47 protein-coding genes (1 of these 47 only partly in view) are annotated in these 57,384 nt (G+C 61.0%); 15 read left to right on the top strand and 32 right to left on the bottom strand.

Annotation, left to right across the window (positions count from 1 at the left end):
- Positions 1–44, top strand: the 3' portion of a protein-coding gene (gene nagA / locus JIN81_RS17795) for an N-acetylglucosamine-6-phosphate deacetylase (RefSeq protein ID WP_200283148.1). 1,093 nt of this gene lie to the left of the window's left edge; the window shows 44 of its 1,137 coding nt (coding positions 1,094–1,137); its start codon lies beyond the left edge, outside the window; it ends in the stop codon at positions 42–44.
- 8 nt (positions 45–52) lie between these two features.
- Here nagA and JIN81_RS17790 read toward each other — a convergent pair whose 3' ends face one another.
- The gene (locus JIN81_RS17790; protein ID WP_200283146.1) at positions 53–1,909 is read right to left on the bottom strand and encodes a hypothetical protein; all 1,857 of its coding nucleotides are present in this window, start codon (positions 1,907–1,909) and stop codon (positions 53–55) included.
- A gap of 35 nt (positions 1,910–1,944) precedes the next feature.
- Between JIN81_RS17790 and trpE the strand changes: the two genes are divergently transcribed.
- Positions 1,945–3,507, top strand: coding sequence for an anthranilate synthase component I (trpE, locus tag JIN81_RS17785; RefSeq protein ID WP_200283144.1), 1,563 nt, complete (start codon positions 1,945–1,947; stop codon positions 3,505–3,507).
- A gap of 3 nt (positions 3,508–3,510) precedes the next feature.
- A complete protein-coding gene (locus JIN81_RS17780; RefSeq protein WP_200283142.1) occupies positions 3,511–4,074 on the top strand; it encodes an anthranilate synthase component II in 564 nt (187 codons plus the stop codon).
- Between the two features lie 33 nt (positions 4,075–4,107).
- Here the strand turns inward: JIN81_RS17780 and JIN81_RS17775 are convergent, their stop codons facing one another.
- Positions 4,108–4,611, bottom strand: a complete 504-nt coding sequence (locus JIN81_RS17775) for a glycine cleavage system transcriptional repressor (RefSeq protein ID WP_234045348.1) — start codon at positions 4,609–4,611, stop codon at positions 4,108–4,110.
- A 127-nt stretch (positions 4,612–4,738) separates the two neighbouring features.
- Here JIN81_RS17775 and rlmN point away from each other — a divergent pair, with 127 nt between their 5' ends.
- A complete protein-coding gene (rlmN, locus tag JIN81_RS17770) occupies positions 4,739–5,788 on the top strand; it encodes a dual-specificity RNA methyltransferase RlmN (RefSeq protein ID WP_200283138.1) in 1,050 nt (349 codons plus the stop codon).
- A gap of 61 nt (positions 5,789–5,849) precedes the next feature.
- On the opposite strand, the gene JIN81_RS17765 is transcribed toward rlmN, so the two are convergent.
- The 4 genes from JIN81_RS17765 to JIN81_RS17750 form a co-directional block, all read right to left on the bottom strand.
- The gene (locus JIN81_RS17765) at positions 5,850–7,301 is read right to left on the bottom strand and encodes a Gfo/Idh/MocA family protein (protein WP_200283136.1); all 1,452 of its coding nucleotides are present in this window, start codon (positions 7,299–7,301) and stop codon (positions 5,850–5,852) included.
- Positions 7,302–7,393: 92 nt separating this feature from the next.
- Entirely contained in the window at positions 7,394–7,660 is a 267-nt protein-coding gene (locus tag JIN81_RS17760; RefSeq protein ID WP_200283134.1) for an HPr family phosphocarrier protein, read from the bottom strand.
- Positions 7,661–7,804: 144 nt separating this feature from the next.
- Entirely contained in the window at positions 7,805–8,794 is a 990-nt protein-coding gene (gene hprK / locus JIN81_RS17755) for an HPr(Ser) kinase/phosphatase (RefSeq protein ID WP_200283132.1), read from the bottom strand.
- Between the two features lie 88 nt (positions 8,795–8,882).
- Positions 8,883–10,103 carry an OmpP1/FadL family transporter gene (locus JIN81_RS17750; protein ID WP_200283129.1) on the bottom strand — a complete coding sequence of 407 codons (1,221 nt, stop codon included), beginning with the start codon at positions 10,101–10,103 and terminating at the stop codon, positions 8,883–8,885.
- A 157-nt stretch (positions 10,104–10,260) separates the two neighbouring features.
- On the opposite strand from JIN81_RS17750, the gene JIN81_RS17745 reads away from it, so the two are divergent.
- The 4 genes from JIN81_RS17745 (at position 10,261) to JIN81_RS17730 (ending at position 12,967) form a co-directional block, all read left to right on the top strand.
- On the top strand, positions 10,261–10,584 hold the full coding sequence (locus tag JIN81_RS17745) for a DUF3817 domain-containing protein (RefSeq protein WP_200283127.1): 324 nt from the start codon (positions 10,261–10,263) through the stop codon (positions 10,582–10,584).
- A gap of 175 nt (positions 10,585–10,759) precedes the next feature.
- On the top strand, positions 10,760–11,839 hold the full coding sequence (locus JIN81_RS17740) for an FKBP-type peptidyl-prolyl cis-trans isomerase (protein WP_200283125.1): 1,080 nt from the start codon (positions 10,760–10,762) through the stop codon (positions 11,837–11,839).
- A gap of 26 nt (positions 11,840–11,865) precedes the next feature.
- The gene (locus tag JIN81_RS17735; protein ID WP_200283123.1) at positions 11,866–12,636 is read left to right on the top strand and encodes a DUF2459 domain-containing protein; all 771 of its coding nucleotides are present in this window, start codon (positions 11,866–11,868) and stop codon (positions 12,634–12,636) included.
- A complete protein-coding gene (locus JIN81_RS17730; protein ID WP_200283120.1) occupies positions 12,629–12,967 on the top strand; it encodes a DUF4190 domain-containing protein in 339 nt (112 codons plus the stop codon). Before JIN81_RS17735 ends, JIN81_RS17730 begins: the two co-directional genes overlap by 8 nt.
- Here the strand turns inward: JIN81_RS17730 and JIN81_RS17725 are convergent.
- From JIN81_RS17725 to JIN81_RS17700, 6 genes are all read right to left on the bottom strand, one after another.
- Positions 12,946–13,557, bottom strand: coding sequence for a pyroglutamyl-peptidase I (locus JIN81_RS17725; RefSeq protein ID WP_200283118.1), 612 nt, complete (start codon positions 13,555–13,557; stop codon positions 12,946–12,948). The two genes, JIN81_RS17730 and JIN81_RS17725, sit on opposite strands and share 22 nt — an antisense overlap.
- A 32-nt stretch (positions 13,558–13,589) precedes the next feature.
- Positions 13,590–14,504 carry a hypothetical protein gene (locus JIN81_RS17720; RefSeq protein ID WP_200283116.1) on the bottom strand — a complete coding sequence of 305 codons (915 nt, stop codon included), beginning with the start codon at positions 14,502–14,504 and terminating at the stop codon, positions 13,590–13,592.
- A gap of 10 nt (positions 14,505–14,514) precedes the next feature.
- Positions 14,515–17,646 (bottom strand): PVC-type heme-binding CxxCH protein, encoded by a 3,132-nt coding sequence (locus JIN81_RS17715; RefSeq protein WP_200283114.1) that lies wholly within the window; start codon positions 17,644–17,646, stop codon positions 14,515–14,517.
- A 232-nt stretch (positions 17,647–17,878) separates the two neighbouring features.
- Complete coding sequence (locus JIN81_RS17710; RefSeq protein WP_200283112.1) at positions 17,879–18,421, bottom strand: hypothetical protein; 543 nt, start codon at positions 18,419–18,421, stop codon at positions 17,879–17,881.
- A gap of 57 nt (positions 18,422–18,478) precedes the next feature.
- Entirely contained in the window at positions 18,479–19,681 is a 1,203-nt protein-coding gene (gene fabV / locus JIN81_RS17705) for an enoyl-ACP reductase FabV (RefSeq protein WP_200283109.1), read from the bottom strand.
- 94 nt (positions 19,682–19,775) lie between these two features.
- A complete protein-coding gene (locus JIN81_RS17700) occupies positions 19,776–20,681 on the bottom strand; it encodes a transporter (protein ID WP_200283105.1) in 906 nt (301 codons plus the stop codon).
- Between the two features lie 149 nt (positions 20,682–20,830).
- Here JIN81_RS17700 and JIN81_RS17695 point away from each other — a divergent pair, with 149 nt between their 5' ends.
- Entirely contained in the window at positions 20,831–22,366 is a 1,536-nt protein-coding gene (locus JIN81_RS17695; RefSeq protein ID WP_200283102.1) for an arylsulfatase, read from the top strand.
- 5 nt (positions 22,367–22,371) lie between these two features.
- Here JIN81_RS17695 and JIN81_RS17690 read toward each other — a convergent pair whose 3' ends face one another.
- A complete protein-coding gene (locus tag JIN81_RS17690) occupies positions 22,372–23,550 on the bottom strand; it encodes a metallophosphoesterase (protein ID WP_200283100.1) in 1,179 nt (392 codons plus the stop codon).
- Between the two features lie 75 nt (positions 23,551–23,625).
- Positions 23,626–24,240 carry a hypothetical protein gene (locus JIN81_RS17685; protein WP_200283098.1) on the bottom strand — a complete coding sequence of 205 codons (615 nt, stop codon included), beginning with the start codon at positions 24,238–24,240 and terminating at the stop codon, positions 23,626–23,628.
- A gap of 146 nt (positions 24,241–24,386) precedes the next feature.
- On the opposite strand from JIN81_RS17685, the gene JIN81_RS17680 reads away from it, so the two are divergent.
- Both JIN81_RS17680 and JIN81_RS17675 read left to right on the top strand, forming a co-directional pair.
- Complete coding sequence (locus JIN81_RS17680) at positions 24,387–24,581, top strand: hypothetical protein (protein ID WP_200283096.1); 195 nt, start codon at positions 24,387–24,389, stop codon at positions 24,579–24,581.
- Between the two features lie 30 nt (positions 24,582–24,611).
- On the top strand, positions 24,612–24,956 hold the full coding sequence (locus JIN81_RS17675) for a hypothetical protein (RefSeq protein WP_200283094.1): 345 nt from the start codon (positions 24,612–24,614) through the stop codon (positions 24,954–24,956).
- Between the two features lie 82 nt (positions 24,957–25,038).
- On the opposite strand, the gene JIN81_RS17670 is transcribed toward JIN81_RS17675, so the two are convergent.
- A complete protein-coding gene (locus tag JIN81_RS17670) occupies positions 25,039–26,106 on the bottom strand; it encodes a 3-deoxy-7-phosphoheptulonate synthase (protein ID WP_200283093.1) in 1,068 nt (355 codons plus the stop codon).
- Positions 26,107–26,213: 107 nt separating this feature from the next.
- On the opposite strand from JIN81_RS17670, the gene JIN81_RS17665 reads away from it, so the two are divergent.
- The 4 genes from JIN81_RS17665 to JIN81_RS17650 all read left to right on the top strand — a co-directional run bounded on the left by JIN81_RS17665 (position 26,214) and on the right by JIN81_RS17650 (position 30,387).
- Positions 26,214–27,326, top strand: coding sequence for an LOG family protein (locus JIN81_RS17665; RefSeq protein WP_200283092.1), 1,113 nt, complete (start codon positions 26,214–26,216; stop codon positions 27,324–27,326).
- A 48-nt stretch (positions 27,327–27,374) separates the two neighbouring features.
- Positions 27,375–28,109, top strand: coding sequence for a TlyA family RNA methyltransferase (locus tag JIN81_RS17660; protein WP_200283091.1), 735 nt, complete (start codon positions 27,375–27,377; stop codon positions 28,107–28,109).
- Positions 28,110–28,164: 55 nt separating this feature from the next.
- Positions 28,165–29,019 (top strand): NAD(+)/NADH kinase, encoded by an 855-nt coding sequence (locus tag JIN81_RS17655; RefSeq protein WP_200283090.1) that lies wholly within the window; start codon positions 28,165–28,167, stop codon positions 29,017–29,019.
- Positions 29,020–29,097: 78 nt separating this feature from the next.
- On the top strand, positions 29,098–30,387 hold the full coding sequence (locus JIN81_RS17650; RefSeq protein WP_200283089.1) for an aminopeptidase P N-terminal domain-containing protein: 1,290 nt from the start codon (positions 29,098–29,100) through the stop codon (positions 30,385–30,387).
- A gap of 147 nt (positions 30,388–30,534) precedes the next feature.
- On the opposite strand, the gene JIN81_RS17645 is transcribed toward JIN81_RS17650, so the two are convergent.
- From JIN81_RS17645 to JIN81_RS17565, 17 genes are all read right to left on the bottom strand, one after another.
- Positions 30,535–31,275, bottom strand: a complete 741-nt coding sequence (locus JIN81_RS17645) for a DUF1559 family PulG-like putative transporter (protein ID WP_200283088.1) — start codon at positions 31,273–31,275, stop codon at positions 30,535–30,537.
- Positions 31,276–31,362: 87 nt separating this feature from the next.
- Positions 31,363–34,164 carry a sulfatase-like hydrolase/transferase gene (locus JIN81_RS17640; RefSeq protein ID WP_234045346.1) on the bottom strand — a complete coding sequence of 934 codons (2,802 nt, stop codon included), beginning with the start codon at positions 34,162–34,164 and terminating at the stop codon, positions 31,363–31,365.
- 126 nt (positions 34,165–34,290) lie between these two features.
- Positions 34,291–34,989 carry a PEP-CTERM sorting domain-containing protein gene (locus tag JIN81_RS17635; protein ID WP_325100907.1) on the bottom strand — a complete coding sequence of 233 codons (699 nt, stop codon included), beginning with the start codon at positions 34,987–34,989 and terminating at the stop codon, positions 34,291–34,293.
- A gap of 321 nt (positions 34,990–35,310) precedes the next feature.
- On the bottom strand, positions 35,311–38,001 hold the full coding sequence (locus JIN81_RS17630) for an alpha-L-rhamnosidase (protein ID WP_200283081.1): 2,691 nt from the start codon (positions 37,999–38,001) through the stop codon (positions 35,311–35,313).
- 52 nt (positions 38,002–38,053) lie between these two features.
- A complete protein-coding gene (locus JIN81_RS17625; RefSeq protein WP_234045344.1) occupies positions 38,054–39,616 on the bottom strand; it encodes a sulfatase in 1,563 nt (520 codons plus the stop codon).
- Positions 39,617–39,733: 117 nt separating this feature from the next.
- Positions 39,734–41,344, bottom strand: coding sequence for a sulfatase-like hydrolase/transferase (locus JIN81_RS17620; protein WP_200283074.1), 1,611 nt, complete (start codon positions 41,342–41,344; stop codon positions 39,734–39,736).
- A 13-nt stretch (positions 41,345–41,357) separates the two neighbouring features.
- Positions 41,358–44,612, bottom strand: coding sequence for a glycoside hydrolase family 9 protein (locus tag JIN81_RS17615; RefSeq protein ID WP_200283071.1), 3,255 nt, complete (start codon positions 44,610–44,612; stop codon positions 41,358–41,360).
- Between the two features lie 106 nt (positions 44,613–44,718).
- Positions 44,719–46,647, bottom strand: a complete 1,929-nt coding sequence (locus JIN81_RS17610) for a hypothetical protein (RefSeq protein WP_200283068.1) — start codon at positions 46,645–46,647, stop codon at positions 44,719–44,721.
- 226 nt (positions 46,648–46,873) lie between these two features.
- On the bottom strand, positions 46,874–47,521 hold the full coding sequence (locus JIN81_RS17605; protein WP_200283065.1) for a response regulator: 648 nt from the start codon (positions 47,519–47,521) through the stop codon (positions 46,874–46,876).
- A complete protein-coding gene (locus JIN81_RS17600) occupies positions 47,518–49,602 on the bottom strand; it encodes a histidine kinase (protein WP_200283062.1) in 2,085 nt (694 codons plus the stop codon). Before JIN81_RS17600 ends, JIN81_RS17605 begins: the two co-directional genes overlap by 4 nt.
- A 131-nt stretch (positions 49,603–49,733) precedes the next feature.
- The gene (locus tag JIN81_RS17595; RefSeq protein ID WP_234045336.1) at positions 49,734–49,955 is read right to left on the bottom strand and encodes a response regulator transcription factor; all 222 of its coding nucleotides are present in this window, start codon (positions 49,953–49,955) and stop codon (positions 49,734–49,736) included.
- Positions 49,956–50,054: 99 nt separating this feature from the next.
- Positions 50,055–52,673 carry an alpha-L-rhamnosidase gene (locus JIN81_RS17590; protein WP_200283056.1) on the bottom strand — a complete coding sequence of 873 codons (2,619 nt, stop codon included), beginning with the start codon at positions 52,671–52,673 and terminating at the stop codon, positions 50,055–50,057.
- A 252-nt stretch (positions 52,674–52,925) separates the two neighbouring features.
- On the bottom strand, positions 52,926–54,116 hold the full coding sequence (locus JIN81_RS17585; RefSeq protein ID WP_234045334.1) for an alginate lyase family protein: 1,191 nt from the start codon (positions 54,114–54,116) through the stop codon (positions 52,926–52,928).
- Between the two features lie 61 nt (positions 54,117–54,177).
- Complete coding sequence (locus JIN81_RS17580) at positions 54,178–54,921, bottom strand: type II secretion system protein (RefSeq protein WP_200283052.1); 744 nt, start codon at positions 54,919–54,921, stop codon at positions 54,178–54,180.
- 298 nt (positions 54,922–55,219) lie between these two features.
- Positions 55,220–55,552, bottom strand: a complete 333-nt coding sequence (locus JIN81_RS17575) for an alpha-L-rhamnosidase C-terminal domain-containing protein (protein WP_200283050.1) — start codon at positions 55,550–55,552, stop codon at positions 55,220–55,222.
- A 154-nt stretch (positions 55,553–55,706) separates the two neighbouring features.
- The gene (locus JIN81_RS17570; RefSeq protein ID WP_234045325.1) at positions 55,707–56,984 is read right to left on the bottom strand and encodes a sulfatase family protein; all 1,278 of its coding nucleotides are present in this window, start codon (positions 56,982–56,984) and stop codon (positions 55,707–55,709) included.
- 61 nt (positions 56,985–57,045) lie between these two features.
- Positions 57,046–57,384: discoidin domain-containing protein (locus JIN81_RS17565; protein WP_200283046.1), on the bottom strand; the 339-nt coding region annotated here is incomplete at its 5' end.

Genomic DNA, 57,384 nt, shown 5'->3' with positions numbered 1-57,384 from the left:
ACTTCTCCGTCCATCAGACCTTGGTGGCTGGCGAGGTGAAATAGGGCTGGATTCAGGGTGCGGCGACGACCGTCGGGAGAGCTTCCAGCTTCTCAGTGAAGAGGTGGGACTCGATGTCGAGGGCTTCGCCTTCCATGAGCATCGAATAGGCTTCGTGCTTCTTGGTCTGTGGGTGGTGGAGCCATTCGAGGCGCTGAAGCAGGGCGGCAGTGAGGCGCTTGTCGTCGATGGCCATGGCGTATGACTGGATTTCCGAAGCCAGCCAGTCCTTGGTTTCGAGTTCCTTGATGCAGTCCGGCACGAGGGCGGGGTCTCCAGCTGCCTCGAGCATCTGATAGAGGAGGTGATCGAACACCATGCCGTCCTCCCTGCTGTGCTGTTTCCGCAAGGGGCTGCTGAGGAGTTCCTGGCTGACCTTTTCATTTCCCGACGCGTAGGTGACGCAAGCCTTCCAGAACGGGGTCTTCCACGTTCCGGACAGGTGGGGTTGGACGGCCTTTGAGAACTTTTTGCGGTCTTCGCACAGGTCGGCGAGCAGGTAGGACACCGGGTAGTTGGCGAGCTTTGGGTCTGCGTCGAGTTCCTTGAGCATGTGGACGGCGAGTCGGGCGGCGTTCCGCGCCATGTTGAGGTCGTCGTTTTCCATCGCATCCATCACTTCGCCGAGCACGTCCCGTTTCTCGAAGGCGGACAGCTTCTCGAGCCACTGGGTCGGGTCATTGCTTTGGCAGGCGTCGCGGAGCATCGATTTCACCTTCGGGTCGTCCTGCCATGGGGCCCGTTGGAAGCCGACGACCCGCCCGAGGATGTTCCGATTTCGCTCGTTCGCGAGCAGTGCCTTGAGCGCGGCATCTTTGTCGACGGTCTCTGCGATGCGCTGGAACCACTCCGCCCAATGGGGGTAGCCCTTCGGTAGCATCTCGATGGCGTCTTCGGGCGAGGTTTCGGCGAGAGCGAGGAGGGCGGCCGGGTCCTGTCCGATGCTTTTCCACAGGATGGCCTCGGCCTTGGTGTCGTTCCGGGTGGTGGCGCGCTCCAGCAAGGTGTCGAGCGCCTGCTTGTGCTTGGTCCACGCCATCTCTGCGAGGGCTTCGACCTTCTCGGATTCCCCCCACGGGTTCGGCAGTGGGCGGATGAGCCAGCTATCGAGTTCGCCGGAGTCGACCCCTTCCACGTCGATGAGGAGGGTTTGCTCCTGCGCCCATCGTTCGATCCATGCGTCGTCTTTCGACTTGCTCTTGTTGGCGAGTTCTCGTGCTTCTGCGAAGTTCGTCTTGGCGCCTTGAGGGTCGTCGGCCTGTCGCCGGAGTTCACCGGCGAGGTAGGTGAAGATGCTGCGCTCGACCGCCGTGATTCCGGGATCCTTGGCGTGGGCATCGAGGGTCTTGATCGCCTCGGATCGGAAGTGGTGGTTCCACCGGCGGGTCGAGGCATCGGCCGGGTGGCGGGTGTTGTAAAAGAGGAGGAGGGCCGTGTCGCGGTCACGGGCAGGGTTGGGCTTGCGCTGGAGGTTGCAGGTTCGTGCCCAGAGGAGTGATCGAATGGATGAGGGCAGGGGAGCATCGCCCAGAAGCTCAGCCTCGGCGGGAGTAAGCTGGATGGCGAGGGGCCGGGTGGTGAGGAATCTCTTCATCGACGCCAGTTCGTCGGGGTCCTCGATTTCCCAACCGTCGGAGAAGGCGGTGTAGAGGTCCCAAGGGCAGGATTCCGGGCTGCCGAAAAGGGTGTATCGCGGAAGGTCGGAGAGGTCCCGGGCGGGCTCACCGAACTGCGAATAGCTCATTACCCGGGTGGTCTTCAACTCGCGCTCGCAGATCGGGCACTCGTGCTCACCGACTCCGACCGAAGTGGCTTGCGCAAGAGCGGCGAGCAGGAGGCTGGCTGCAAGGGCGGGGGAGGAAGGGCTCATCCCAGGGGTAACGCCGCCTCGGCGGGCATTTGTTCATGCTCGATGAGCTGGCACTTCACACTTGGCACTCCGCGGATGGCGGGCAAACTCCCGCCCACGTGAATCCGATCCCGATCGAACCCTCGTTTGAGGAATTCGCCCAGCTGACGGATCAGGGCAACATTGTCCCGGTCTACACCCAGCTTGCGGCGGATTTCGAAACGCCTCTGTCCGCCTACCTGAAGGTGCGCGACGGGCATCATTCGTTTCTTCTCGAAAGTGCCGAGAGCACCGACAAGAGCGGACGATGGTCGATTCTGGGAAGCGGCCCCAGACGGGTGATCGAGGCTCGTGGCAAGGAGATCACCATTCGGGAAGGCAGCAAGGTGACCACCGAGACGGCGGAAGACGACGTGCTTGCGGCTCTGGAGCGGCACATGGCTCCCTACCGCCCGGTGTTGCACGGAAACCTGCCTCCGTTCTGCGGCGGCCTGGTCGGCTACATGGCATACGATGCGGTGCGCCAGTTCGAACCGAGTGTGGCGGAGCCACCGAAGGATGAGCTGGGTGTGCCGGATGCGGTCTTCGTCCTCGCGGATACGCTTGTGGTCTTCGACCAACGGTTGCGCCGGGTGCTGGTCATCGCGAATGCCTTTCTCGAGGAGCACGCGACGCCGGACGAAGCCTACGCTGCTGCCCAAGGCAGAATCGCGGCGACGGTGGAAATGCTCAACCGGCCCCTGCACGTGCCGGCCTTGAATGGTCTCGCCGAGGTGGATGCCTGCGAAGCGAAGAGCAACACGACGCAGGAGGAATATGAGAACATGGTGCGGCAGGGGAAGGAATACATCGCTGCCGGCGATGTGTTCCAGTTCGTCCCGAGCCAGCGCTTCGAGACACCATTCGGGCGCTCGCCGGTCGACCTTTATCGGGCGCTGCGCCATGTGAATCCCTCACCCTACATGTTTGTCCTCGAACTCGAGGGCTTTTCCTTGGTCGGCAGTTCGCCGGAGGTGCATGTGCGCTCCGTCGAGGGACGGATCGACATCCGCCCGATCGCGGGCACCCGATGGAGGGGGAAGACGACCGCCGAAGATGATGCTCTGGCGGCCGAACTGCTCGCCGACCCCAAGGAGCGAGCCGAGCACCTGATGTTGGTCGATCTGGCGCGGAATGACGTCGGGCGCATCGCCAAGCACGGCAGCGTGAAGGTCGATGACTTCATGATCGTCGAGCGCTACAGCCACGTGATGCACATCGTGTCGAATGTGACCGGCACGCTGGATGACGAGCACAGCGCCTACGATGTGCTGCGTGCGACCTTCCCCGCCGGGACGGTCTCCGGAGCGCCGAAGATCCGTGCCATGCAGATCATCAACGAACTCGAGAAGAGCAAGCGGTGTGCGTACGCCGGCGCCGTCGGTTACTTCGGGTTCGATGGGTCGCACGATTCGTGCATCACCCTGCGGACCTGCCTTCTGAAGGATGGAATGGCCTACGTGCAGGCGGGTGCCGGCGTGGTCGCCGACTCGCAGCCGACCTACGAGTACAACGAAACCGTCAACAAGGCGAAGGGAATGCTGCGTGCGATCGCCCTCGCCAAAACCCTGGAGGATTGAGCCATGCTACTGATCATCGATAACTACGATTCCTTCACCTACAACCTGGTTCAGTACTTCGGAGAGCTGGGTGCGGAGATGAAGGTGATCCGCAATGATGCGCTCACCGTGGATGAAGTGAAGGCCCTCAAGCCATCGCGCATCTGTGTGTCTCCCGGTCCCTGCACGCCGAACGAAGCGGGCATCTCGTGCGATGTCATCCGTGAACTCGGCTCAACGACGCCCATTCTAGGAGTATGTCTCGGCCACCAGTCGATCGGGCAGGTTTACGGGGGCGACGTGGTCCGCGCCGACCGCCTGATGCACGGCAAGACCTCGCCCATTCTGCATGAGGGCGCGAGTGTGTTCAAGGGACTGCCGAATCCCTTGGAGGCGACCCGTTACCACTCCCTGATCGTGAAGCGGGAGACGCTCCCTGATTGTCTGGAGATCACCTCATGGACGGAGGAAGGCGAGATCATGGGGCTGTGTCACAAGGAGCACCCAGTCCACGGGGTGCAGTTCCACCCCGAGTCCATCCTCACGGAGAAGGGGAAGATGCTGCTGGAGAACTTTCTGCAGTTCTGATCGGAGTCGGTTGGCTAGCCGTTACTCCTCAGCTCACTCTTCCACGGTTACGTTGAGGTCCTCGCCGACGGTTTCGATGGCTTCGATGAGTGCGCCGGGGGCGAGGTCATCGGGGAGTGAGACGATGCCTTTGGCGTGGAAGATGGGGTGACCGGCCATGGGCGCGCTTTCGAGAGCCGTTTGAAGGTCTTCGAGGTTCGCTCCGGCGCCTGCGATGGCTGCGGAGAGGGCCTTGACGATGCCGGGGCGGTCGTTGCCGACCACGTCGAGGTTCAGATGTTCCCGTGAGGTGTCGCCATCAGGACCTTCGATGGTGGCGTGAATGGACATCCCCTCAAGTCCTTCGAGGGCGGCGATCAGCGCGGCGGCCTTTTCTTCAACGATCTCGACCTTGAGGATGCCGGCGAACTGGCCGGCCAATCGGGCCATGCGGCTCTCCAGCCAGTTTCCACCGCAGTCGGCGACAGTTTGGGAAAGGGTCTGGACGATCCCCGTGCGATCCGGGGCGAGGACGGTCATGACAACGCAGGCATTCATCCGCCCCATGAAGCACGTTCGTGAGGCCGAGGTCATGTCTTTTCTGGCAGGATGGACGGGATTGGTGGGGATCGGTGGGAATCCTGCAGGGTGGGGGATGTGATTCCGTACTTGATCCGTGATTCGGATGGAGGACGCTTCGGGCGTGGGGCCGAAGCTTGAATCGCTGACCTTCGATGAACTCGCCGAGCGTTTGCAGGCGGACGGTGTGAGCCGTGCGCACACGCAGCCGCTGTATCGCTGGTTGCAAACCGGCGAGCGCGGGAAATTCGAACCCCCACTGGAGCGCTGGATCGACGCCCGTGCGGGAGATGAATTCACCCAAGCCGAGCAGGTGGCCGAGACGCCCAGTGGAGACGGTTGGACGCGCAAGTTCCTGCTTCGTCTTGGCGACGGGGCGGAGGTGGAATCGGTGCTGATGGGATATCCGGGCCGTTTCACCGCCTGCCTCAGCACCCAGGTCGGCTGTGCCATGGGCTGCGTGTTCTGTGCGACGGGTCAGATGGGTTTCCGTCGCCACCTGAAGGCCGCGGAGATCATTGCGCAGGCTCGCCACGTGGCGGCCGAGCTGCAGAAGCACCACGGCGAAAAACTCCGCAATCTGGTGATGATGGGCATGGGTGAGCCGCTGCACAATTTCGATGAGACGATGCTCGCGCTCGAGCACCTGACGGAAACCCGTGGCATGGGAATCGGGGCATCGAGGGTGAGTATCAGTACGGTAGGTCACGTAGATGGCATCCGCCGACTCGCCGGGCATCCGAAACGTTACACGCTGGCGGTGAGCCTGCATGGTGCGACGGACGAGGAGCGTAGCAAGTTGATCCCGATCAATCGCCGCTGGCCACTGGCCGAACTGATGAAGGCGTGCCGGGATTACAGCGAGATCAAGGGGCAGCGCGTGCTGGTGGCATGGACCCTGATCGGTGGGGTCAATGACAGTGACGCGCACGCCAAGCGCTTGGCTGCCTTGTTAGAAGGCATGCATGTGCAGGTGAACCTGATCCCGCTGAACGCGACTGAAGGTTTCGACGGCCAGGCGCCGGAGGATGATCGGGTGGATGCTTTCCAGCGGATCCTGCAGGACAGCGGGCTGCCGGTGACGGTCAGGCAGAAGCGTGGGCTCGACGTGGCCGCCGGGTGCGGTCAGTTGAGCACCGAGCGCTTCTCGGCATGAACATCCGTCCGGACTCTTGGGTGGGGCGCTGCTGCCCCCCGTGGATCCTCGTGGCGGGCGATCAGACTTTCTCAGGGAGGGTGTAGCCCTTCCGGTGCGCGGGAACGGCGAACTCGGAGTTGGCCAGATCACCGATGACCTTGCGGGTGGCGGGGTCGACTGAGACTTCTGTGCCCGCCATGTAGGGGACCTTGTTGGTGTCGATGCCCCAGGCCTTGAGCTGGGATTCCTGGCGGTCGAGCACTTCGAGGAGTGCCGGAGAGTCCGCCAGCATGCCGTTGCGCAACTCGGTGGAGGTGGCGGGCTTGCCGGAGCGGTAGGAGATGTTCGACAGGTGGGAAAGGGCGGCAGTGTCCGTCGAGCGGCTCAGCTTGCCGCGAAGGGTGTCTGCCTTCCGCGAGCGGATGGCGTCGACGAAGTTCTGCGCGTGGCCGCCGCCTGCATCACCGGGGAATTTGTGCAGGCGTTCCTTTCCATCGGGACCGACGATGTAGCCGCCTCCCCGGCCGCCGCGGAACTCGCCACCTTCGCAGGTGACGATGATGCCGACGCGGGTGCCCTTGAAGGCGGGGGATGCGTTGGTGCCGGGTTTGATCTTCATGTCATTGACCTCGAAGATGGCCGGGACCCCGCCGAGTTCGAACCAGGATACCTGCATGTTCGGGGTCTGGCCGCCGTCGTCCCAACCGAAGCGCTGGCCGAAGCTCTGGACCTTGCTTGGCATGGCGGGATCGCCGAGGGCCCAGGCCATGATGTCGAATTCGTGGGGGGCCTGATTGCCGACGTCGCCATTGCCGGTATTCCAGATCCAGTGCCAGTCGTAGTGGAATTGCTTGCGCAGGATGGGCAGGTCCTGGGCGGGGCCGAGCCAGAGGTCGTAGTCGCAGGTGGTCGGCGGTTTGAGCGGTGGGTTCTTGGCCCGTCCGATGGAGTCGCGGTTGCGGTAGCAGAGTCCACGAATCGCCGTGATCTTGCCAATCTCGCCGCTCTGGATGAAATCGAAGGCCTTGATCAGCCCGGTGTCCGAGCGGTTCTGGGTCCCGGCCTGAACGATGCGGTCGTATTTTTCCGCGGCCTCCACCATCTTGGAGGCTTCGTTCATCTTGTGGGTGACGGGTTTCTCAACGTAGACGTCTTTCCCGGCCTGGCAGGCGTGGATGGTGTGAAGGGCGTGCCAGTGGTTCGGGCTGGCGACGATGACGGCATCGATGTCCTTGCTCTCGAGCAGCTTGCGGTAGTCTTGGAATTGTTCCGGGACGGAGCCACCCTTGAGAACCTTGGCCGCCTTGCCCATCTGGGCGGTGTCGGGGTCGGAAAGGGCCACGACCCGGACATTCTTGAGTCCGTGGAACTGCTTCATCAGGGAGGTGCCGCGACCTCCGCAACCGATGACTCCGAGTCGGACCTGCTCGTTTGCGCCGACGGCGCCGAGGGATGGGAAGGTGCTGAGGGCGGTGGCACCGAGGGTCTGGATGAAACGGCGACGTCCAAACGGAGAAATCAATTCCTTCATAGAACGATTCTTACGCCGGAGTGCTTCCGAGTGTTTCAGTCGGATTGCGGAATGCCCGTGGTGCTCTTCCCGGCCGTGAAAGCCGCGGGGGTTTACTCCTCCTCGAACTTGCGCTCGATGAGGTCGGCAAGCGCCGCCATCGCGTTGTCGGCATCGTCTCCCTCGGTGATCACGGTGATCGAGGAGCCATGGCCTGCGGCGAGCATCATCAGTCCCATGATGCTTTTGCCATCAACCTCTTCGCCATCCTTCTCCACCCGGATTTCGGAGGTGAACTTACTCGCCGTTTTGACGAACTGAGCGGCGGGCCGGGCGTGAATGCCAAGCTTGTTCTGGATCTGAAATTCGCGTTGAGCCATCTCGATGAATCGGCCTGAAGCCGGGCGGAGTCTAGGGAGCCTTCGGGCGACGTCCAAGGGATTTTTCGAGGTCGGTTTGGAGCGCGAAATCGGCCGGGTCGGGAAGCCCTGAAAGTCGCGTATCTGCCGGGAATTCGAGGGTTCTCAGAGCCCTTTGGGATTGATCGGGGTGCCGCGGTCACGGCTGTTTTCGGCCATGTGCTGGAGCAAACGGTCGTTGAATTCGTCGGCCATGTTGTAGCCGAGGCGCCGGAGTTGCTGGTCGAGAGCGGCGATGGTGACCATGCGTGCGGTGTCACGACCGGCGGCCACGGGGATTTCGACCATGGGGACCTTCTGGCCGAGGACTTGGTGGGTCTTGGGTTTGATTCCAACCCGGTCGACGTCATTGAGATTGGCGTGGGGGGTGAGGGTCACGACGAGGTCGAGTCGCTTTTCGGGGCGGATGGAAGTCAGACCGTAGAGGTTGGCGACGTTGACGATGCCGATGCCGCGGATCTCGATGTAGCCACGGGAGAGTTCCGGGGCGCTGGCACGGAGTTCGTCGCCGACCCAGGTGATGCGGACCATGTCATCGGCGACGAGGGCGCTGCCGCGTTCCAGCAGGCCGATGGCGGTTTCACTTTTTCCGCTTCCGCTCTTTCCCATGATGAGGACACCGATGCCGCGGACGTCGAGCATGCAGCCATGGAGCGTGGTCGTCGGTGCGAATTCCTGCTCGAGCTTGAGCGTGGCGGCGTTGAGGAACTTCATCGTCACCAGCTTGGTATTGAAGACGGGAATCCGGTGGTTGGCGGCGATGGAGAGCAGGTCGTCGCTCAGGGTGGCGCCTCGCGAGACGACGATGGCGGGAATATCCCGCTCGCACATGCGGCCGAAGCGTTCGCCGCGCATCTCGGGATTGAGTTTCTTCAGGTAAGACATCTCGGAGTTGCCGAGGACTTGGATGCGCTTCTTGGCGAAGTAGGAAAAGAATCCGGACAGGGCGAGTCCGGGGCGGTTGGGGGCGGGCTCGTTGATGGTGCGGTCGAATCCATGCGCGTCGCTCAACAGGGACATGGACAGCGCTTTGGCGTGCCGTTCGAAGAATTCGCCAATCGGCAAGGATGCCAGCTGTTTCACTCTGGGTGCCATGAAGGGGAGTGTAAAAGCGGGTGGGCCGGTGGCGATGGAAAACCGCCCCGGCCCGCAGGTTTGGGTTCCTCAGGGAAACCGGAAGTCTTCAGAAGTGGCCCGACAAGCCGAGGGCAACCAGATGGGTGCTTCCTTCGGCGGTGCCGGTGAAGTTTCCTGCAGCGGTGGTTTCGTTGATCCGCACCGAGTCGGTGAACAAGTGGGTGTAGGCAAGGTCGATGGCCCAGCATGCATTGAACTGGTAGCTCATGCCGACACTCACCCACAGGCGGTCGGAGTCGGGAATCCGCAGAGTGAGGAACTGGGGTTCGACGGGTGATTGGTCGTAGGCCACACCGGCTCTCAGGGTGACGCGGTCGGTGGCTTGCCAGGTGGTGCCGAGGGCGAACCGGTAGACATCCTTCCAGTTCTCGATGGTGGCGGGTGGCTGCACGGGTGCGCCGAAGACGATGGGTTGGAGTTGCTGGAAATCGCTCCAGCCGGTCCACACCACGTCGCCATGGATCGCCCAACGGTCGTTGATTTCGTGGTAGGCGCTGAACTCGAGGGAATCGGGAAGGGTGACATCAACGATCCCGGGGCCATTCCAGATTGCGGCAGCGCCTGAGACGACTCGTCCTTCCAGGGTGAGATCGACTTCGGAGCGGTAGTGTAGCCCGAACCGGGTGGAGTCGCTCCATTCAAACATCAGGCCGAGGTTGTAACCGAAGCCCCAGTCATCGCCGGCGAGGTCGAGGATCGGGATGGAGTTGGGGAAGGTCGAGTTGAGTTTCCCTTCGCCGTAGAGTGCGTTGAATCCCACGCCGATCGACCATTGCGAGTTGAAGCGGTAGGCGATGGACGGATTGAAATTGACGGTCTTGAGCTCGCTCTTGTCGGCGAGCGACCGCGCCGCGAAATTCAGCGGGTAATTCGTCGCGAGACCGAAGGTGGTGTAGGAGCCGAAGCCGACGCTGACCTTGTCGTTGAGCTTCTGGGTGAGATACAGGTAGGGCACGACGGCGTCGTCAGCCACGCCCCGGGCCGAGGTCGGGATGCCGCCTGGAGCTCCGGTTGGTGTGAAGACGCCGTCCACATCGACATCGGGGAAGATCCCGCTCAAACCGACGGAGATGGCCGTATCTCCGGGGACCAGCAGCATGCCTGCCGGATTGGAGGCGAGGACGGAGGCGTCGTCGGCGATAGCGGCTTCACCGGAGAAGGCGCGCCCGAGGCCGCGGGTGGAACGTTCCTGGAGCTGGAAGCCGGCTCCTTGGGCGAGGGATGACAGGGCGAGGGCGGTGAAAACCGCGGTCGTGGTGGGTTTCATGCGGGAGAGATGCGGACGCGAGGGGTCGGGTGAATCTGGGGTTTGTCGATAAGAACCTTTTTTTCCCGATGCGCAAGGAAGAAGCAGGTCGGGCTGGGGCTCTTGGAAGGGCGGCGAAGGGTTGACAGCCCGGTGTTCCCGACCGAAACAGCGCGGCATGACGAAGGCATCTTGGAGCGATCCGGTGGGTCGAGTGAGGATTGTGGGCAAGATCGAAGGGATCTCCTTCCTGCTGCTGCTCGGCATCGCGATGCCCCTGAAGTATGGGATGGGCATTGATATGGCGGTGAAGATCGTGGGTTGGGCGCACGGTGCCCTCTTCATTTTGCTGGGTCTTCTGGTGCTTCTCGCGCTGCTCGAAAAGGTCCTGCCCTTCAAGCATGCGGTCCTGATGATGGTGGCCTCTCTGCTGCCATTCGGGCCTTTTGTGATCGATCGCCGGCTGGCGGAGGATGAGGCGAAGGATGGGGCGGGCGGTTGACACAAGCCCTTGGGCGTGGATGCTCCCTCGTTCCATGAAAGTCCGGACCCTGACACCCCTGATGACTGCTGCGGCGATTGTTGCAGTACCCGCCCTAGTGCGTTCCGAGGAGACTCCGGACGCCCCAGCTCCCGCCGCGGCAGAAAATGCGGCCGCCGAAGAACCAGAAAAGATCATGCCTGAAGTACCAGCCGACGTAGCCGCCGCTCCCGCCGATGCAGAAAAGACCGAAAGTGGTCTCGCCTCGAAAGTCCTCCAAGCCGGAACCGGCAAAACCAAGCCGACGGCCTCCGACACGGTGACCGTCCACTACTCGGGTTGGACGACCGATGGAAAGATGTTCGACAGCTCGGTGGAGCGTGGCGAGCCGACCAGCTTCCCGCTGGGGCAGGTGATCGCAGGCTGGACTGAAGGTCTCCAGCTCATGGTCGAAGGCGAGAAGCGCCGCTTCTGGATTCCTGAAGACCTCGCCTACGGCCCAGTCGTTCCCGGCAGTGGTCGTCCGGGTGGCATGCTGGTCTTCGACGTCGAACTGATCGGCATCAAGGCAGCTCCCAAGCCACCCGAGGACACCGAGAAAACCGAAGGCGGCATAGCTTACAAGATCCTCAAGGAAGGCGAAGGGGAGTCTCCCGGCGACAAACAGGTCGTCACCTTCCACTTCACCGGCAAGACCATGGAAGGTCAGACGGTGCAGGACAGCCGCGCGCAGGGCGATGCTCCAAGCGTGCCGCTCGACAAACTTCCACCGGAACTCGGTGGTCTGTTCAAGGAGATGAAGGTCGGCGAGCAGCGCAAGTGCTGGCTTCCCGAGCCCCGGGTTCCCGGTGGTTTCATCGTGGCCGACCTCGAGTTGATTTCCTTCAAGGATGCGCCACCAGCTCCTCCGGTCCCCGAAGACGTGGCTGCAGTTCCTGAGGGTGCCGAGAAGACCGCCAGCGGTCTCGCCCACAAGGTGCTTTCCGAAGGTAAGGGTGACGAGAAGCCCAAGGCCACGGACACCGTGAAGGTGCACTACTCCGGTTGGACTCCTGATGGCGAGATGTTCGACAGCTCCGTGACCCGCGGTGAGCCGACCCAGTTCCCACTCAATGGCGTGATCAAGGGGTGGACCGAAGGCCTGCAGTTGATGGTGGTCGGTGAGAAGCGTCGCTTCTGGATCCCTGCCGATCTCGCTTACGGTGAGAACCCGGGTGGTGGTCGTCCAGGTGGCATGCTCGTCTTCGATGTCGAGTTGCTCGAGATCGTGCGCTGATCGCTCCAACCCACTGAAAGCATTTTATGAGATCCGGGGTCGTCAGGGCATGGTTGCTGACGGCCCCGTTTTTCTTGGGTTCCTGCTCGTTCCTTCATTTCCCGAAGGAGAAGCAGGTCGGCCACCAGCGGGTGGAAGTCACGGCGCAGGCGGCCGAGGAAACCGCTGAGGAAGCTCCCGAGCCGGCCACGGTGCCGGTCCTGCTCTTCAGTGACAACCTTCACACCGGGCTGGTGCTCGAGCTCGATTGGCTGCGTCGTCACGGCTACGTCACGCCGCCGGAGATCGGCGATCATCGCTACGTCGCCTTCAGCTGGGGGGACGAAACGGCCTATGTCCAGAAGCGTTGGTTGAGTCCCGGACAGGTGGTGCATGCCTTGTTCCTGCCATCGGGCGCGGTGATGGAGATCATCCCGTTCGACTGGAACATTCCCGAAGTCTGCCACCACCAGCGTCTCTATCAGGCCTACGTGCCCGAGTCCGCGGGAGCCGGGTTGGCCGGTTTCCTGAATCATTGCGCGGTGCGTGATGCCAACGGGGTGCCCGAAACGGTGACCCGCTCGAGCTGGGGGGAGGGGATGCTCATCCGGTCACCCCATTCCTACTATTTCCCTCGTATTTGCAACATCTGGACGGTTGATGCGCTGCGTTCCGCCGGATTCGAGATGGGTGGACTTCGTGGGTTGTCCGCGGATGGCGTGATCCGTCAGGCGGAGAAGCCTGAGAACGGATTTGCGAAGATCTGGGATCCTGCATGGCAGGAGCCGGACGATGCCGGGGAATCGGAGCATGAGTGAGGAACCCTACAGTCGCCCGGCCGCTCCGCCGCCGATGCCGCCCGCCGGTGGCCAGCGCCTCGGGGATCAGGCGGGCATGCGCCTGCTCCTCCCGGTGGGGAATTCGGGCTGGGCGATTGCTTCAGGCTATCTTGGCTTGGTTTCGGTGCTCATCCTTCCTGCTCCTTTCGCGATGGTGACCGGGATTCTCGCGCTGCGGGAAATCAAGCGGTCGAAGCAGACGGGTCGTCGCAAGCACGGTACGGGCCGGGCAATATTCGGGCTCGTGATGGGCGGTTTGTGCAGCTTGATCGGGCTGCTGTTGCTGGGTCAGGCTTTGATCAAGTCCTGAGGAAGGTCGCCTTCACCGGAGAGGGTGGCCTCGATGGCGAGCTCGACTGCCCGCGCCAGTGTCTCCTGATCGACGGAACCGGGTGACTTCAGGTTCGATAGATGGATGAAGCCGACCGGGATCCCGGGCTTGGTCCAGAGGGCGTGGTCAATCACCTGATAGAGCAGTGCATTACACAGGTAGGTGCCGGCGTGGGCGGAGAGCTTCGCCGGAAGTCCCGCAGCCACGAGGGCGCGATGGATGGTGTCGACGGGCAAGGTGCTCCAATAGCCGGCCGGTCCGTCCTCGATCACGGATGGATGGGGAGGTGGGGTGCCGTCGACATCCGACCCTTCGGCCAGGTTGATGGCAATGCGTTCGACCGCGACGCCGTCGATGGGAGCCACACCGAAGCAGAGCACGGCCTCCACGTCATAGGACCACGCGTCGCGTAGCTGTTCGAATGCGCTCGACCATGAGACCGGGAGTTTGATCTTCTGGATCTCCCAGTCGGAGGGAAGCTGTGGGCTTGCAGCCTCGACGGCAAGCCATGCCGGGTTGGCGCTGAGGTCGCCCCAAGCATCGAATCCGCTGACGAGAATGACGGGCATGGTGGGTGAAAAAGAGGAGGTGTGGGTGGTGACTAAAACCGCTCGGGCCTCGGCGCCCAAGGTCCATCTCCAAGAAAGTCGGCGGCCAGCTCTTCCAGGCCCAGCGCGAAAGTGGCGCGGAAGGCGGATTCCCCGCCGTCTTCGTAAGTCGCGGCATTGATGAATGAGGTCACCTGATCCTTCGAGGCGTTCAGGTCGACTTCGATCTTCCGCCACAGGATTTCGGCGAGGTTGTAGCTCAGTTCGAAGCTGTCGCCGGGGATCTGCCAGGCGGCTCCACTCCAGAACTGCTGGATGGTTTCCTCGTTCCAGTGGTGCAGATGGCGTTCGAAGATCTCACGGTCGAGGTAGAAGATGCTGTCTCCGGTGACGGCGGTCTCCATGCGCATCGCGAGTGCCTCGTTCAGCCAGGCGGGGATGGGCAGGTGGCTGAGGCAGGCATGGGTGAGTTCGTGGGCAAGGACCGTTCGGTAACCGTTATGGTCGTAGGTTGGGAAAGCGTAGTGGGTGTAGCCGGACTGGATGCACAGTCCGCCCGACATCGGCACGTCGCCGTCCGGGTGGAAGTGGGCGACGTATTGGTAGTAGTCGCCCGACTCGGCAAACATCAGGACGACGTGTTTCCCATAGCCGAGGTCCGATGCGGATCCATCGAGGTGCCGGAGAATCTGGGAGAGGCTCGCTTCGGCGCTCTGTTTGGCGTCTTCCGCGATGTGTCCGGGTGCCGAGGTGAGGATGAGGAAGTTGCTGGTCTCGTGGACCTGATAGGCCTCGCCAAGGTGCTGGCGGAGATGCTCGAGCCACTGGTGGGCGACCTTCTCCCAAGCGGCACCCCAGCCGCTCTCGGGAAGGGTGGACTCGATGTGGCGGGCGATGCCGTCCCAATCGGGGTAGGCGAAGCCCTGTTCAACAACGAGGGAATCTGCGAAGGCGGAGTCAGCAGGCACAGGGCCGGAATTACTCCATCGGGTGCTCCTTGAGAAGTTCTTCCGGGCTGTAGAAGGAACGGGTGCCGGTTTCCTTGCGCACTTTGGAGACGGTTTCGGGTTTGATTGCGGGTGCCTTGTTGCCGAGGTCGTTGCGGACGTAGGTCAGCACGGCGGCGATTTCCTCGTCATTGAGCATGCCTCCAAAGGGAGTCATCGGAACCTGGCCGGGATACTTCTGGCCGTTGATTTCGATCGGGCCCATCAGGCCGTGAAGCGTGAGCTTGATCAGGCGTTCTTCGTTCCCCTGGGTCCAATCGGTTTCGGCGATCGGCGGGAATCCGGCGGAGGGCAGTCCCTTGCCGTCGGGCTGGTGGCAGGTGGCGCAGTGACCTTCGCGGTGGTAGATTTCGTGACCGCTCAGGAAGAGCTTCTTCTCGGCCGCTGTCAGGTAGGACGGGGGCTCGGGGGCCGGGTTCTCATCGACTTCGACCTCCTCCTTGCCGGCGAGCCGGTCTGCAGCGGTTTTGGCGGCTCCCTTGATCCAGTCATCCATGGGGTTCTTGCTGGCGGCGGCGACCACCTTGCTGCCGACCGAGTTGTCCAGCCATGAGGCTGCGATGATTGCTTCCACGCGCACCCGGCCATGCGGGTCGTCAGCCGCGGCCATCAGCAGTTGGGCGTGGTTGTCGAATGAACGGATGTTGTAGCGAAGCACCCGGATGGCTGCGGCACGAGCGCGGTGGTCATCCGACTTCGCCAGTTGGCGGAGCAGGTCCGTGTCCACCTTGTTGAGAGCCCAACTGGTCCAGAGTGCTTCGAGACGATGGTGGTCGTATTTCGGATCCTTGGCATCCAGAGCGGCCACCCATTTCTGAATGGCGGGGAGGACGGTAGCGGGGTCATGGCTGCGGAGTTCGCGCCGGGTCCGATAGCGTGTCCGGTAGTCGGGCGACTTCAGATTCTCCAGCAGGTCGGCGACTTGGGCCCCTGCCACCTTGACGGGCTTCACCAGGGGGCGCGAAGGGTAGGTGATCCGGTAGATGCGGCCGTGCACGTGGTCCCGGAGCGGGTCGCGTGCGTTGTGCTGCATGTGGCCGATCAGCATGTTGTGCCAGTCGACGACATAGAGTGATCCGTCGGGAGCGAACTCCAGATCGACGGGGCGGAAATTGCCGTCCTTCGACACGAGGAGGTCTTGACGGTGACTCGTCTTGTAGCCGGTTCCATCGTCCTCGATCTTGTGCTGCTTGATGCCGAGGAACCCGATGTTGTTGGCCACGAGCATGTCGCCCTGAACCTCATCCGGGAAGTGGGCGGACGAGACGAACTCCAAACCGGATGTGGGGCGTACGGCGTGGCCTTTCGGGGCGAGGTCCTTGGTCAGCGGTGCCTTGGCCCCGTAGGTGGGCTTGATCGATGACGGCAGCAGCCAGTTGATGCGGGTGCCGGAGGTGTGGATGAAGAAGTCCTGACCCCAGTCGTCGAAGGCGAAACCCCATGGGTTCGGGATGGAAACCTGGGCGGTGCGCTCGAGGTGGGTGCGCTGCGGGCTGAAGCGGTAGAACCCGCCATCAATGCCCCGGACCGGGCCGTAGGGTGTTTCGACGTTCGAGTGAAGGAACACGCCTTCGCACATCATGAAGGCACCGGATGGATCGGCGCAGAACGCACCGACCGCGTGGTGGGTGTCGTGGGTGTCGAAGCCGGTGAGAACGACCTCCCTGGAATCCGCACGGTCGTCGCCATTCGTGTCGCGCAGGAGCATCAGTGCGGGTTCCTGGGAGACATACACGCCCTCGGGAGCGAACTCGAATCCGGTGGGCAGATGGAGGTTGTCGGCGAAGACGGTCTCCTTGTCGGCACGGCCGTCACCGTCGGTGTCTTCGTAAATGAGGAGCTTGTCGTCGGGGCGGATGTCGCCCGGTTTGTAGTGCGGATAGCTCGGCATGGTGGCAACCCACAGGCGGCCCTTGTTGTCGAACGAGATCTGCACCGGGTTGGCGAGATTCGGGAATTCCTGTTCGGAGGCGAACATCTCGACCTTGTAGCCTTCCGGAACGGTGAGGGATTTGATCGCGTCCTTCCCCTTGTTGTAGTCGGGTGTACCGTTCTTTCTACTAGGTTTGTAGTTGGTTGTGATCTCGGGGAGCTCCGGGGTGCTTTCGTCGGCCTTCTTGAGGTCGAATTTCAGTCCCTTCGCGGTGGCCCAGATGGCGCGATCACGCATTTCGGTCATGGCGCGCATCTTCTCGATTTCGGCCGGGTAGTTCTCGGGGCCGAACGGCTTGTAGCGGCGGCCGTCGACGTGCACGCCGTTGAGCATCCGGTAGTCATTGAACCAGAACCAGTTCTTGTCGCGGACGATCTCGGCGAGGGTCTCCGGATCCACCTTCGAGGCACGGTCACCGGCTCCGAATACCTGGTCAACGAGGGCGGGTCCCAGCAGGCGGTAGCCGTGATCGTTGGGAAGAAAACCGTTGCGGGTGAACTCCTCGTCGCTTGCTGCGTAGAGCTGGGTGGTGGAGTCGAAGAGGTCAACGAATTCGACTCCGGTGGACTTCGCGACTTCGGCCATGGCGTCGCTGTAGAGTTTCAGGTTGGCATTCTCGGTGGTGCCGTCCGGCAAGTCGCGCTTGGAGGACAGGTCCTCGTAGGCGATGGGCGAGATCAGGACGAGGCGTGGTGCCGATTCCCCGTTGTATTTCTGGGCAAGCGTGTGCTTCACGAAGGCCTCGAGCTCGCCCTTGTAGGCGTCGAGTCCTTCCGGCCCGTCGAAGGATTCGTTGTAGCCGAAGAAGGCGAGGATGGTGTCGGCCCCGGCGGTTTTGAGCCATTCATCGGGGGTGGGGTGGTGGCCATTGCCGTGGTGGATCTTGTTCTGAGGACGAAATGCCTCAGCGCCAGGAAACGCCCACTGGGATGCGCGGGAAGGGTGCGGACGGAAACCCGGGGTGTTGCCGGGGCGGCACATGTTGCGGACGACAAGTTTCTCGTCCGGGTAGCGCAGTTGGAGCTCGGTCTCGAACCACGGGTGGTCGAGCATTCTCTCTCCCAATCCGTTGCCGAGGAGGACGATGCGATCTTCTTTTTTGGGTGCTGTCGCTGCGGCGGCCCACGGGACCGCGGCAAGGAGAAGGGAAGCAAGCCAGAGATTCTTCATATGATGCCGCCAGATACCGCCGAAGGGTCGGTTCTCTGTCACTCGGGATATCCATTTCTGCCCCTATGGACCCTTCTTTCTGGTGGGGCTCGACCCGCAGGGGGCTCGACCATGGGCGGCGGTGCGGCATGCCATGGTGATGACTGCATGCTGATTCTTGTCCTCGTAAACGCCAGACGCCCTTCTCCGGGGTCACCGGGAAGGGCGTCTACGAGAGAACCGCTGTGAGGACTCAGAAGCGTTTGGCCACAAGGGTCTCGTCGCCATTCGCGGGAACGGCGGGTTGGACGGGTGTCCGCCCGGGATTGGGAGAAAAGAGATCAATGCCTGGAGCGCTGAGGCGATATTCGTCGCCGACTTGCTCGATCATCACGAAATTGGGGAATTCCTGAAACCGTCCGCTACGCCAGGCGGTGGTGCCTTTATCATCGGTGAGCCGATGGGCGTCGCTTCCGAGCTGTGCGTAGATGCGGCGGTTGATGCCGTTCTTCTTATCCTTGCTCGAAATCGAGCCGAGGATGAGTTGGCGGAAAACGAGGTTGCGCCACTCGATGCGGGTGTATTTGCCGCGGCGGAGGCAGTGGCTGCTGGCCTGATCGTTCTCGTCGACCTGGATGGCAGTGCGGAGGAAGGCGGCTGCCTTCTCATAGAGCATGGCGGTTTCGGCTTCCGTCGGCTGCTGAGGCCTTGCAGGGGCGTCCTTTTCCCGAGCTGACAGCGGCGCTGTCAGGCTGAGGGCGGTGATCAGAATGGTGAGGAGGTGGGGGAACTTCATCGGTGGTGATATTACGCATCACCTTGAAGTCTTCCCATCACGGGATCGCGTAAGCCCTCAATCCGCGCTTTCCAGTGAGGGAACGGGGGTCGCTGGGTCGGTGTCCGCGCTGTAATCCACGCCTTCGAGCCCGAATCCGAACAGCCGCAGGAACGAGCTCTCGTAGCCCTCCACGTCGGCGAGTTCCTTGAGATTTTCGGTATTTACCTCGTTCCAGACCTTGTCGACAGCGGCTTGGACGTCATCCGTCATTTCCCAGTCGTCCACCCGGATGCGGCCGGCTTCATCGGGTTGGGGATCCGCTTTCCCATAAAGTCGGTCGCGGAAGAGGCGGTCCATTTGTTCGATGGTGTCCTCGTGGGTGCCTTTGGCCTTCATCACCTTGTAGAGCAGGGAAATGTAGAGGGGCACAACGGGGATGGCAGAACTGGCTTGGGTGACGAGCGCTTTGTTGACCGAGACCCAGGCTTTGCCACCCAGATCGGCGAGTTTTTCGTCGAGGGCGCGCTGCGATTTCTCGAGGTCTTCCTTGGCCGCGCCGATGGTGCCATTGGTGTAGATCGGCCAGGTCACTTCCGGGCCGATGTAGGAGTAGGCGACGGTTTTGACGCCTTCGGCGAGCACGCCGGCGTCCTTGAGGGCATCCATCCACATCTCCCAATCCTCTCCACCCATCACGGCGATGGTTTGATCGATCTCGTCCTGATTGGCGGGTTCGATGGTGACTTCATCCACGACCTGGGTTGTCGTGTTGAGGTTCTTGTTGGTGTAGGTCTGGCCGATGGGCTTGAGCACCGACTTGTAGGTCTCACCATTGCGCGGGTGGTTCCGGCGCGGGGAGGCGAGGGAGTAAACGACGCAGTCGACCTGTCCGAGGTCGGCCTTGATGGCTTCGATCACGGTGGCCTTCATTTCGTCCGAGTAGGCATCGCCATTGAACGAGCGGGCGTAGAGTCCGGCGTCCTTGGCTTCCTTCTCGAAGGCGGCGGAATTGTACCAACCTGCGGTGCCGGTCCGGCGCTCGCTGCCTTCCTTTTCGAAGAAGACCCCGATGGTGGAGGCACCACAACCGAACGCGGCGGCGATCCGTGATGAGAGTCCGTATCCGGTGGATGATCCGATCACGAGCACCCGTTTCGGGCCGTTCTCGATGGGGCCTCGTTCCTTGACGACGGCGATCTGGTCGGCGACGTGCTTGGCGCAGCCATCGGGATGCGAGGTGGTGCAGATGAATCCACGGATTTTCGGCTCAACGATCATGATGGGCGGAGCCTAGGGGGTCGTCGGTTCGGCTGCAAGTGTTCGCGCGAGGGCTTTGACGGGGGGAGGAAATGGAGTTCTCGAGCCGGGATCGTCACCACATGAGCGCGGCTCCGATCACGATGGAGTGCGAATCAAAACCGGTGCGTTCGAGAGAGTTGGTGCGGATGTAGGCGACCTTCATGCCGAGCTTGCGGCTGATCGGGAAACCGATGGCAGCGCCATAGAGCAGGTTGTTGTTCGAATCGCCCGAGCCGAGTCCATTGATCCGGGTGCCTCCACCGCTGCCGAAAGCCGTGCCGGTCGAGACCCAGAGGCCCGGGCGGAAGGTATAAACAAGGTGGGCCTGACCCGCGAACAGGGGATCCTTTTCGAGGGTGTTGCCTTTGTAGAACGAGTTGTTGTCGGTGAAGAAGTAGGTCGCCAGATCGAGCTCAAGGGACCACGGACCGCGGGTGTGGACCATGCCGATCTCAGGGCGGAAGGTGAAGCGGTTGTTGCCGAGGTTGAGCAGTCGGTCCTTGAGATAGCGGCCGGTGGGCAGGAGGGTCGTGAGTCCGATGCCGACGATGGTTTCACAATCAGCCACCTCGCGTCGGTAGGTGGCAAAATCCTCTCCTTCCAGTGGTGGCGCTCCAAAGAGGTTGATGGAGAGTCGGACGGCCGTGTCGGACAAGCCGGTGCGGCTGGTGGAGGCCGGTGTGCCGTCGAGGGTTCCCTCCCAGCGGCCATCCTGGTATGCCTGAACGATGTCGAAGCGGGCTGACTTCCCGAGCAACTCGAAGGCATGCAGGTAACTCGCGGAGATCGTGTGCATGTCCAGCTTCGCGTTCTCGACCCGGGTCGAGGGGCTGAAGAAGATGTCCGCGGAGGTGTAAATGTAGGCAGCGGCCGAGAAATTGCTGCCCTTGGGCAGGTGGCTCCAGCGCCGTGGTTGCAACTCCTGGGAGTGCGCAGCCGAGCTGAATAGAAGAAGGGCGAGGAGCAGAGCTCGGTGCATCGGCTGATTGATGAAGGATTGGCTGCAGCCGGACAAGCAGTATCGGAAAGGCGAAGGGCGAACCCGTGTTCCGGGTCAGCGGTGTGGTGAAGGGGGGGCTTGTGCAAAAATTGCTGTAAAAGGCGGTCTGTTTTCGCGTACTAGGGGCAATGATCCGCTTGCTTCTGCTCACGCTGTTTTCGCTCCCGCTGCTCGCCGAGCAGGCCACGCCCGATCGGCCGAATGTGGTCCTGATCCTGGCGGACGACCTGGGTCCGGGAATGCTCGGGCATGAGGGACAGGGGATCGTCAAGACGCCCCACATCGATCGTCTGGCCAGTGAGGGCATCAGTTTCTCCAACTACTACGGAAACCCCTACTGCGCGCCGGCGAGGTGGAGCCTGCTGACGGGCATGCACAACGGTCGCAAGGGATCGGGGTCGCACACTCCGGGCGGGCAGCTCATGAAATTCGATCGCCAGAAGTTGGGCCCGAAGGAGTGGGATGCCGCCTTCATGAAGGTGCAGCAACGCGCCAAACCGGTACCTGAAAACGAGGTGTTCCTCGCCCAGGTCGCCCAGCAGGCCGGCTACCGCACGGGGCAGTTCGGGAAACTGGACATCGGTTTCCTGACCTGGCATTCGCTGCTCACCCGTCACGGCTGGGATGACTACGAGGGCTACTACGACCACCAGCGTGCCCACGGATTTTTCCCGCCCTACCTGTGGCGCAATGGTGAGAAGTTCGAGCTGCCCGGCAACGACAGGATCGACTGCGGGAAGATGAGTGAGAATGGGACCGATCCGGTCGGTTCCGGTGGGAAGACCTATTCCCAGGATGTGTTCCTCGACGGGATGTTGAAGTTCCTGCGCGAGAACCGCGACCGGCGCTTCTTCCTCTATCATCCGACCCAGTTGCCGCACGGACCGGTGGCGGTTACCCGCTTGCATCCGGACTATGCCGACCGCAAGGACCTGACGCTGTCCGAGAAGAAGTATGCGACGATGGTCCGTTCGCTCGACGATACGGTCGGTCGCCTGATGCAGGAGCTGAAAGCGCTGGGTCTGGATGAACGGACGGTCGTTTTCTTCTCATCCGACAATGGTCACGAGACTTACTATCAGAATCGCGAGGGACAACTGCCGAAGCGCATCTGGAGGTCTGGAAAGCTGGCTGACGGATCCAAGTCCAACCTCGAGGACAAGAAGTGGCGGACCTCCAATGAAGGCGACGTCTTCGATGGGGCCGGCGGTCGGGCCGGGCTGAAATGGTGTGCCTTCCAAGGGGGCATCAACTGCCCGATGATCGTGCGTTGGCCCGGGAAGATCGCCCCGGGGGAGCGGACGGACCTGCTGGCATCCCACTATGATTTCATGCCCACCCTTGCCGACCTCGCCGGAGTCGAGGCCCCGCCGAAGAAGGATGGGGTTTCCTACCTGCCGACGCTGCTGGGCAAGGAACAGAAATCGTTTCAGGAGAAGGTGTTCGTGAAGAGCTCGGGGCCGATGGGCAAGAGTGTCCTGATCACCCGCGAGGGTTGGAAGTTGATCGAGCTCAAGGACGGGTCGTTCCAGCTGTATCAGATCCTGAAGGACCCCAAGGAATACCACAATGTGGCGAAGGAGCACCCGGAGGTGGTGCAGCGTCTGGTCAAGATCTTCAAGCGGGAGCTGGAGTCCGATCGTCCGGATCTCGCCGGATCCTGACTGGCTCAGACCAGGGCCGGAAGATCGAGTGCCCTGACCTGCTTACCGTCGAGGTCGGTCATGCGGATGGCCAGCTTCGACTTGTCGGCCTGCGCGGTGATGAGCCGAGCCTGTGCATGCTTGGGACCGCCGCCGACCAGTTGCTGGTAGGGGAAGCGGTCGTTCGATCTGATGTGGGCATCCCGATGGGTGTGGCCGGAGATGACCAGTTGGGCACCCCACTTCACCAGGCTGTCGTGCCACAGGTCTCGACTCCTCTTACTATACCAATCGTAGCCGTGATCGGTGGTTTCGTCGGTCCAGCGCAGCGGGATGTGGCAGAAGACGATCCGGTAGGGGGCATTCGCGAATTCGGGACGGGTGATGGTCTGCTCCAGCCACTCGGCCTGCGCCTGGCGCATGGGTTCGCAGGCTGCACGCCCAAAGAGGTAGGGATGGTCGTCCGGCTTGTCTTCGCCGGTATCCAGACAGATGGCTGTGACCGGGCCACTGCGGATGGCGAACCACGGCTTGCCGTCCGGCATCGGGGCGTGGTCCTCGACCTGATGGGCGAGGGTGCCGCGGACGTCGTGGTTGCCCCTGACCAGAAGCAGGGGGTGGTTCGCGCTGTGGTCGATCCCTCCGGCGGGCGTCAGGATGGTGTCGGCCACTTCACCTTCCCGGTACCAGTCATTGCAGATGTCACCATTCCAGAGGAGGAAGTCACTGGGGGGCGTCAGCTCGGCGAGCTTCTTGATGGTGTCGGCGTGCTTGTGGGTGTCGTTCCACACGGCGAAGCGGGTCGCTGAAGCAGCGGGATCGAGGGTGCGGAAGGTTCGGATGGCGGAGACCGATCGGGAGGCATCCTTCTTGTCCATGGACTCGGTGACGGTCCGGTAGTGGTAGGTGGTGCCGGGTTGGAGTCCGTCGAGGCGGACGCGGATCGATTCGCTGCCGGCTGGACGCAGGCCCCATCCATCGTCCCGTTTCGTCGATCCCAACTCGGGAGTCGGGCCGAACTCGACCATGCCGCGTGCGAGTTGGTGGGTGCGCCAGATGATCTCGATGCCGTCGGGGCGGGGGGCCATGGCGACGGGGATGCCGGGTGCTTTGGCCTCCTCGTCTTGAGGCTCTTGGGCGTGGCTCGCAGAGGCTCCAAGGATGGACCCGGCGGCTGAAATGTGCAGGAATGATCGTCTTTCCATGGTTGAAGTGAAGAAAACGTGCCCCGGGAAAGGGTTCTCTCAGGATTCTGCAGGTGTTTCTCCGCTGGCGCGAATTCAATTCGCCGCGGGTTCACCGGAGCTGGCGCTCCAGCTTCGTTTGAGGGAGCGGGTGAATTTCTCCCAACGGCCCATCTGCCAAGCGTCCTCCCAGAGGCAGGGGTCGAACTTGAACTGAAGGTTGTCCCCAAGTCCCTCGCGGAGACGATTGGTTTTCAGGAGGAAGCGGTTCTCCTCGGCGACGCAGATGCGCTCGATCTGGACCCGCTGATCGGTGGTGTAGTGGAAGCCCTTGTGTGCGAGAAGTCCATGGGTGGCTTCGTGAACCAGGACGCCAGCGAAGTAGGCGGCGTGACGCAGGTCATCGCCGAAGTCCGGATCGTAGTCGAAGTCGAGTTCGATGACCGACAGCTGCGGGCAGTAGCGGCCTGAGCGTGGCCCCAGGGCCAGCGAAGCTTCAACGATCCAGCGGGTGTGATGGATGACCCTTGCGGCGCGTCGGGGATCCAAGGTTTCGATGAGTTCGAATGACAGGCGGATGATGCGGAGGAAGTCCGCATGTTCGGTTCGCAGAGAGACCACGGGGAGGTCTCCCAGATGAGTGATTACCTGCGACTGATAGAGCGTGGTCAGGGTCCAATGGCGGACACGGGTGAGCAGGGGTTGGATCATGGAATGTGTATCGGTTTTCCCGCTGCGGCGCTTGGTAGGAACGGCGCAGACGATCCGAGTCTGGGGTTTGTCATGGGCAGTCCCCGCTACAATCGGTTCACGCGATTCTCATGGGAAGGGGCACGGGTCTTCGGCATGCTGATCCCATGAAATCCTTGAGCCGATGTGAGACCCGTATGCTGGGCGGCATGATGTTTGTGGCTGGGTTCCTCATGGCTCTGCTGCCGGTTGTCACCTGGCAGAACTCGGTGCTTCTTGCCGTGCTGCTTTCTCCCGGAATCCCGATGGGAATCTACCTGGTCTGGGCTGGCTGGATGCTGGCTTGGAAGCCGGATGCATAGGGCATCCCGAGCCTTCGATGGAGTTTTGAGATGAAGACGCGATCCTGCGGTCAACACATGCTCGAGCAGCCCGAGGCGGGGCTGGAGGCGTTCCGCTCCCGGCATCGGGGGATTCTCTGCTGCCCGACCTGTGGAATGTCGCTGCCCATGGTGGGGCGGGGCCGGGTCATCCGCCATCCTTTCGCCCAGAGGCTGAGCGATCACTCGTTCATGATCACCGGCTGTTGGGTGGCGCTGGTGGTCGCGATGTTCGGGATCTCGCTCGCGGTTGGTGACGCCGGACTGATCGGCCGGGGGACCGGGTGGATGCTGCTTTTCCTGCCCCCCTTGCCGGCGACGGCCATCTTCTTCTTTGTCCGCTGCTTCCCACGCTAACGCGTGACGGATTGTCCGCACTGCGGATTCTCCGAAGTCACGAAGCTGCAGGGATGAGCCGTGCGGTGAGCCGCGGCTTATCTCATGCGCCGGCCCGTCGGTCCTGCACGGCCTTGGCGAACTTGCCGAGCACCTCGACGGTGTCGTCCCAACCGATGCAGGCATCGGTCACCGACTGGCCGTAGGTGAGTTTGCTGAGGTCGGGGTCAAGCTTCTGGTTCCCCTCGACGAGATTGGATTCGACCATGACGGCCGTGATGGCCTCCGAGCCGTCGGCGATCTGATTGCAGAGGTTGGCGGCCACCAGTGGCTGGTTGCGGTAGTCCTTGCGCGAGTTGCCGTGGGAGCAATCGATCATCACGTGAGGAGGAAGGTTCTGCTCGTGGAGGCCGACGAGGACGTCGTCGATGTCGGCCTTCTCGTAGTTCGGGCCGTTCTTACCGCCGCGCAGGATGAGGTGGCAGGATTCGTTGCCGGTCGTCGAGACGATGGCGGAGACTCCCTGCTTGGTCACGGAGAGGAAATGGTGGGGGCGGGAGGCGGACTGGATGGCGTCCAGCGCGATCTGGATGGATCCTCCGGTGCCGTTCTTGAAGCCGACGGGCATCGAGAGACCGGAGGCGAGTTCGCGGTGAATCTGGCTTTCGGTCGTGCGCGCACCGATGGCGCCCCAGGCGATCAGGTCGGCGATGTACTGGGGCGAGATGGTATCGAGGAATTCGGTGCCGGCGGGGATGCCCATTTCCGCGAGCTCGAAGAGCAGGCCGCGGGCGATCTTCAGTCCGTGATTGATATCGAAGGAACCGTCGAGGTGAGGGTCGTTGATCAGGCCCTTCCAGCCGACGGTGGTGCGCGGTTTTTCGAAGTAGACGCGCATCACGATGAGCAGGTCATCCTTGTGCTGGTCGATGAGTGGCTTGAGTTTCCTGCCGTAGTCGATCGCTGCAGCGGGCTCATGGATGGAGCAGGGGCCGATCACGACCAGCAGGCGGTCGTCCTGACCCTTGAGGATGGCATCGGCGCCTTCGCGGGCGGTGGCGACCAATTCCGAGACCTGTTCGGTGACGGGTTGGAAATAGTTCAGGACCGCCGGAGAGATCAGGGGATTGAGGCCGGAAATGCGGAGGTCGTCGGTGCGGTGCTGCGTCACAGGCGGGACTAAAGGGGAGGTGGGCGCCGGGGGCAAGCACAGCGTGGTGGGGATGAGTCCCGGCTTGGTCTCGACGCCGGGGGGCGAAATCTGTTTTCCTGCCGGGGATGAGCAGGAGGCATGCAAAAAAGTTGGAGGTTCCGGTGGAGAGGGATTTTACGGGAGGCTTGGAGTTTCGGAAGTCGTACGTGGGCTCGACGGGAGACGAGGGGCTCGACCGCCAGATCTCCGAGATGGCGAAGGAAGTGGCGAAGCCGGGCAATGAGGAGCTGTTGGCCGAGATGATGACCACGGCCGTTCGGCTTTCCCGGGATGGTGTCAGCAAGGGCGACTTCAAGCTGATGAACCGGGCGCTCAAGGAGATGCGCGAGGCGGAGATCGTGTTCGAATCGTGGCAGAAGTTCCGCAAGGTGTCGGTGTTCGGGTCGGCACGGACGAAGCCCGACGAACCGGAATACATCGCGGCCAAGGAGTACGCGGCGAGGATGCGCGATCATGGGTTCATGACGATCACCGGCGCCGGTCCGGGCATCATGGCGGCGGGAAACGAAGGTGCCGGGGCGGCGGACAGCTTCGGGCTGAACATTTCACTGCCTTTCGAGGCTGACCCGAATGAGTTCATCGCGGGTGACCCGAAACTGATTGATTTCAACTACTTCTTCACCCGCAAGCTCTCTTTCGTCAAGGAGAGCGACGGAGCCGCCGGGTTCCCGGGAGGTTTTGGTACGATGGATGAAGTATTTGAGGCGCTCACGCTGATCCAGACGGGCAAGGCGAAGGTGTATCCGCTGGTGCTGGTGGATGCGAAGGGCGGGACTTATTGGAAATTCTGGGAGCAGTTCGTGAAGGACCACTTGTTGCGCCTTGGCCTGATCTCCGAGTCCGACATGTCGCTGATCCATGTGACCGACGACCTCGACGAGGCCGTTGAGGAGGTCGTGGGATTCTATCGGGTGTTCCATTCCTACCGCTATGTCGGCAAGCGCCTGGTGCTGCGCCTGATGAACCGCCTCTCGGATGCCTCGGTGAAGGCTTTGGAGAAGGAGTATTCGGACCTGATCGAGTCCGGTGGGATGAAGCAGTGCAAGGCATTGAAGGCGGAGGAGAACGAGCCGGAACTGGCGGAGTTGCCGCGGCTGGTCTTCAATCACCGGAAGGGGGACTTCGGTCGGATGCGCGAATTGATCGATGCCGTGAACAAGGCGGAAGCCGAAGCCTGATGGCGATCGTCATCAAAACGCTCCGGAAGAGGTCCAAGCACTAGGAACATGGCAGGCAAGAAGGAACGGGTGGATGTGCTTCTGGTGGCGCGCGGGTTGTGCGACACCCGTGAGCAGGCGAAGCGCCTCGTCCTCGCCGGCGAGGTGAGGACGAGTGACCGCCAGATCGACAAGCCGAGTGCGAAGGTGCCCGAGGACATCCACCTCGAGGTGAAGGAGAAGCCGAAGTACGTCGGACGGGGTGGACTGAAGATGGAGGGGGCGCTGGACGCCTTCGAGATCGATCCAGCCGGACGTGTATGTCTGGACATCGGTGCGTCCACCGGTGGATTCACCGACTGCCTCCTGCAGCGCGGCGCCGAGCGGGTGCATGCGGTCGATGTGGGAACCAACCAACTGGCTTGGAAGATCCGCAGCGACCCGAAAGTCGTGGTAAAGGAGAAGTTCAACGCGCGCGGGCTGGTGGAAGCGGACCTCGGTGAACGGGTTTCGCTGATCGTGATCGATGTGTCGTTCATTTCCCTCACCAAGATCCTGCCCGCGGCCTTCGGGGTGCTGGAGGAGGGCGGTCTCATCGTGCCCTTGATCAAGCCGCAGTTCGAATTGGAGCGGGACGATATCGGCAAGGGCGGGATCGTCCGGGATCCGGCCTTGCATGATCGGGCGGTGGAGAAGATCCGGACCTTCGTCACCGTGGAGCTCGGAAGGGAGTGGAGGGGACTGATTGACTCGCCCATCAAGGGAACCGATGGGAACCGTGAATTCCTCGCGCTGCTGTCCTGATCTAGCAGTGCGCAGCCTTGCTTGCCGGGTGGGGACACCTTAGAACTTGATCACCATGAAGGTCGGTATTGTCGCGAACCCTCAGAAACCGGGGGCCCAACGCACCCTCAGCCGCTTGGTCGAGGAACTGGCCGGAGTGGGCATTGCTTCGATCTTCGAGGAGAACACCGCGAAGATGATCGGCCACGAAGGCGGGCTGGGCGGTATCGAACTGGCCGAGCAATCGGATCTTGTCGCCGTGCTTGGAGGTGATGGAACGATGCTTCACGCGGTCGACCGCCTCGGCGGAACTTCCAAGCCTGTCGCGGGAGTGAACATCGGCACGCTCGGATTCCTCACGAGCTGCACGGACGGCGAAGTCGGCGAGTTCGCGTCGGCACTCAAGACCGGCAACTACGACACCAGTCGGCGGACGCTGCTTTCCGTAAGTGTCGTGCGCGCCAACGGAGAGGCCGAGCAATTCACGGCGCTCAACGAGGCGGTGCTCGCTCGTGGTCAGACCGGACGGGTTGGTGGGCTGCGTGCATCGGTCAATGGCGAACTCCTCAACCGCTACCGCGCGGATGGCCTGATCGTGGCGACTCCGACGGGGTCGACCGCCTATTCCCTCTCCGCGGGTGGCCCTCTGATCAGCCCTTCTGCCGGGGTTTTCGTGATCACGCCGGTGTGCCCGCACACCCTGAGCCAGCGCTCGCTGGTGGTGGATGATGGCGTGGTGGTCGAGTTGGCACCCTACGGCGAGATGGATGGGCCGATGTCCTTCACGGTCGATGGCCGGGACATCGTGGAACTGCATCAGGGAGACCGTGTGGTGATTGAGAAATCTCCGACCGATCTTCATCTTCTGCGGCTTCCGGGGCGCTCGTTCTACGCGGCCCTCCGTCAGAAATTGAACTGGCGCGGCGGCTGATTCCCCAGCGGAGGCTGGAAAATCGGATCAGGGTTGGAATGGATTTGCCGCGGTCACGGCAATCGGGTGAAGTCGGGCATGCGTCACGACCCTGTCGACCCCCAGCTATTTGTTCGGAACCGTGAGCGCCTGCGCTCCCTGCTCAAGCCCAACAGCATTGTGATCATTCGCTCGAATGACATCATGCCGACCAATGCCGACGGGGTGATGCCCCATCACCAGAATGCCGATCTCTACTATCTGAGCGGAGTCGCGCAGGAAGAGACCGTGCTGGTGCTCATGCCTGATGCGGTGGATGAGAAGGAGCGCGAGATCCTGTTCGTGAAGGAGACCAGCGAGCATATCGCGATCTGGGACGGTGAGAAGCTCAGCAAGGAACAGGCCCGGGAAAGGACCGGGATCCAGCGTATCGAGTGGGTCGAGGGGTTCGACTCATGGATCCACCGGCTGGTCCCCCAGGTCGAGCATGTCTATTTGACGACCAATGAACACCTGCGCGCCGCGGTGGTCGTCGAAACGGCGAATGACCGCTTGATCAAGGAGTGCCAGGCACGCTACCCACTCCACCGCTACGAGCGCCTTGCGCCGCTGATGCATCGGCTCCGGATGACCAAGGACCCCGAGGAGATCAAGTTCATCCAGAAGGCCTGTGACATCACCGAGGCAGGCTTCCGCCGTCTGCTGGGTTTCATCAAGCCCGGTGTGGGCGAGTGGGAGATCGAAGCCGAACTTGTGCACGAGTTCCTTCGGCGCGGCTCCCGTGGGTTCGCCTACAACCCCATCATCGGCAGTGGCAAGAATGCCTGTGTCCTTCACTACCTGGAGAACAACTGCATCTGCGAGGACGGACAGATGGTGCTCATGGACGTGGCCGCGGAATACGGTGGATGGATGTCGGACATGACCCGGACGGTGCCGGTCAACGGTCGTTTCACCGACCGTCAGCGCGACGTTTACAATGCGGTGTTGCGGGTGTTCCACGGAGCCAACGAGATTCTGCGTCCCGGCAATACGCCGATGGAGTATCAGAAGCAGGTCATCGAGTTGATGGAGGCCGAGTTGGTCAACCTCGGGCTGATCAGTGCGAAGGACGCCAGGGAGCAGGGCAAGGACAAGGCCATGGTGAAGAAATACTTCATGCATGGTACTTCCCACCACATGGGGCTCGATGTCCACGATGTGGCTCCACCACACGAGCCCTTCGCGGAAGGCATGGTCTTCACCATCGAGCCCGGCATCTACATCCGTGAAGAGGGACTCGGCGTAAGGCTTGAGAACGATGTGGTCATCGGCAAGGACTCCAATTTCGACCTGATGGGGAATATCCCGATCGAGGCGGACGAGATCGAGGAGTTGATGAACGCTTGATGCTCCCGCCGGGATCGGCACGCAGGGCCGCTGGGCCGCTGCGGGCGAGAGGTCCTGTGTTCACGGAGTGATATCCGTACAGACGGACGCGGCAATCCTCGGGGACTGCCGCGTCGAGTTGATCTGATTTTGGTGATCGAGCCTGAGTTAGCGGGCCGAACCGAGGCTCCCGGGCCAGTATTTTTCGACGAATTCGCTGTTCGACATGAAGGGGAGGACCTCGGTGTGACCATCGGCAAATAGGACGATCTGGTTGCGTCGGTGCACGTCGTCATCCGGGCCATCTGGTCCGCCGCGGTCATGGTAGGCGTGGCCACCTGAGCCCACGGCGTTCTCGATTCTTTCGGTGCCTGAGTGCCATTCGACGACGGTGGCGGCCTTGGCAGGCTTGCGGACGATGGAAACGGGAACGCCAACGTTGAACGGACGGTCCTTCCAGCCGCGGAAAGCTGTGCCATTCGACCAGTTGGTCGTCCATGGGACAATGGCGTAACTGCGTGGGTATTTGTCCGCACTGCGTTCCTTCCGGTCGGAAGGGCAGGCGAAGTAGGCGGCTGGATTCTCAAGTTGCGGCCATTGGCTTTTGGAGAACGCGCCATTGCCACGAAGTTCGTCTTCGCCGTCGTAGCCGAGGTAGGGAAGAATGGCGCGATCCCACGCTTTGCCGTCGTTCCTTCCGGGGTAGCGTTTGAAGTCCGCTTGGAAGGATGCCAGACCCAGGCCGATCTGGCGCAGGTTGTTGGTGCAGGTGACGCTGGTGGCACGTTCCCTCACTCGGGAACTGACCATGAATGCCAGGGATGCGAGGACCGCAACGATGACGATGACGATCATCAGTTCGGTCAGGGTGAATCCGGAAGCTCGGAACTTGGGACGATGGGTTTTCATTGGGTTGGGTTGGATTGGTAATTTGACTGGGTGATTTGAAACCTGTCGAGCAAGGGGTTTGGTGGTTCGTGGCGATGTATGGTCCGATCACTCAAAGCTAAGCTCGAAATCATCAAAAATCGAACTTCCTGACGACCAGGTGGTAAGTCCGAACCGGCTGGAAGCCGGAATCGGGGTGCCGAGGTCGAAGTCTTCGGCGGTGAAGTAATCGTTTCCAGCGGGATCAAGAATCCGGAGGTCGACGAGCGCGGATCCGATGATGCCGGAAACCTCGACGGTGAACAGGGCACCGTTGGAGAAACCTGCCGTTGGGTAGTTCTCAAGCCCGTTCTCGGAAATCAACGGGCCGCCGCTCTGGCTTCCTTGGATCACCCGGAAGAGGCGCACATCCTTGTTCGCTCCACCTGGGTTGCTGCGGCCGTCGGCGAGCATGAACTGCCAGAAGGTGGAACTTCCACCGTCGGCGACGATCCCGAAGGCGATTCCTGACCCGACTCCGGTTCCTGAGAACCCGGTTTTGACGGATGCCACGAAGGTGGAACCGGCAGGGAGGGTGTGGGTGGTGGACGTTGCCAGTGTCACAGGGCCACCAGGTGCATCGACCTGGTTGGAAGCGAAGTCGAAGTCGGTGCCGTTGTTTCCAGCGAGATCGAGTGACCATTCCGGGTCATCATTGAGTGAGCCTGACTTTCCATTGAAGTCATCGGTATGGGTGACTCCACTCGGAGGATCGATGTGGACGAAGCGCTCGGTGCGCCGGGTCATCTCGCTCGGATCGCTATTGTAGTCCTCGGTGTCCCTCCGCCATTGGCCGAGTTCCTTCTTGAGTTCCCGTTTGATGGAAGCGTAGGCGGGATCGTCAGCCAGGTTGTTCGTGCACCACAGGTCAGCATCGAGGTCGAAGAGTTCCTCGGCAGGGAGTCCTCCTTCCACGATCTGCTTGAGAAGCTCATGCTGAGGGGTGCCGGTGGCGGCAACGGTGGCGTCGTAGGTCCGGTTGAACCACGGACTGCCGGAGGTGTATTGATCGGCATTCAATACGGGGCCGGGGTTGGCCAGTGTGCCACCTGTGGGTTGGGTGAGGTTGTTGACGTAGTAGTAGCGGCCATCGCACACCGCACGGGCGTTGTAGTAGCGGTGGCAGGCGGTGAGCATGGTATTGCGGTCGGGAAAGTCGTTCTGGGACCCGCCGAGGATCGGCCACAGGGACTTGCCGAGGTGGGATGGCATCTTCGGGCTGCCGACAAGGTCGAGCAGGGTGGGCGCGAGGTCGAGGTGGCTGACCGGTTCGCGCAGTCGGCGACCTCCCGAGATGCCGGGACCCGCGACAAGGAAGGGGATCTGGAGACCGGTGGAGTAGATGCTCTGCTTGGCGCGGTGGAGGCCAAGTCCGTGATCGGAGGTGAAGAAGATGACCGTTTCACCATCCACGCCTTCATCGATGAGTTCCTGCACGCAGGCCTGGAAGATGTCGTCGATGATCTTGATGTTGCCGAGGTAGTCGGCGATGTCCTGTCGGACCTCCGGGACGTCGGGGTAGCAGTTCGGGACGTCGATGTCAGCGGCAACAATGTTGGTGACGCTGCCGTTGGTGTTCTCCGGGCCGGTCCATTCGCCGTTTGCCACGGGGACCTTCTTGAAGGGAAGATGGGGAGAACCGAGATTCGCCCAGAAAAAGAATGGACGGTCGCCGGCAGCGGCGATGACGTCATTCATGGCCGCCGTGGCAATGGCAGGAGTGGTGAGATTCGGGTGTCCTTCGTGATACGGGAATTTTCGAACCGGCTGCACGTGGCTTTTGGATGAAACCGCGGTGTACCAACCGCGATCGCGAAAGATCTCGATCAGGGTGGGAAGATCTTCGTGGACACCACCGAGACCTGTGACTGAGGGATCTCCTACGAGGGGGAAGTCGATGCCATAGTTCGGCACGTTCCGGTGGGCGCTGTTGGTGTGCGGGAAGGTTCCGGTGTAGAGCGCCATCTTGCTGGGGCTGCACACGGGTGAAAGACAGAATGCCCGGTCAAACACGACACCGCTTCCACCCAGGCTGTCGAGGTGCGGGGTGTCGAGTCCCTGGGTGCGGTTGTTTGCCGCAATCGGGCTGTCCCCGGCATAGCCATCGGCGGGGTTGGTATCGTAGAGGCCGAGGTGCACGCTCTGGTCTTCGGTGATGAAGAAGAGGACATTGCGAAGCGGCACCACGGGCGAGGTGCCGAGGGTGAATTCCTGGGCGTCGAGGATGGTATCGCCATCGAAATCCGTGGTGGCGTCGATGTGTTCCAGACCGGTGAACCCATCCGTGGGATTGGACAGGATGCACCAACGTTCGAAATCGTCGTCGATTCCGTCGCCGTCGCTGTCGCTTCGCACGAGCGGATTGGTGCCGTTGAGGAACTCGATGTCGTCCGCCACCTTGTCCCCATCCGTGTCCCACTTTTCGGGGTCGGTCCCGAGGACCTCCTCTTCCTTGTTGGTCAGCGAGTCGGTGTCGGAGTTGATCGAGTCGTAGCGTGAGATCGAGTAGAACTTCCGTGGGCCATTCGTCGGCACGCTCATCGATCTGGGCGTGCCGTCGGACTGGACGGGTTCGAATTGCCGGGTCCAGGTCAGGAGGTCACTCGTCTCATGAATGGTATCCCTCATCCATCGCTCGGCCTGGTAATCGAACTGGTCCATTCCTGAGCCGACGTCGAGCGACGTCGGTCTCAGCTTCGATGCCGGGTCTTCCGGGTTGGTCCATGATTTGCCCTCGTCCCGATTTGAGACGCCATCCCCATCAAGGTCTGAATCGAGATTGTTGGCAGCCGCGGGGTGGAGGCTTTCCCAGACATCGCTGATGCCGTTCCCATCGGCATCGAGTGCCATGGAAAAGCTGGGGACCATCATGAAGCTGATGAGGAGCCGCGGGGATAGAGACATGAGATGGGTTTGCAGAGATGGGTAGAGATCAAAGCCACGGGGGAAACCCGTGGCCAAGACCTCTGAATTGGAAAGAAATCCTCGGGTGGGGAATCAGCGCTGGCGGCGCCTTCTCAGGCAGACCGTCAATGCCCCGAGTGCAACAAGCGTCGATGATCCCGGTTCCGGGACACCGTCGATGCGGAAATAGTCGATTTCAAAAGAGTCTCCGTTTCCTGCTGACCCATTGGTAGGGTCGATCCTCAGCGACTCAATCGTGGAGTTGGCACCCGCCGTCAAACCGCCGGATGGGATTGTCCAAGTGGCGAGGTGCCAGCCATCGCTCTGGGCGACGAGGGATGAAGGGGCTCCCAAGCTGTTGTTCGTGTCCGCCACATTGGTCGCACCGGGCGTGCCGTATGAGCTGGTTCCCCAGAAGACGGAGAAATCGGCGCTGGTGAGTGAGTCGTCGAAGGAGGAATTGCCGTCAGAATCGATCCTGAGTCGAAGGGCGAAGGCCGTGACGATGGTTTTGTCGATTCCGAAGCCAAAGTCGGAGCGGACCTGAGGGTCATTGCTGGCGCTAACACCGGCGAGGACGGTCTCGGTTCCACCGGAGGCTGTGGTGTAGGAATCCGAGGACATTCGGTTGCTGAAATCGACCCAGTCACCTGAGGTTGTGGCTGTCGCCGAATCGGCATTGTAGTCGTTCGTATTGCCGTCGAATTCCTCGAGGTAAAGGGTGGCGCCAAGACAGGTGCCGGCTGCGCACAGGGATGCGGCAGCAGCCATGGCGAGCGGAGAGCGGTTCACTGGGATCATGGTAGGTCTTTGAAGTTCGGATCGTTCGGGAAACAGCCAGACCGGGATAGGTAACGTTTCCTTATTCCTTAAGTTGGGGCATTTTCAGGGATTTGTCATGGCACACGTTTGTGTGTCATGGGAGGCCCTAGGGGGTTGGAGGTTGCGGGGGTCCGACCCGAGTGCGCTGGAATTGGGAGCATTTGTCGGCCACCCTGAAATCACTCCCGATCCGCGCCATCCTGCTGGATCCATCGGGGTTGGGCGTGCTGGTGAATCGTTCCTGACTGTGTCCATGCCGGGGCCGTTTCAGTCCTGATTTCGGCGCTGTCTTCAGTCGGCGAGCTGGACCTTGAGGTGGTGCGTTCCGCTCTGGAGCATCAGCGGGACTTTCACCTCCGTTGCATCCCCGGATGAAGCAGGCACAAGCTTGCCAGGCGGATAGACCTTGGCGGTCGATCCCGGTGGGACCTCGATGGTCCACGCGAGGGTGTCACCGTCGCGCTTCCACGAACTCTCGATCCAGCCCATGGCAGATCGGAAGCGGCAGTTCACGTGGTCGAGCTGGCGCGTCATGACGGGTTGGAGCCGGATGGTCTTGAAGCCCGGGTCCGCGATCCGGATCCCAGCCAGGCCACTGTAGAACCAGTGGGCGAATGCCCCTTGGAACGGGTGGCTCATGGAGCGTTCCCAACGGGTGCCCTTGTCGGCCTCATCAGGCCAGACTTCCCAGAAACTCGTCGCCCCCTGGGCGAAGAGGTAGCGGAAGCCCGGCGCTGTCTCGATGTGGAGCATGCGGTTGGCGAGTTCCTCGTGTCCGTGGTCGGCTAGAGCCGGCCAGAGGGAGGGGGCGCCGAAGACACCGGTCATGAAATGGTCCCCATCCTTCCGCACCTGTTCGGCCAGACGGCCTGCGATCTCCTCGCGACGTTCCGGTGGTGAGATGTTCCATTCGATCGCGATCGCCATGATCGTCTGGTAGGACCAACCGTCGTGAGCATCCATGGCGAGGAAGAAGGCTTCCCTTGTCTTGTCAGCCAGCGACCGCCACTTCGCGGACTTTTTCGGGTCGCCGACCAGTGATTCCGTTTTGGCAAGAATGTCAGCGCAGCGGAAGAGGCAGGCCGTAGAGAGCATGGGAATGACCTCCCCGTAGTAGTCCCGGGGTTCGACGCGACCCTTCTGGTCGGGTTGCCGCGGGCGGCACCAGTCGCCGAGCCCTGCATGGACGATTCCCTTTTCGTCGGCGAGGTTCGCGACATGGTCCGTCCACTGGCGCATGTGCGCCAGATTCCGGGAGAGCACGCGCTCGTCTCCGGAGAACTGATAGACATCCCATGGGATGAAAACGATCGCGGATCCCCAGTCCGGTGAGGCTTCACCGATGAAGCGCTTGCCGGGCGCGACCATGGTTGGGATTCCCTTAGCCTTCGGGCGAACTTTCCGGTCACCCATTCCCGCACCGAAAGTCAGCATGGGCTGGGTGCGTTCGGCGGTGCTCTTGATGTCGCCGATGTATTTGCGCCACATGGCGGATGACTCGTAGCGATACATGGTGAATGGAACGCACAGATGGGCGTCGCCCGTCCAGCCACAGCGCTCCCGGGCCGGGCAGTCCATGGGGAGGCTGAGGGTGTTGCTGACCTGGGTCCAGTGGGCGGTGTCCAGAAGGCGGTTGATCAGCGGGTCGGAACAGCTGAACTCACCACGGACGGGCAAGCGGGTATGCACCGGAATCCCTTCGAGTTCCAGAAGACCGGCTTCGCCGTCGGTAACCCGGACCTCGACGAATTGGAAACCGTGCCAGGCGAAGGACGGCTCCCACGTTTCAGTGCCGCCACCCCGACAGATGTAGATGTCCTTCTGGTCGGCTTTCGTGTGTTTCGTGCCGGTGCTGAGGGTGTCGACCCGGCCATTGTCTCCGAGTCTTTCGGCGAAGGTCATGCTGATCCTGGTGCCGGCGGGAGCCTCGACCTTGAGCCGGCACCAACCGGTGAAGTTCTGGCCGAAGTCGAACACCCTGACTCCTGGTTCGGGAGTGCTGATCTTCTTCACGGCAAGGGCCGGTTGCCGCACGATGGGCGGGAGGGATTCCGCTTCCATGGTTCCGCCGGGGGCGGGCATCTCGACCACCGGATGCCAGCCGCTGTCGTCGAAGTCGGCGTTCTTCCATCCCTCGATCGCCAGACGGGCGTCGTGGACTTCCCCGTGATAGATGTTGGATGAGGTGATGGCTCCCGTTTGGCATTCCCATGATGTGTTGCTGGAGAGTTCGGAGCTTGCTCCATTCGGAAGCCTGCGGATCAGGCGGGCACACATACGAGGTTCGCCGTAGCTCATGCCGTTCGGTCCCCATACCTTGTTCTGATTGAAGAATCCGTCACCTACGCGGACCGCCAGAACATTTGGTCCCGGTTTGAGCAGGTGCTCCACCTTGTGAGCCACGTAGAAAACCCGTTGGCCGTAGTCGGTTTGCCCGGGCTCGAGCACGCCTTCGCCGAGGCGGACTCCGTTCAGCCAGGCTTCGTGGTAACCGAGTCCGCTGATGTATAGGCGGGCATGCGAAGTCTCGTCCTTGATCTCAAACTGTTTGCGGAAGAGTGGTGCAGCGGATCCACGCAGTTGAGGATCCATTCCGATCCACTGGCTTACCCATGCTCCCGGGTAGCCTCGCTCGAAGTGTTGCTCCTCACTCCATGATCCGGGGGTTCCTTTCTCATCGATGGCGCGGACCCGCCAGCGTACGGCATCCCCATCCTTGAGAGCGGGGCCTGCCCAGACCCTCCAAGGACCTTCGAGGGCGTTGAACGGCGCTGGGGTCCATGCTTTCTTCCCCTGATAGTCTCCCTCCCCAACAACCGCCTGCACCTCCCACCGGGCGACATCGGTGCTGGACGGAGTCCATTCGAGTCGAGGTGCCGGGTCGTCGGTGACCACCCATCCATCGCGCCCTTCGACGCGCATGGACTCGACGGGTGAAGCAATCGCCGAACTGACCAGGAGGGATAGGAGCAGGGCTTTCATCGGAAGGGGTGGGGGAATCGGGTGATTTGGAAGGTGGTGGGGCCGGGTCGTGTCAGGAACCTGGAGGGGTCTTCGCCTTCGGCGGCGTGGGTTTCTTCTTCTGACGTGCTGCGGCAGGGTTCTGGGTCGGCTTCAATTTACCGACACCCTCCCGTTCGGGCTGGTAGGCCGAGGGTTTGAAGTTCGGATTCGGGACGGGCGTGACTGCGTTGGTGTCGTCGAGGAAGTCCCCGATCATCTTGTCCAGTTCCTGTACGCGTTCTGGCTCCTGGCTTGAGCGGTCGTTCTTCTCGCCGATGTCATCACGGAGGTTGTAAAGCTTCCAGCGGTGGCTGCCGTTCTCGCCCTGATGGAAGAGGCGGATGAGTTTCCAGTCACCCTTCCACACGGTCACCGATGGAGGAAGCCAGCCGGGGATCGGAGGGCTGTGCGGGAAGTAGCTGAAGATGGCCTCGCGATCGAGGGATCCCCCTTTGAGGGCGGGGAGGATGTTGACGCCATCGAATTGCTGATCAGGTTCGGGTTTCAGTCCGAGACCTTCGATGAAGGTCGGGTAGAAGTCGCATCCCTGGATGATCTCATTGCTGGTGGTGGCCGGCTTGACGAGGTCCGGCCAACTGACGATGCAGGGAACCCTGACGCCACCTTCGTAGACATTGGCCTTGCCACCGCGCAGCGGTGCGTTGCTGGTCGGCGTGGTGCCTTCCACATCGTTGTACATGTTGCCGCCGTTGTCCGAGAAGAAGACCACGATGGTGTTGTCGGCAATGCCGAGGCGGTCGAGCGCGTCAAGCAGCGTGCCGACGGCGTCGTCCATGCTTTCGATCATGGCGGCGTAGATTGCGCTGCGCTGTGGGTCGTTCGGGTCGATCTTGTCGCGGTATTTGCGGATCAGCTCCGCCTTGGCGTCGAACGGGGCGTGGACACTGAACATCCAGTAGTTGAGGAAAAACGGTTCATCCTTGTGTTTCTCCATGAAGGCCACGGCTTCAGTGGCCATCCGATCCTCGATGTGCTGGTTGGGGACATCCGGATCCGGATCGAAATTCTTGAATTTCCATGGTGCCACGAAACTTCCCGCCGGTCCCGGGCCGGGCCAGTGGGGAATGTCGACATCGAACCCGTGTTCGAGAGGAGAGTATGGCTTGGTGCCGAGGTGCCATTTGCCGAAGTGGCCCGTGGCGTAGCCGGCGGCCTTGAGGGTTTTCGGCAGGGTTTGGTATTTCGTGTCGAGTCGTGTCACCGGGTTCGGTCCCACGGACTTGTTGCCGGGGGCGGATTTGGTTCCGGGCGATGCCTTCAGGACGACCTTCGGCATGTGGCAATTCGGCGTGGTGAGCCCTGTGCGGGCAGGACTCAGACCGGTCAGGATTGCGGATCTCGTCGGCGAGCAAAGCGGGCTGTCTGAGTAGGCACGTGTGAACCGCATGCCTCGTTTCGCGAGACGCTCGATGTGGGGAGTTTCGTACAGCTTCGTATGGCCGTAGATGGTGGTATCCGACCAGCCGAGGTCATCGGCGAGGATGAAGACGATGTTGGGCTTTGAAGCGGTGTCCGCGCCCTGCAGAAGTGCAGGCACGGCGAGGACGGCGGAAAGGATGATGGGGCGTAACATGTCCATGGTGTGGGGAATGGTCTTCTTGTTTCTCAATGAAAGCAATGGATTCACAGGGAGGGGATGGAGTAGGCGTCGGGTGATCGAGGGAGGTTTCAAGGCCGGGGATGGGCCATCCTATTTGAAGTCCTTTTTGTTCCAAACGCCGTCACCATTCGTGTCACGCTTCTTGAAGTTGTTTTCCAATACAGGGAGATTCTTGGTGCGGCCTCCGATGAACTCTTCGAGTGTGACTTCGCCATTGCTGTCGCGATCGCGACTCCGGAGGAGGGCCTCGTCCTTGGCATTAGACGTGGATGGTGTGCCCGTCTTGGCGGGAGCGGGCGGAGCTGGGGCGTCGCGTTTTCCCTCGATGTACCAATCGAAGTATTTTGCGGCTGTTTTGCTCATGCCTTCGGAACGCATCGCCCAGATCCCCGGAGGTGAAAGGGTGTCCGCCCATTGCTTGAGCGCATCGTGGAGATCCGCGGCAATCTCCGGGTGGGTCTTGAGGAGATCCGTGGTCTCCTCGAAGTCGTTTTCCATATCGAACAGATACTCCCGGTCATCGCTGCGTATGTACTTCCATTTGCCCTTGCGGATCGCGGACTGTCCGAGCCAACGCCACCGTAGTACTTCGTGGGGGGCGCCAGCTTCCTTACCCGTGAGGTGGGGAATGAGGTTCACCCCATCGAGGACGGGGTCATGGGGAAGCCCTGCCAGATGAATGGATGTGGCCGCGACATCGAGAGCAATGACTGGCTGAGAGTAGACCTGGCCGGGAGGGATGGTTCCCTCCCAATTCACGACGAATGGCACGCGGATCCCGCCTTCGGTCAGCATGCCTTTTTCACCGTTCATCGGGTCATTCAGCGAACCATCCCAGCCGGGGCCTCCCCCGGGGGCATCCACCTTGTGGATCTTGTAGGGCGCGCCGTTGTCCCCGATGAGGAAGATCAATGTGTCCTTCTTGATCTTGTGCTTGTTCAAGGTGGCGACGATCCGCCCCACGCCGTCGTCGACCGCCGAGAGCATGGCAAGGGCCTGCCGGCGCCGTTCGGGCATTTCGCCGGGGAATCGGTCGAGGTAGTTCTTTGGAGCATCGAGCGGCACGTGCGGCGCCCGATAGGCGAGGTAGAAGAAGAACGGCTGCTCCTTGAATCGGTCGATGAAGCTGCAGGTGAAGTCGGAGATGAGGTCGAGGTGGTAGCCCTTGCCGGTTTGGCGTCCGGGTTCGATGTCCTTCCCATTCAGGTCCATGTTCCAGAAGCCGGGGCCGTTGCTGTTTTTGTTGAAGACCTTGTCGAAGCCGTGCTTGGAGATCTGTTCTGCGGGGCCCAGGTGCCACTTGCCCGCCATTCCGGTCGCGTAGCCGGCTTTCTTCAATCGCTCGGGGAGGATCTCGAGTTTGTCGAAGTTCTTCATCACCGCCGCGTCACGGAACTCCGGATTTGATTCGAGTCCCCACTTGTTCTGGTACTGGCCACTGAGCAATCCGCCACGTGAAGGAACGCATTGGGGGGCAGTGCAGTAGCCATCGGTCATGCGGACGCCCCCCCGGGCGAGCGAGTCGATGTGGGGTGTCTTGATATCATCGAGAATCCCTTGGCAGCCCAGGTCGGCATAGCCGTGATCATCGGTATAGATGAGGATGACGTTCGGCTTGTTGTCGGCGGCGCTGGTCAGACCCGGGGTCAGCGCGAGGACTGCGCAGATGAGGGTGGAACGGACGGGTGCAATCGTTGGCATGATGGTAGGTGTCTCAAGGGAGCTCGACCCGGATTCTGAAGAAATCGGTGACGTTCTCGCGGGTTGGTTGGAACTCGACGGCTTGGTCGTCCGTGAGGATTTCGGTCGCTGAATCGGTGGTCCACTGGGTCAGGTTGCGACTCCGCTCAAGAATGTATCTTCTGCCCGAATGTCCATCGGTCCGGAGGGTGGGGCTGGTGCCGGTGGTAGCGGCCTCCCACTCGATGCGGAATCGATCGGCGGCATCCAGTGGATCCGTGCCGGCGATGTATTCGTCATAGTTGCTGAAGGAGTCACCATCATCGTCGGTGATGGCGGAGGCGGCTGTTTCATTCTCGAAGAACTGGGCCTCCCAAACGTTCGGCAGCTTGTCCGAGTCCACATCCAAGGGCATCCCCGGATAGCCGATGCGGGTTCTGGAGACCGTGAACTCATCGAACCACGCATGCTCGTCCTTCCTCGCTTCCCAGATGCTGCTGCTGCTTCCTCCGAAGAAGGTGCTGAAGAACACCCAAGCGATGCTCGCGTTCTGAGTGGGGGCGTCGCGGAAGTAGAAGTTGGGATAGCTCGCAGCCTTCACTCCATCGAACCAGCCTTCCATCAGGCCATCGAATTCGCCGGGGGTATTCATCTTCATGCGCAGCTCGATGTGGTGCCATCGCCCGGGAATGAAGGTTGCCTGGAAACCTTCGGTATTCCACCAGAAGCGGTCACCGGGGTCGTAGTTGTTCTCGGACGGGACGTGCACGTAGAACTCGGCCTTACCGTCCTCGCGCCACATCAAGCGACCCGACCATTCGTGTGTCCGGTCTTCGAAGGAGACCGCGCCGCCCAACCCGGGGAGTTTGCCTCCCAGGACGAAGTCGAAGTCTTCGTCGAAGCGGACCCAGTAGCTCATGTAGAGGTCTTCGTATTCGCCGTTCAAGTCGGCGAACCATTGTGCACCGCTGTTTCCAGACTGCTTCCCTCCTTGGGGGTATAGGCAGCGGATGGATTTGCCCTTGCCGTCGAAGGAGATCTGGTCATCGACGGAGAGCCGGCCCTCATCGGGTCCATTGGCCCATTTGGTCCCAGGCCAGAGGTCCTTCCATGTGCTGTCGGTGTGCGGTCCCGAAGGGAAGTCATCCACGGTGACGTAGAGGAGATCGGTTGAACCGAAGTCGGTCAGCGCGTAGCCTCCGAATTCCTGATAGAGGCCTGCGAGTGCTCCGGTGAATCCGGCGTTGAAGTCGAGGGCGACCTCATTCGTGGTAAAGTTCGTCCGGTCGTCGGTGTAGCCGTCATTGGCATCCGGACCACCAACGAGTGCACCATAGAGAATGTGTTCGTTCTGCGTGGGTTGGGAAATACTACCGGTGGTCGACCCATGGGAATTGCGATGGTGCGGATTGACCGGCGGGTTGTTTCCGAATCCACACACATAGCTGCGATTCTGTGGATTACTGCCCAGGGCGTAGTTGATCTGGTTGCGGGCGAAAGTCGCATAGCCGTCGCCATCTTCACCTACGTGATCCGCATAAACCAGCGCGCAGAAGGCGGTATTCGCGGCGTATCGAAGGGAGCCCCATTGGTCGAGGTGGGCGAGTCCTCCGGGGGTGTAGTTGATGCGTTGGCCGTTGAATCCATCGCCCCAGAAGTCGAGCCAGCGTTCCACATCAGCGACGTAGTTCGCCGAGCCGTCGAGGCATGCCATCAGCACGTAGCATCCGTAGGCCTTGTCGTCCCAGGATAGACCCCAATTGAAGGACTTCGCTCCGTTCCCGTCTCCGGGAAGATTGGCGTATTCCGTCTGTGCCTTCTGCAGCCAGGCCGGGTCGTTGGTTGCCCGGAACAGCCAGATGGCCCCCCAGACGAGTTCGTCCTGGTAGCCACTCCATGAGTTGTAGAATGCGGCCGCGTTCGGGATGGAGTCGCTGTATTTGCCGCGATGGGCATCCGCGAATTGGTAGAGAGCCACCGCGTGATCCAAGAGCGTGGCGGCATAGGCCGGATCCTCGGCAGCGAGAACGATCGAGCTGGCTGCCAGGGAAGCAGCGGTCTCGGCGGCCAGATCGCTACCCGGGTTGTCGGCATCGATCTTGAACGATGGACGTGCCATGGTCATGGTCTCGGCAGGTGCCCAGACGGCGTGGTCCACATTCCCATCTCCGACCTGGCCGTAGAAGGCGACGGTGGTGCCATCCTCATGACGGACGTGACATCGCATCAGGTAGTCGCTTGCCCAGCGGAGCGTGCTGCGGAGTTCATCGTCCTGTCCGGTCTCCACGTAGGCCTGGGGAAACTCCACCGAGCCCCACGCGAGCATCGTCATCGAGAATGCCAGTGGGAGACCAAACTTCACATGGTCCCCGGCGTCATAGAAGCCTCCCGATAGATCCAATCCCACATCGCTTCCGTCACCCGTGGCCGAAGAGCCCCGCCATGGAATGCGGAAGTCCTCCGGCAGGGTGCCGGAGCGCTGGGCATCGTAGAACCACATGGATTTTTGCAATGCCTCGGCATAGTTGAACGCCCCGGTTTGTGGTTTCCCGGGCAGGTTGGTGTCACCATCGTCGTCCACGATGGTCGCCCTCCCTGTGGCGCGAGAAATCGTGGCTTGGATCGCGTCGGCGAGGTCCAGAGTGAAGAACTCTTCTCCTTCTTCGAGATCGTCTCCGACCACTTCGATTGACACGGTGCGGGATGTGATCCCCGGGGCGAAGTCCACGCTGCCACTCGAATCGATGAAGTCACTGGCTGCAGTGGCGGTGCCGGCCTGTGTGGCATATGAGACCGAGACCGTCGCATCGTCGACCGGTGGGAAAAGAGAGATGGTGAAGACCGCCATGGTGCCATCGCCATCGCCTTCGACGACGGTGATGTCTGCGACTTGGAGCTGTGGATCGTCCGTCGGCGTCCAACCCGGTGAGACCGTGCCGGTGAGTGGGAGGGAGGCCCCGTCGTCGGCGTCCACGATGAAGCCGAACGTCGTCGATTCACCCGGCTGAAGCCGTCCGTTGTAGCTTTCGTTCGAAATCCCGTATTGGAAGGATGCTGCCGTGCTTTCTTCATCCTGAATGAACCCGCGCCACAAGCTTCGGATCGTGCCTTGGAGTTGCAGGTGGGCCAGCCATGAATCAAAGGTCTCGGTCGTATCGTTGGTGACCGTTGCGGTCGCCTTGTAGGAGTCCCCGTAGCTTTCATCGAGCGTGACGCTGACCGTCTGAGCGACCAAGGGGGATCCGAGGAGTGGGAAGCCTAGTAGGGAGATGGCGATGCACTGGTTCATGCTGTGTCGGGGGAAAGGAAAGGCCCGGTGATTCACGAGGAATCACCGGACCGTATGGAGTGAGGTGTCGAGTGATGGAATGGGCTCTGCCCTGTGCGGTCAGAATCTAGTCCTCGGCTCGGAGGAAGTTGGCTGGGCCGGTTCCGAGGTTGAACTGGACGGTGGCATTCCCGCTCCCATCCGTTTCAACACCGCCACCGGAGAGGGTGCCTACGGTAGCACCTGTCAGAGTGATTGGCGAGGAGGCCGAGAAGTCAAGGTCTGCAGCACTCACGAAGGTATAGACGGTCGTCGGATTGCCGACGAGAACGGCTTCCGCGTCTCCCGTCGACGAATCGTAGGTGAAGGAGGCGATCTTTGGCGCATCCGAACTCAGTGGAGGACCGTTGGTGTAGATGCGGACGGCATCGATCCCGAAGTAGATGGCGTCGGCATTGGTTGGGTCGAAACGGAGGAAGTTGAGGACGGTGTCGATGTTGTCGGTGAAGGTGACACGGACGGTATGGCTGGCACCGTCATTGGGAACCGACGGGGTGGTGATCGAGCGTGCGACTCCCGGTCCTCCGCTGGCATCCGCCCAGAAGAGCTGGCCCGCGGTAGCTGGGCTGAAGTCGGTCGCGTATTCGATTTCGACGACGAACTGGCCACTGGCTGGGGCGTTGATGTTCACATTTGGCGACTGGAGTTGTGGGTCGGTGCCGACGGATTCGGCGAAGATGCTGCTGTCGAAAACACCGGTGTCTGCATCATTGGGGTCCGCGAAGAAGAGATTGGTGAGGGTCCAGCCCTCAAAGTCGTCCTCGGTATCCCAAAGCCACTCCTGCTGGAGGATAAACTCGGGGCCCAGAGGGGCAGGATCGAGTTCTGCCACCGGAGGCGGGATGAATGGAATCTCAGGACCTTCGGAGTAGATGCGGATGAAGTCGACGTTGGTCGTAATACCCGATGTCGTGCTTGGATCGAAACGAAGGCTGGTGATCCTGTCGTTGATCAAGTCGTCCAGATTCAAGCGAACGACGTGAAGCAGTCCATCCGTTGGCAGAGGAGGGAAACTAAGTGCCTGACCACCGACAGGCCCCGCACCGTTCAGCCCCCAGAAGAGACGCTTCGACGAGGTGTCGGCGACGTCAACCACCAGGCCGACCTCGATCACAAAGCGGCCCGATTCGACATCGAGTACTTCAAAGGAGGGCGAAATGATCTGAGGGTCTCCGTCGCTGCTCACCCCACTGAGCAAGCCACCCGAGACACCCGAGATCGTGAAGTGGCCGTTTGCCCCAGCGGTCCAGCCCTCTTGGTCACCGTCGGTATTCCAGTTCCATTCCTGACGCAGGGTGAACTCCGGACCCACGGGATCGACCGGGTCGACCTGGATCAGGGTGGACTCCTCGATTTTCAGGTAGTCGACTTCAAAGGAGGCCCCGTTGTTGCCGTTGACGGGATCGAGCCGGAATGAGTTCACCTGTGTGGTTCCGGCACCTCCACCCGACAGACCGCCCTTGTCAGTCCAGATGAACCGATGCCAGCCATCAGCTTCTGCCACGACTTCGTCTGCATTCCCGAAGTTGATGCTGACGTTGGGGTTGCCATTGGCAGCGCCCGGATTGACGTAGGTGTTGGTTCCCCAGAACAGGGAAACGTCGGCGGCGACAAGCGCATCGGCGGCGTCGTAATCCGAGTCCTGATCCTTGTCGATCCGCACCCGCAGTTCGACACGACCAACTTCGCTCTTGTTGATTCCAACCGCAAAGTCAGTCCGCACTTGGGGGTCATTGCTGGTGGCGCCCCCGGTGATTACGGATTCCGTGCCTCCGGCGGCAGTGAAGTATCCCTCGTTGCCGCTGAAATTGTTGCCGATCCGGTTGGCGAAATCGACCCAGTCATCGTCCCCAGCGAGCGCGGTCATGGAGTCTGGATTGTAGCCGTTGCCGGTTCCGTCGAACTCTTCCTCGTAAATGAATGTTTGAGCCGACACCGTGGTGGTTAGGAATCCCAACGCCAGTAGGGTCGCCAGGTTCGATTGCTTGAGTTTCATCGTTGGGTTTGGTTTGGGTTCGTTGCTTCTGGGGAAGGCTCAGTAGGATCTCTACGAAGCTGCAGGGAACGTTTCTTGAAAAAGTTGTGCTGGGTTGGCGAACTTGTCATGAGACACATTCGTGTGTCATGGGGGTGACCAGCGGGCGGCTTGGCGGTCGGGAAGGCCCGGATTTCTACTGGTGGAAACGATGAGAAAGCGCGAGTTGCCGGCCCTTTCCGGTCGATCAGGACAGGTCGAGGAGGCCTCTGCGGATGGCGGCGCTGACGGCGGCGGGGAGGCTGTGAACGTGCAGTTTGTCGAATGCCCGCCTGAGGTAGCCAGAGACCGAGTGCGGGCTGATTTCCAGTTCCTCGGCGACCTGCTGCTTGGTCATGCCTCTGGCGACGAGCTGCAGGATTTCCTTCTCGCGGGGAGCGAGCTTGTCCTCTTCGGCGATGGGGCTGAGCTTCTGGAAGGTCTTGAGCACCATCCCTGCGATCTGGGGATCGAGGGGGGTTCCTCCCATGATCACTTCGGCAAGCGTTTGCAGGAGCCGCACGGGTGAGCCGGCTTTCACCAGATATCCGTGGGCTCCGGCCTCCAGAGCGGCGAACACCTTTTCGCGGTCCGTGAATGCCGTCAGGATGATGACCTTGGCTTCAGGAAGTTTCTCACGCAGGGCGCCGATCCCCTCGATGCCACCCATCGCGGGGAGGCCGAGGTCGAGGAGGATGATGTCCGAAGTGACGCCGGCATCGAGCGCTTCCAGAGCATCCTCCATGTTGGAGAATTGGGCCACGCACTCGTAGTCAGGATGGTTGTTGAGTGTCTTGGAGACCGTTTCCCGGTAGATCGTATGATCTTCGATCAGGATGATGCGTTGGGGGTTCATGCTGGGTCGGAGTGGCGTGAGAACGGGTATCGTGGCGACTTGGTAAGGCTGAGCGGCTTGGGCGTGAAGGTCAGATGAAGCGTGGTTCCCCGTCCGGGTTTCGAGTCGATCTCCAGCATTGCGTCGAGCCGAGCGGCCCGCTGCTTGAGTGCCCGAAGGGTTTCGGGACGATCAAGAATCTCGGGTGGAATACCGCGCCCATCGTCGCGAATGACAAGATGAATTTCCGGCCCCTTCCGGTGGATGTCGATGGAAGCCCGGTCCGCCTTTGCGTGTCGGACCATGTTGTGGAGTGCTTCTCGAAAGAAGAGAACCAGGTGGCGACCGTCCTCATCGTTGAGGGCAAAATCCTCGAGGTCAGCCTCGAACTCCCATTCGATGGACTCGAGAAGGATGGAAGCGGAATCCCGTAGGTGATTGATCGTGGATGCCCGGTAGCCATGCCTTGGCCGCAGCAGCCATACGATGTCGCGCACCGAGGTGACCGTCTCTGCGGCGACTTGGCCGATCAGGGTGAGTTCCTCATGGCTGTCGGGTTTGCTGCGAGCCATCTCGGAGAGCAGTTGGATGCTCCCGAGGTTGCTGCCGACATCGTCGTGAAGGTCGCCTGCGATCCGGTCGCGGATCGTCCGGATGCGCTTCCGCTCAAGTCGACGGTAGCGGAAGGGAAGGATGATCGCGACCAGAATCCCCGTGGCCCCGAGGATGCCAAAGGCCAAAAAGGCATTGCGTGACCACTGCCGGGTGATCGATTCGATCCTCAGACCTAGAGCGTGACGTTCCTCCTCGAGTGTCAGTCGCTCGTTCAGGAGCCTCAGCCATTCTGGTCGGGATACCAGCTCACCCGTCGGTCCGTGACGGTCGGTCAGGGCGGCCGGGCTCCAGAATTTTTTGCCCTGAGCCTCGACGGGATCCTTCAGTTCGACCGTGCGGACACTGGCTCCCTCTGAAAGGACTTGTTCGTCCATCAAAACCTGCACTTCACTGAAGGAGAGGAAGGCGGGATAGTGATCGAAGGCTTTCCACAGTTTCGTGGCCTGCAGACGCACGAAGCGTGCCTCGACCGGTGGGAAACGGACGGTGACAGGATTGCTGCCTGGATTGATGAGGTCCTTCTGATCGAAGGTGAAGACAGGGGTGAAGGTCCGGGGCGGGGGTGGCAGGTTGGTCTCGACCCGGAACTGCTTCGGGATGCCAAATCCCGGGAAATCGGCCAGGGAGGGGCGCCGTGCAGGGAACATTCTCAGGCCGTTGATGACTTCCTTGCGTCCCAAGTCGATGGTGAGGGAGACCTTGGAGTCTTCCTCGATATGCGAGTGGGAAATCCAGCCGATGTCCGGCCAACCTTGGCCATCGGGAGCAGGCAGTTCCGGCAATCCAAGCGGGGTATTGCCGTCGATCATGAAGGAGGGAATCCAGTAGGGGGACGAAGTACTGGTTTGATCGTAGCTGAACGAGATTGTGGCATCCTCCATCACGTTCCTCTCGCCGGAGAAGCAGAAGAACTCGGCCAGCGCGAAGTTGAGGTGATCGGTGGTGGTGGCGTCGGAAGCCCGCAGTCGGGTGACTCGGAGTTCCACCCCTTCGGCGAGCACGGGTTCGTCCAGTTCAAAGACATAGGGGTGTCCCCGGTGGACCGGGCTCGAACTGCTGTTCGTGACTTGACCGACAAGCGTTCGCTCCCCGTTGTCCGGGCGGATGAGGGAAACCGAAAAGTCGTCCGGGAACCCGTATTCAGGGTCGAGTCCGGCAGCGGTGAATTTGCGTGCAGGAACGAGGGCGAGCAGGTCGATGGCGGCCGGTGCGGGCCACTCGAAGCGGATGGTGAAATCCACGGAAGGATTTCCACCCAGTTCCGGGTTGCCGAACAGCCTGCCGTAGGCGCCGTCACCACCCAGATCTTCCATCGGGATATCCGGCAGCTGGCGGAGCCTGTCCTCGATCTTCTCGATCTGGGAACGGATCTCCTTGAGTTCCGGAGAGAACCGATCCGCCAGTGATTGCGCCTGAATGCGGGGAAGAATGGCAAGGAGGCAGAGGACCAGGCTCACTCCGCGAACTGGGCGGATCGACCTTCGCATGGGTCGATGCTGGGCCATGCGACCTGTCCGGGGCAAGTTCACAGCTGGCAAATGGGAACCACCTCCCTTCGTTGGGGGCCTATCGAGGTCTTTAAGCCACTCTTCCGCATTTCGAAGGATGATGAATGCCTTCAAGGTCCACCCAGGTATTTGACCACGGCCTCGGTCCGGGTACGGACGTGGAGCTTGGCGTAGATGTTGCGCAGGTGGGTGCGAACGTTTTCGACGCCGATCCCGAGGTCGGATGCGATTTCCTTGTAGAGCGATCCTTTGACCAGTTGCTCAAGAATTTCGGTTTCCCGGGGGGTGAGATCGTATTCGATGATGGCAAGCGTGGTGGTCGGGTCGTTCATGATGGCTTTGCGTCGTCGGCGTGACTGAGCCATTCATGGATGGGGTCGACTCCAACAGGACCCCGGGCAGTTCCGGGAGCCGGTCCGCATCCCGGGGATTCAGGGTTTCAGGGTGAATCGGTGGGTTCCAGCGGCGACGGTTTCGCTCTGGCGATCGTTCGGGAACTGGATGGTGGCGGTCGTGTTTGGAGGGACGATGACTTCCATCTCGAGCGAACCCTCTTTCAGTGTCCATTGGCTGGATGCCAGGCCGTAGGCCGTTTCCAGACTGGCACCCGCCGAGGATAGGGGGCCACCGGGGAGGGGCCGGACGAAGAAGTGCTTGTAGCCGGGATTCTCTGGATCGGGTGCCAGTCCGGCGACCCGTTCATACATCCACTCGCCGATGGCACCGTAGGCATAGTGATTGAAGGAGTTCATTCCTTCCGGGTGGAAGCCATCCTTCTTCGTGTAGCTGTTCCAGCGTTCCCACATGGTGGTGGCACCCTGGTTGATCGAGTAGAACCAGGACGGGTAGGTTTCCTTGAACAGGAGTTCGAATGCCACCTTGCTGTAGCCGGCCTCATCAAGCACCCGGGCGATGTAGGGGGTGCCAAGGAATCCGGTGCGCAGATGGCCGTCCGCTTCCTTGATCAGCCTGACGAGATTTGCTGCTGCCTTGGCCCGGAGCTTCGCGGGGAGAAGGTCGAACTCGAGTGCGAGGGTGTAGGCCGTTTGGGTTTCCGGCACGTTCTTCAGCTTCCCTTCGGCATCGAAGTAGTGGGAAACGAATGCCTTCTTCACGGCATCGGCTTCAGCCTGATATTTCGCCGCTTTGGCCGGCTTGCCCAGCACCTCGGCTGAGTCGCTGAGGATCCGGGTGCTGTAGGCGTAGGAGGCAGTGCCGAGTAAATCGAATGGGGTATCCCCCTTGTTGTTTTTCGCGTAAGGCTGGAGCCAGTCACCAAAGGCGCTGATCTTCGGGATCCGGTGGTTCCTCGCCTTCTTTCGATAGAACACCACGAGCCTCTCCATCATCTCGAAGTTGTCGGCCAGGAGCTCGGTATCGCCGGTCCGCACGTAGGCATTCCATGGGACGATGGTGGCCGCATCCATCCAGCCCGGGCTGTCGGGACCAGCGAAGACGTCGGGGATCACGCAGGGGATTTTTCCTGAGGGCAGTTGGTCGTCGCGCATCGATCCCAACCAGCTCTTCCAGAAGGCATGGGAATCGAAGTTGAACATCGAGGTTGAGCAGAACGTCTGGGCGTCACCGGTCCAACCCATGCGTTCGTCCCGTTGAGGACAGTCGGTGGGGATATCGAGGAAGTTTCCGCGCTGTCCCCACGTGATGTTGGATTGCAGTTGGTTCAGCTTGGTGTGGGGCGAAGTGAATCGACCGATCTGGGGGATGTCGGTGCGAAGCACCAGTCCCTTTACCCAGTCCTTCTGTGGTTTCACGCCATCCGGGAGTCCGGAGAGCTCGACGTAGCGGAAGCCATGGAAGGTGAAGGTTGGCTTCCATGTGATGGTTCCGCTTTTCGCCGGGGTGTAGTAGTTCGTGGATTTGGCCTTGCGGTAGTTGTCGGTATACATCGTCCCGTCCGCATTCAGCATTTCGGCGAAGCGCATGGTGACCTTCCGACCCGCTTCCACGGGGATGTTCACTTCGGGGTAGCCGACCATGTTCTGCCCGAGATCGAAGACGAATCGGCCGGTTGCCGGTTCGGTGACGGCCTGGGTGGGAAGTTCCTCGGTCACCCGCACGGGAGCGAACGGTTTCGGCGTGAGCCTCGCGGTACCCAGCTCGTGGTTGGCTTGGACGTTTTTCCAGTTGGAGTCATCGAACCCAGCCGTGCTCCAACCGGAGATTTCCTTGGATGCGTCGTAGTCTTCCCCGTTGTAGATGCTGGAAGAACGGATGGGTCCGTCGAAAATCGAGCGCCACTGATCGTCCGAGATGAGGGTTTCGGATGATCCGTCAGTGTAGTCGATCTGGAGTTGGAGCAGGAGTTCGGGCTGGCTGCCGTAGCGGTTCTGCTCACCTCGGAATCCGATTTTGCCGGCATACCAGCCGGTGCCGAGTATGGCGCCTATCACGTTGTCTCCCTTTTGGAGCGAGGAGGTGATGTCGTAGGTGAGTGCATCGATCCGATTCTTGTAGGACGTCCAGCCTGGCGCAAAGGCATCCTCTCCGATCTGCTTGCCGTTCAGATGGAGTTTGAACAACCCGCGGGCAGTGGCGTGAACTCGCGCGCGCTTGACCTCGCCCTTGATCCGGAAGGGGCGGCGCAGCAGGGAGGTTGCTTCAAGTCGCGGGACGTCTTCTGTTGGTCGAATCCACGCTGCTTTCCAGTCATCGTTCGACAACAGTCCGATTTCCAGGGAAGCGGGGGCACTCCATCCGGAGGGTTCGGCATTCTGATCCTTGTAGTCCACCCGCCAGGTGACCGACTGACCGGATGAGAAGGGTGTGCCTTCATACGGAACAAAGACGGATTGGTCGGACTCGACCCAGCCGCTGTCCCAAATGACTTCGTCATCACGAACCTCGATCCGGTAGCCAGTCTGTTTCGTCACTCCCTGAGGAAGTTTCCAGGAAAAGGAAGGAGTGGAGTCGTGGAAGCCGATGGGGTTCGAAAATCCTTCTCCAACCGTCAGATCATGGGCGGGTTCGGCGGCCGTGGTCATGCTGCTGGTGAGTGTGGCTACGAGGGCCAGTTTCGTCGGGAGGTTCATCGATTTTTCGGAAGATGGAAGGGGTGTGGAAAGGAACTTCGGGGTGCGTGGATCGCTGGGGGATTCACAGGGAGGAACCGCTCTCATCGAGCATCAGAAGCAATCGCCGGAAACCCTGATTCAGGAGGATCCAGAGGAGCGCTCCCACCGCGGACAACCCTTTCAGGAATCGTATCTTGTAGCAAGGGTGAGTCGGGATATGGGGGTGGGGGATCTGTCATCGAATGGCTCGCCTTCGCGACGCTTCGCCTCCTACTTGATCTGTTGATAGGGCCAAGGCTTCGAGCCTTGGGTGTATGGCTTCAGAAACTCCGCTGCCTTGCGGACGCTTCGCCCATCCGCGGTTTCATGGTTCTCGAGGTCGATCCCGAGTTTCTTCCCGTAAGCGCAGAGCCGCATGAAGGCTTTGAGATTCATCTTGCTGTAGGACAGGCTCTTGGTGCGGGAGAGTTCGTGGGGCTGCCTGCCGTCCGGTTCGATCTGGCTTCCGATGCGTTTGCGGCTGGTGACATCAATGACCTGGCTTGCCTCGTCTTCGCGGCCGAGAAAGAGAAGGATGCCGACCAGTTGCACATCATACCACGTGCCATGGTTGTTCTTTGCCCGTTGCTCGGCTCGTCCGATCTCGCTGGTCTGGAGCCAGTCCGCGTAGTCACTGAACCACTTGTCGAGGGCCTGGTTCGTGTCTTCGTTGAGATAGCCCAGTTCCCGAAGGATGCGGATGGCCGAGAGAAGCTGTTCGATGCCGCACCACTCGATGACTCCGGCAGGTCGGCCATGGTTGCGACCGGGGATGCCCTGAGCGTGGTTGAGGTTCGGGTTCATGCGCGTCTCCGCATCGACGAACCAGCGCTCGAGGAATTGCACACCGGCGACGCCGTATTTTGGCTCCCCGGTCAGGTAGGCGGCCTGGCTCAGAGCCCTCATCGAAGCAAAGAGCTGATCCTTCCTGTTGAAGTCCACATGCTCTCCCCGTGTCAGGGGATTGATTCGCCCGTCTTTGCGGATCCATGGAAGGCCGTCCTCCGACGACGGGTCAGGCCACCAGTAGGGTCCCAGACTCAGGTAGTCCCGCTTGTCGCCACTGGCGGGGGTCTGGGTTTTGTCGACGACGGTTAGAGGACCACGACGGATCGCACGATCCGCCTGTTTGACGATGTCATCCTTCTCTTGGATCGACTTGCTGTCGCCGGTTTCGATGGCGGCACGCAGTTTCGCCAACGAAGATCCCTCAGCCGTGATGAGAGGGGCAGCGCCCAGCTCCTGACAAGCCATGGATAGCAGCAGGCATCTGGAAAGAGACGAGAATCCGATTCGGGAAGAATTCATGGTGGCGTGCAGACTACGCCACCATTCGTGTGGATGTTTCTCCGTGTGGTCCGGGAAGATGAAACCGTCACCCGCCGCATTCACCCCGATCGTAAGGGGGCGAGTGTGAGCCATGTCAGGCATGGCTCATGAGGTGGCCTGCTTGAACTACAAAGGTGTGCTTCCGGGGAATCCGTTACGGTTGCCCGTTGGTGCCATTCCAGAAGCAATTGTTCTTGCCGCCGCGGCGGTCCAAGGCCGCCATGTCTTCTTCGCTGACTTCTCCGATATGTCCGTCGTAGTAGACGACCAGTGCCTTGTTCCGATGGCGATAGGCCATCCGTGGAGCGTTGACCTTGCCTTCGACGCCGTTCCAACCCTTGCGTCCGCTGTATTGCACCAACCAGTTGACTGCGGTGACAAAGGCCGCGGTCTTGGACGGTGTGGTCAACTCGGAGAGCCGGTAAGAAGAATCCGTATTCGGGGCGCTACCGGTGTAGCTTTCCTTCGAGATCATGCCGTAGCTGGCTTTCAGGGTATCATAGGCATTGCCTCTCGCCTTGTAGGCAACCTGATCAAGGTGCTCGGGGCTCACCCGGCTTTCTTGGCGGTTGCCGTCGGTGGGTTGGCTTACTCCGACAAAGTAGTCGAGGAACTCTGGGTTCCGGTCCCAAAGGCCACCGGTCTTACCGTCCTCGTTCTTGGTGAAGCAGGCGGCGAATCGTGAATTGTTGTCACTGGCGTAGAGCCCGTTGGCCAATTGAAGTTTCCTCAAATTGTCGACGGAAACCGCTCGGGCGCTGGCTGCCTTGACGCGATTGGTGGCGACGAAGACGAGCGCGGCGAGGGCGATCACAATGACGATGGTGACCATGAGTTCCACGAGAGTGAAACCGGGCTTGTAGTGACTTTTCGCGGAGCTGCGGGAACTGGGTTTCATGGCAGGTTTCTGGGTCTGGGTTTTGGTCGATCCGTCGGGAGACGAACCATGAATCTGAAAAATACGCGGCTTCCGGGAATCTGTCATGTCCCGGAAAGAGGGGATAGCGAAGCAAGGCGGTGAAAACCGACTTGGCGAGGGAAGGCCGGGGAAACGGAGATCAACAGGGGGATTCAGAGTGCAGCGAGGAGATCCGGGGGAACCGCATTCGGCGTCTCCGACCAGAGGTGCGCAGCCACAGGGGTGGCGGGTTGGGGGGCGAGTGGCTCCGCTCCACTGCAGGGATTGGTTTTAGAGATCAGTTCGATCTGGCGCTGAGTGTGAAGTGATAAGATCCGGAGCCCACCTTCATCTCCAGCCAGCGTCGGCGGCCTTCCTCGATGATCCGAGTCTCGGCATTGACCGGCTGGCCGCCTTCGCGGAGCTGCTCACCGTCCTTGTAGGGGAAGTAGAGCGTTGCTTTCGAGTTCGGAAGGACTTCGACGGTCCACTCGAATTGATCGGCGCTGTTCTTCCAGTCACTGCGGATGGTGCCGTAGGGCGACTCCATCCTTGTGTTTGCCCACTTGAGTTTGTCGGTGTCATGCAGGAGCACAGCCATACGGTTGGCGACTGGGTCTTGGGTTGGCATGCCGAAGCGGAGCATCCCTACGATCTGAACTTGCTTGGCCGACGATAGAAATGTGTTTGTCGCGGGGTCGACTCTTGTTGGGCGGTTGTGCGCAGACCCGGTTTGGCGTTCCTGTTGCCCCTGAGGATGGGGCGGTCTCGTATGGAGGTTACTATTAAGGGGCATATAGAGTCGCCTTTAGCCTGGCGACGATTTCAGGGTTCGCCTTGGCAACGTCGTTCTTCTCCCAAGGATCGTCCTTCAGGTTGAAGAGTTCAGGGGCCGAGGGAACTCCGGAAAACATCCGGTCGGGTTTCACGGGACCCGGAACGATCAGTTTCCACCAACCTTCGATGACGACCTCTGCAATCAGGCTTTTCGATGGATCCTTGAGGTCAGCGATGTCGTGGGTGTAGGCTTCCACGTGGATGCTATCACGCGCTTTCAGCGCCTCCTGATCCATGAGGTTGAGGCCCTTGAGGTCGCCGGGGTTCCTGGCACCGGTGATATCGAGGATGGTGGTCGGGAAGTCGATGATGTGGGCGAGGGCCTTGTCATCGCGTTGTGGTTCCACCTTTCCCGGCCAGCGGACGAACATCGGGGTGCGGATTCCATTCTCGTAGGGAGAAAGCTTGGACCGTGTTCCTTTGTAACCAAGATTGGCGTCCCAGCCGTTGTCGGCTAGGTAAAGGATCACGGTGTTTTCCTTGAGGTCATTCTTTGCCAGATAATCGTCCAGCTCGGCGCAGGTATTGTCGAACCACTCCACCATCGCGAAGTATTTTTCGGCAGCAGGAGTTGGTCCCTTGCCTTTGTATTTTGTGAAGATCTTCTTGGGTGGAGTGTGCGGGTCGTGGGGCATCAAAGGGGCGTGCCATATAAAGAAGGGCTTCTCTTCAGCTTGGGCGGTTTCGATGAAGTCGTAGATCGGCTTCATGCCTTTGCGTCCGATTGCGAGACCGGCATCACCATGGCGGCCCGCGGTGTCGGTCATCCCGTGGGTGAATCCGACGTCATCGTAAGTCACATTCCAGATCTTCCCGGTTTGGAAGGTCAGATAGCCCGCCTCGGAAATTGCCTTCGGCAGCATCAGTGAGTTGTCGAGGAGTCGATTGGCAAGAATCTGGCGGTTGCCTTTCGGTGAACGTTTGTCGGACAGGTCGTTTCCGGTGATTCCGTGCGCGCTTGGCATCTTTCCGGTGAGAAGTGATGCCAGTGAGGGCGAGCAGACGGGCATCACGTAGCCGCGAGTGTAGAGCAGGCTCTCCGCTGCCATCTTGTCGATGTGGGGGGTCTTGATGACTTCGTGCCCCATGAAGCTGTAGTCGGCAAATCCATGGTCGTCAGAGATGATGAGGATGACGTTTGGCTTGGTCGGTTTCCCATCCTCGGCCTGCGAAGACATGGTGCTGAAGAGGAATGGGACAAGAAGCAGAGAATTGAAAATTCGCATAACTGAGAGGTTTGGTTGATTGCCAGATCGTGGGCTTCGGTCTTTCGTGAACGCCATCGATTCATTGCCTGCCGATCACAAATTCTGAGATCTCAGGTGCTTTCGACGCCCTGCTGAGGAGCAGGCGGCATTTGCTGGTGGTCACGGGGTCGAAGGAGTGATGCCGCTCCGGTCCACAGGTATCACCGGTCAGGAGATCCTGCCACGAGTTGTCCTTCCATATTTGGAGCCGGTAGTTGGTGATGTGATTGCCGACCTCGCTGATCGTTACGGCGCGGAAGGTGCGGGGCTTGACCCAGGCGGCTTCGAGCCATTGATCGTCTGCGGATGCGGCCCGCCATGAGGTCGCGGGATCTTCGTCGTTGGCTTTGAACGCTTCAAAGCCGGGGATCTTCTCAGT

It is taken from the genome of Haloferula rosea, assembly GCF_016595525.1.
Taxonomy (GTDB): Bacteria; Verrucomicrobiota; Verrucomicrobiia; order Verrucomicrobiales; family Akkermansiaceae; genus Haloferula; species Haloferula rosea.
Note: the sequence above shows the minus strand (reverse complement) of the source record. Positions and strands in the feature narration are given on the sequence as shown.

What these genes read in the sequence shown, in the direction of transcription:
- JIN81_RS17790 (WP_200283146.1), bottom strand. Translation starts at nt 1,909, where the DNA reads ATGAGCCCTTCCTCCCCCGCCCTTGCAGCCAGCCTCCTGCTCGCCGCT.
- trpE (WP_200283144.1), top strand. Translation starts at nt 1,945, where the DNA reads ATGCTCGATGAGCTGGCACTTCACACTTGGCACTCCGCGGATGGCGGG.
- JIN81_RS17780 (WP_200283142.1), top strand. Translation starts at nt 3,511, where the DNA reads ATGCTACTGATCATCGATAACTACGATTCCTTCACCTACAACCTGGTT.
- JIN81_RS17775 (WP_234045348.1), bottom strand. Translation starts at nt 4,611, where the DNA reads ATGAATGCCTGCGTTGTCATGACCGTCCTCGCCCCGGATCGCACGGGG.
- rlmN (WP_200283138.1), top strand. Translation starts at nt 4,739, where the DNA reads ATGGAGGACGCTTCGGGCGTGGGGCCGAAGCTTGAATCGCTGACCTTC.
- JIN81_RS17765 (WP_200283136.1), bottom strand. Translation starts at nt 7,301, where the DNA reads ATGAAGGAATTGATTTCTCCGTTTGGACGTCGCCGTTTCATCCAGACC.
- JIN81_RS17760 (WP_200283134.1), bottom strand. Translation starts at nt 7,660, where the DNA reads ATGGCTCAACGCGAATTTCAGATCCAGAACAAGCTTGGCATTCACGCC.
- hprK (WP_200283132.1), bottom strand. Translation starts at nt 8,794, where the DNA reads ATGGCACCCAGAGTGAAACAGCTGGCATCCTTGCCGATTGGCGAATTC.
- JIN81_RS17750 (WP_200283129.1), bottom strand. Translation starts at nt 10,103, where the DNA reads ATGAAACCCACCACGACCGCGGTTTTCACCGCCCTCGCCCTGTCATCC.
- JIN81_RS17745 (WP_200283127.1), top strand. Translation starts at nt 10,261, where the DNA reads ATGACGAAGGCATCTTGGAGCGATCCGGTGGGTCGAGTGAGGATTGTG.
- JIN81_RS17740 (WP_200283125.1), top strand. Translation starts at nt 10,760, where the DNA reads ATGCCTGAAGTACCAGCCGACGTAGCCGCCGCTCCCGCCGATGCAGAA.
- JIN81_RS17735 (WP_200283123.1), top strand. Translation starts at nt 11,866, where the DNA reads ATGAGATCCGGGGTCGTCAGGGCATGGTTGCTGACGGCCCCGTTTTTC.
- JIN81_RS17730 (WP_200283120.1), top strand. Translation starts at nt 12,629, where the DNA reads ATGAGTGAGGAACCCTACAGTCGCCCGGCCGCTCCGCCGCCGATGCCG.
- JIN81_RS17725 (WP_200283118.1), bottom strand. Translation starts at nt 13,557, where the DNA reads ATGCCCGTCATTCTCGTCAGCGGATTCGATGCTTGGGGCGACCTCAGC.
- JIN81_RS17715 (WP_200283114.1), bottom strand. Translation starts at nt 17,646, where the DNA reads ATGAAGAATCTCTGGCTTGCTTCCCTTCTCCTTGCCGCGGTCCCGTGG.
- JIN81_RS17710 (WP_200283112.1), bottom strand. Translation starts at nt 18,421, where the DNA reads ATGAAGTTCCCCCACCTCCTCACCATTCTGATCACCGCCCTCAGCCTG.
- fabV (WP_200283109.1), bottom strand. Translation starts at nt 19,681, where the DNA reads ATGATCGTTGAGCCGAAAATCCGTGGATTCATCTGCACCACCTCGCAT.
- JIN81_RS17700 (WP_200283105.1), bottom strand. Translation starts at nt 20,681, where the DNA reads ATGCACCGAGCTCTGCTCCTCGCCCTTCTTCTATTCAGCTCGGCTGCG.
- JIN81_RS17695 (WP_200283102.1), top strand. Translation starts at nt 20,831, where the DNA reads ATGATCCGCTTGCTTCTGCTCACGCTGTTTTCGCTCCCGCTGCTCGCC.
- JIN81_RS17690 (WP_200283100.1), bottom strand. Translation starts at nt 23,550, where the DNA reads ATGGAAAGACGATCATTCCTGCACATTTCAGCCGCCGGGTCCATCCTT.
- JIN81_RS17685 (WP_200283098.1), bottom strand. Translation starts at nt 24,240, where the DNA reads ATGATCCAACCCCTGCTCACCCGTGTCCGCCATTGGACCCTGACCACG.
- JIN81_RS17680 (WP_200283096.1), top strand. Translation starts at nt 24,387, where the DNA reads ATGAAATCCTTGAGCCGATGTGAGACCCGTATGCTGGGCGGCATGATG.
- JIN81_RS17675 (WP_200283094.1), top strand. Translation starts at nt 24,612, where the DNA reads ATGAAGACGCGATCCTGCGGTCAACACATGCTCGAGCAGCCCGAGGCG.
- JIN81_RS17665 (WP_200283092.1), top strand. Translation starts at nt 26,214, where the DNA reads ATGAGCAGGAGGCATGCAAAAAAGTTGGAGGTTCCGGTGGAGAGGGAT.
- JIN81_RS17660 (WP_200283091.1), top strand. Translation starts at nt 27,375, where the DNA reads ATGGCAGGCAAGAAGGAACGGGTGGATGTGCTTCTGGTGGCGCGCGGG.
- JIN81_RS17655 (WP_200283090.1), top strand. Translation starts at nt 28,165, where the DNA reads ATGAAGGTCGGTATTGTCGCGAACCCTCAGAAACCGGGGGCCCAACGC.
- JIN81_RS17650 (WP_200283089.1), top strand. Translation starts at nt 29,098, where the DNA reads ATGCGTCACGACCCTGTCGACCCCCAGCTATTTGTTCGGAACCGTGAG.
- JIN81_RS17645 (WP_200283088.1), bottom strand. Translation starts at nt 31,275, where the DNA reads ATGAAAACCCATCGTCCCAAGTTCCGAGCTTCCGGATTCACCCTGACC.
- JIN81_RS17640 (WP_234045346.1), bottom strand. Translation starts at nt 34,164, where the DNA reads ATGATGGTCCCCAGCTTTTCCATGGCACTCGATGCCGATGGGAACGGC.
- JIN81_RS17630 (WP_200283081.1), bottom strand. Translation starts at nt 38,001, where the DNA reads ATGAAAGCCCTGCTCCTATCCCTCCTGGTCAGTTCGGCGATTGCTTCA.
- JIN81_RS17625 (WP_234045344.1), bottom strand. Translation starts at nt 39,616, where the DNA reads ATGTTACGCCCCATCATCCTTTCCGCCGTCCTCGCCGTGCCTGCACTT.
- JIN81_RS17620 (WP_200283074.1), bottom strand. Translation starts at nt 41,344, where the DNA reads ATGCCAACGATTGCACCCGTCCGTTCCACCCTCATCTGCGCAGTCCTC.
- JIN81_RS17615 (WP_200283071.1), bottom strand. Translation starts at nt 44,612, where the DNA reads ATGAACCAGTGCATCGCCATCTCCCTACTAGGCTTCCCACTCCTCGGA.
- JIN81_RS17610 (WP_200283068.1), bottom strand. Translation starts at nt 46,647, where the DNA reads ATGAAACTCAAGCAATCGAACCTGGCGACCCTACTGGCGTTGGGATTC.
- JIN81_RS17605 (WP_200283065.1), bottom strand. Translation starts at nt 47,521, where the DNA reads ATGAACCCCCAACGCATCATCCTGATCGAAGATCATACGATCTACCGG.
- JIN81_RS17600 (WP_200283062.1), bottom strand. Translation starts at nt 49,602, where the DNA reads ATGCGAAGGTCGATCCGCCCAGTTCGCGGAGTGAGCCTGGTCCTCTGC.
- JIN81_RS17595 (WP_234045336.1), bottom strand. Translation starts at nt 49,955, where the DNA reads ATGAACGACCCGACCACCACGCTTGCCATCATCGAATACGATCTCACC.
- JIN81_RS17590 (WP_200283056.1), bottom strand. Translation starts at nt 52,673, where the DNA reads ATGAACCTCCCGACGAAACTGGCCCTCGTAGCCACACTCACCAGCAGC.
- JIN81_RS17585 (WP_234045334.1), bottom strand. Translation starts at nt 54,116, where the DNA reads ATGGCTCACACTCGCCCCCTTACGATCGGGGTGAATGCGGCGGGTGAC.
- JIN81_RS17580 (WP_200283052.1), bottom strand. Translation starts at nt 54,921, where the DNA reads ATGAAACCCAGTTCCCGCAGCTCCGCGAAAAGTCACTACAAGCCCGGT.
- JIN81_RS17575 (WP_200283050.1), bottom strand. Translation starts at nt 55,552, where the DNA reads ATGCCAACCCAAGACCCAGTCGCCAACCGTATGGCTGTGCTCCTGCAT.
- JIN81_RS17570 (WP_234045325.1), bottom strand. Translation starts at nt 56,984, where the DNA reads ATGCGAATTTTCAATTCTCTGCTTCTTGTCCCATTCCTCTTCAGCACC.